Source organism: Campylobacter sp. JH32, from assembly GCF_017846535.1.
Classification (GTDB): Bacteria; Campylobacterota; Campylobacteria; order Campylobacterales; family Campylobacteraceae; genus Campylobacter_D; species Campylobacter_D coli.
Genome location: NZ_JAEQBS010000001.1, coordinates 115,343 through 173,013 on the forward strand (window position 1 = coordinate 115,343; position 57,671 = coordinate 173,013).

The 57,671-nt window shown below is 32.3% G+C and carries 55 protein-coding genes, 1 tRNA gene and 1 other RNA gene (2 of these 57 running past the window's edge); 14 read left to right on the forward strand and 43 right to left on the reverse strand.

What is annotated here, in order from left to right:
- Positions 1-648 carry the 3' portion of a group 3 major outer membrane porin protein PorA gene (gene porA / locus KAR67_RS00570; protein WP_170876419.1) on the forward strand. The gene continues 630 nt to the left of window position 1, outside the view, so only the last 648 of its 1,278 coding nucleotides appear in the window; the start codon falls outside the window, past its left edge; its stop codon occupies positions 646-648.
- A gap of 136 nt (positions 649-784) precedes the next feature.
- Here the strand turns inward: porA and dnaJ are convergent, their stop codons facing one another.
- Complete coding sequence (gene dnaJ, locus KAR67_RS00575) at positions 785-1,909, reverse strand: molecular chaperone DnaJ (protein WP_002798986.1); 1,125 nt, start codon at positions 1,907-1,909, stop codon at positions 785-787.
- Positions 1,910-2,055: 146 nt separating this feature from the next.
- On the opposite strand from dnaJ, the gene KAR67_RS00580 reads away from it, so the two are divergent.
- Genes KAR67_RS00580 through recR form a run of 3 tightly spaced genes read left to right on the forward strand, consistent with a single transcriptional unit; the run spans position 2,056 to position 4,539 of the window.
- Positions 2,056-2,727 carry a response regulator transcription factor gene (locus KAR67_RS00580; protein ID WP_002776259.1) on the forward strand — a complete coding sequence of 224 codons (672 nt, stop codon included), beginning with the start codon at positions 2,056-2,058 and terminating at the stop codon, positions 2,725-2,727.
- On the forward strand, positions 2,724-3,974 hold the full coding sequence (locus KAR67_RS00585) for an ArsS family sensor histidine kinase (RefSeq protein WP_052778670.1): 1,251 nt from the start codon (positions 2,724-2,726) through the stop codon (positions 3,972-3,974). The genes KAR67_RS00580 and KAR67_RS00585 overlap by 4 nt, the downstream gene beginning before the upstream one ends.
- Positions 3,964-4,539 carry a recombination mediator RecR gene (gene recR / locus KAR67_RS00590; RefSeq protein WP_162284553.1) on the forward strand — a complete coding sequence of 192 codons (576 nt, stop codon included), beginning with the start codon at positions 3,964-3,966 and terminating at the stop codon, positions 4,537-4,539. The genes KAR67_RS00585 and recR overlap by 11 nt, the downstream gene beginning before the upstream one ends.
- 1 nt (position 4,540) lies before the next feature.
- Here the strand turns inward: recR and KAR67_RS00595 are convergent, their stop codons facing one another.
- The 17 genes from KAR67_RS00595 to KAR67_RS00675 form a co-directional block, all read right to left on the reverse strand.
- Positions 4,541-5,074, reverse strand: coding sequence for a HyaD/HybD family hydrogenase maturation endopeptidase (locus KAR67_RS00595; RefSeq protein WP_002780939.1), 534 nt, complete (start codon positions 5,072-5,074; stop codon positions 4,541-4,543).
- Positions 5,071-5,763 (reverse strand): Ni/Fe-hydrogenase, b-type cytochrome subunit, encoded by a 693-nt coding sequence (gene cybH, locus KAR67_RS00600; protein WP_002790049.1) that lies wholly within the window; start codon positions 5,761-5,763, stop codon positions 5,071-5,073. The genes KAR67_RS00595 and cybH overlap by 4 nt, the downstream gene beginning before the upstream one ends.
- Positions 5,764-5,774: 11 nt before the next feature.
- Positions 5,775-7,490, reverse strand: coding sequence for a nickel-dependent hydrogenase large subunit (locus tag KAR67_RS00605; protein ID WP_002776252.1), 1,716 nt, complete (start codon positions 7,488-7,490; stop codon positions 5,775-5,777).
- Between the two features lie 5 nt (positions 7,491-7,495).
- Positions 7,496-8,635 carry a hydrogenase small subunit gene (locus KAR67_RS00610; protein WP_002776249.1) on the reverse strand — a complete coding sequence of 380 codons (1,140 nt, stop codon included), beginning with the start codon at positions 8,633-8,635 and terminating at the stop codon, positions 7,496-7,498.
- 132 nt (positions 8,636-8,767) lie between these two features.
- Positions 8,768-10,603, reverse strand: a complete 1,836-nt coding sequence (mnmC, locus tag KAR67_RS00615) for a bifunctional tRNA (5-methylaminomethyl-2-thiouridine)(34)-methyltransferase MnmD/FAD-dependent 5-carboxymethylaminomethyl-2-thiouridine(34) oxidoreductase MnmC (protein ID WP_162284554.1) — start codon at positions 10,601-10,603, stop codon at positions 8,768-8,770.
- Positions 10,600-12,549, reverse strand: coding sequence for an N-acetylmuramoyl-L-alanine amidase (locus tag KAR67_RS00620; RefSeq protein WP_004284956.1), 1,950 nt, complete (start codon positions 12,547-12,549; stop codon positions 10,600-10,602). Before KAR67_RS00620 ends, mnmC begins: the two co-directional genes overlap by 4 nt.
- Entirely contained in the window at positions 12,549-13,640 is a 1,092-nt protein-coding gene (locus KAR67_RS00625) for a nitronate monooxygenase family protein (protein WP_002776244.1), read from the reverse strand. Before KAR67_RS00625 ends, KAR67_RS00620 begins: the two co-directional genes overlap by 1 nt.
- Positions 13,637-14,842: a tyrosine--tRNA ligase gene (tyrS, locus tag KAR67_RS00630; protein WP_002786039.1), complete on the reverse strand. Its 1,206-nt coding sequence runs from the start codon at positions 14,840-14,842 to the stop codon at positions 13,637-13,639. The genes KAR67_RS00625 and tyrS overlap by 4 nt, the downstream gene beginning before the upstream one ends.
- A 15-nt stretch (positions 14,843-14,857) precedes the next feature.
- Positions 14,858-17,053: a bifunctional (p)ppGpp synthetase/guanosine-3',5'-bis(diphosphate) 3'-pyrophosphohydrolase gene (locus tag KAR67_RS00635; RefSeq protein WP_004284955.1), complete on the reverse strand. Its 2,196-nt coding sequence runs from the start codon at positions 17,051-17,053 to the stop codon at positions 14,858-14,860.
- A complete protein-coding gene (locus KAR67_RS00640; protein WP_002776235.1) occupies positions 17,037-17,261 on the reverse strand; it encodes a DNA-directed RNA polymerase subunit omega in 225 nt (74 codons plus the stop codon). The genes KAR67_RS00635 and KAR67_RS00640 overlap by 17 nt, the downstream gene beginning before the upstream one ends.
- Before the next feature lie 13 nt (positions 17,262-17,274).
- Complete coding sequence (pyrH, locus tag KAR67_RS00645) at positions 17,275-17,991, reverse strand: UMP kinase (protein WP_002776232.1); 717 nt, start codon at positions 17,989-17,991, stop codon at positions 17,275-17,277.
- A 51-nt stretch (positions 17,992-18,042) separates the two neighbouring features.
- The gene (locus tag KAR67_RS00650) at positions 18,043-19,245 is read right to left on the reverse strand and encodes a M23 family metallopeptidase (RefSeq protein ID WP_002786036.1); all 1,203 of its coding nucleotides are present in this window, start codon (positions 19,243-19,245) and stop codon (positions 18,043-18,045) included.
- The gene (locus tag KAR67_RS00655) at positions 19,242-20,048 is read right to left on the reverse strand and encodes an FtsX-like permease family protein (protein ID WP_002776224.1); all 807 of its coding nucleotides are present in this window, start codon (positions 20,046-20,048) and stop codon (positions 19,242-19,244) included. Before KAR67_RS00655 ends, KAR67_RS00650 begins: the two co-directional genes overlap by 4 nt.
- Complete coding sequence (locus KAR67_RS00660; RefSeq protein WP_002776215.1) at positions 20,035-20,700, reverse strand: ABC transporter ATP-binding protein; 666 nt, start codon at positions 20,698-20,700, stop codon at positions 20,035-20,037. The genes KAR67_RS00655 and KAR67_RS00660 overlap by 14 nt, the downstream gene beginning before the upstream one ends.
- 48 nt (positions 20,701-20,748) lie before the next feature.
- On the reverse strand, positions 20,749-21,945 hold the full coding sequence (gene trmB / locus KAR67_RS00665) for a tRNA (guanosine(46)-N7)-methyltransferase TrmB (protein ID WP_002791824.1): 1,197 nt from the start codon (positions 21,943-21,945) through the stop codon (positions 20,749-20,751).
- On the reverse strand, positions 21,945-23,177 hold the full coding sequence (locus tag KAR67_RS00670; RefSeq protein ID WP_002791825.1) for a fibronectin type III domain-containing protein: 1,233 nt from the start codon (positions 23,175-23,177) through the stop codon (positions 21,945-21,947). The genes trmB and KAR67_RS00670 overlap by 1 nt, the downstream gene beginning before the upstream one ends.
- Positions 23,125-24,090, reverse strand: coding sequence for an RluA family pseudouridine synthase (locus tag KAR67_RS00675; RefSeq protein WP_162284555.1), 966 nt, complete (start codon positions 24,088-24,090; stop codon positions 23,125-23,127). The genes KAR67_RS00670 and KAR67_RS00675 overlap by 53 nt, the downstream gene beginning before the upstream one ends.
- Positions 24,091-24,168: 78 nt before the next feature.
- On the opposite strand from KAR67_RS00675, the gene KAR67_RS00680 reads away from it, so the two are divergent.
- The 4 genes from KAR67_RS00680 to KAR67_RS00695 all read left to right on the forward strand — a co-directional run bounded on the left by KAR67_RS00680 (position 24,169) and on the right by KAR67_RS00695 (position 26,152).
- Complete coding sequence (locus KAR67_RS00680) at positions 24,169-25,269, forward strand: FtsW/RodA/SpoVE family cell cycle protein (protein ID WP_002780911.1); 1,101 nt, start codon at positions 24,169-24,171, stop codon at positions 25,267-25,269.
- A gap of 50 nt (positions 25,270-25,319) precedes the next feature.
- A tRNA-Ile gene (locus KAR67_RS00685) sits at positions 25,320-25,396 on the forward strand.
- Positions 25,397-25,730: 334 nt separating this feature from the next.
- On the forward strand, positions 25,731-25,877 hold the full coding sequence (locus KAR67_RS00690) for a hypothetical protein (protein WP_162284535.1): 147 nt from the start codon (positions 25,731-25,733) through the stop codon (positions 25,875-25,877).
- A 38-nt stretch (positions 25,878-25,915) separates the two neighbouring features.
- On the forward strand, positions 25,916-26,152 hold the full coding sequence (locus KAR67_RS00695; protein ID WP_002776203.1) for an EexN family lipoprotein: 237 nt from the start codon (positions 25,916-25,918) through the stop codon (positions 26,150-26,152).
- 236 nt (positions 26,153-26,388) lie between these two features.
- Here KAR67_RS00695 and KAR67_RS00700 read toward each other — a convergent pair whose 3' ends face one another.
- A complete protein-coding gene (locus KAR67_RS00700; protein ID WP_002780905.1) occupies positions 26,389-27,762 on the reverse strand; it encodes a replicative DNA helicase in 1,374 nt (457 codons plus the stop codon).
- A 140-nt stretch (positions 27,763-27,902) separates the two neighbouring features.
- Here KAR67_RS00700 and KAR67_RS00705 point away from each other — a divergent pair, with 140 nt between their 5' ends.
- Complete coding sequence (locus tag KAR67_RS00705) at positions 27,903-28,832, forward strand: DUF2860 family protein (protein ID WP_162284556.1); 930 nt, start codon at positions 27,903-27,905, stop codon at positions 28,830-28,832.
- Between the two features lie 22 nt (positions 28,833-28,854).
- On the opposite strand, the gene KAR67_RS00710 is transcribed toward KAR67_RS00705, so the two are convergent.
- On the reverse strand, positions 28,855-30,186 hold the full coding sequence (locus KAR67_RS00710; protein ID WP_002780904.1) for an MATE family efflux transporter: 1,332 nt from the start codon (positions 30,184-30,186) through the stop codon (positions 28,855-28,857).
- A 225-nt stretch (positions 30,187-30,411) separates the two neighbouring features.
- Positions 30,412-31,347 carry an NAD(P)-binding domain-containing protein gene (locus KAR67_RS00715; RefSeq protein ID WP_002776196.1) on the reverse strand — a complete coding sequence of 312 codons (936 nt, stop codon included), beginning with the start codon at positions 31,345-31,347 and terminating at the stop codon, positions 30,412-30,414.
- Positions 31,348-31,417: 70 nt separating this feature from the next.
- Between KAR67_RS00715 and KAR67_RS00720 the strand changes: the two genes are divergently transcribed.
- Both KAR67_RS00720 and KAR67_RS00725 read left to right on the forward strand, forming a co-directional pair.
- The gene (locus tag KAR67_RS00720) at positions 31,418-32,650 is read left to right on the forward strand and encodes a glutamate-5-semialdehyde dehydrogenase (RefSeq protein ID WP_002776194.1); all 1,233 of its coding nucleotides are present in this window, start codon (positions 31,418-31,420) and stop codon (positions 32,648-32,650) included.
- Positions 32,647-33,732, forward strand: coding sequence for an FUSC family protein (locus KAR67_RS00725; protein ID WP_002788234.1), 1,086 nt, complete (start codon positions 32,647-32,649; stop codon positions 33,730-33,732). The genes KAR67_RS00720 and KAR67_RS00725 overlap by 4 nt, the downstream gene beginning before the upstream one ends.
- A 161-nt stretch (positions 33,733-33,893) precedes the next feature.
- On the opposite strand, the gene efp is transcribed toward KAR67_RS00725, so the two are convergent.
- Positions 33,894-34,463, reverse strand: coding sequence for an elongation factor P (efp, locus tag KAR67_RS00730; protein ID WP_002776189.1), 570 nt, complete (start codon positions 34,461-34,463; stop codon positions 33,894-33,896).
- Positions 34,464-34,569: 106 nt separating this feature from the next.
- Between efp and rnpB the strand changes: the two genes are divergently transcribed.
- An RNA gene (gene rnpB, locus KAR67_RS00735) (RNase P RNA component class A) lies at positions 34,570-34,894 on the forward strand.
- Here the strand turns inward: rnpB and KAR67_RS00740 are convergent.
- The 21 genes from KAR67_RS00740 to KAR67_RS00840 form a co-directional block, all read right to left on the reverse strand.
- Positions 34,892-35,167 carry a hypothetical protein gene (locus KAR67_RS00740; protein ID WP_002791829.1) on the reverse strand — a complete coding sequence of 92 codons (276 nt, stop codon included), beginning with the start codon at positions 35,165-35,167 and terminating at the stop codon, positions 34,892-34,894. The two genes, rnpB and KAR67_RS00740, sit on opposite strands and share 3 nt — an antisense overlap.
- Complete coding sequence (gene fliS / locus KAR67_RS00745; protein WP_002776169.1) at positions 35,148-35,534, reverse strand: flagellar export chaperone FliS; 387 nt, start codon at positions 35,532-35,534, stop codon at positions 35,148-35,150. Before fliS ends, KAR67_RS00740 begins: the two co-directional genes overlap by 20 nt.
- An 11-nt stretch (positions 35,535-35,545) precedes the next feature.
- On the reverse strand, positions 35,546-37,459 hold the full coding sequence (gene fliD, locus KAR67_RS00750; RefSeq protein WP_002833936.1) for a flagellar filament capping protein FliD: 1,914 nt from the start codon (positions 37,457-37,459) through the stop codon (positions 35,546-35,548).
- 2 nt (positions 37,460-37,461) lie between these two features.
- Positions 37,462-37,827: a FlaG family protein gene (locus tag KAR67_RS00755; protein WP_002822714.1), complete on the reverse strand. Its 366-nt coding sequence runs from the start codon at positions 37,825-37,827 to the stop codon at positions 37,462-37,464.
- 156 nt (positions 37,828-37,983) lie between these two features.
- On the reverse strand, positions 37,984-39,786 hold the full coding sequence (locus KAR67_RS00760; RefSeq protein ID WP_052777110.1) for a menaquinone biosynthesis decarboxylase: 1,803 nt from the start codon (positions 39,784-39,786) through the stop codon (positions 37,984-37,986).
- Positions 39,783-40,709, reverse strand: a complete 927-nt coding sequence (gene hemC / locus KAR67_RS00765) for a hydroxymethylbilane synthase (protein WP_002831895.1) — start codon at positions 40,707-40,709, stop codon at positions 39,783-39,785. The genes KAR67_RS00760 and hemC overlap by 4 nt, the downstream gene beginning before the upstream one ends.
- A complete protein-coding gene (locus tag KAR67_RS00770) occupies positions 40,706-41,092 on the reverse strand; it encodes a hypothetical protein (protein ID WP_002782917.1) in 387 nt (128 codons plus the stop codon). The genes hemC and KAR67_RS00770 overlap by 4 nt, the downstream gene beginning before the upstream one ends.
- The gene (locus KAR67_RS00775; protein WP_072216263.1) at positions 41,089-42,798 is read right to left on the reverse strand and encodes a proline--tRNA ligase; all 1,710 of its coding nucleotides are present in this window, start codon (positions 42,796-42,798) and stop codon (positions 41,089-41,091) included. Before KAR67_RS00775 ends, KAR67_RS00770 begins: the two co-directional genes overlap by 4 nt.
- Positions 42,785-44,080, reverse strand: coding sequence for a glutamyl-tRNA reductase (gene hemA, locus KAR67_RS00780; protein ID WP_002776103.1), 1,296 nt, complete (start codon positions 44,078-44,080; stop codon positions 42,785-42,787). The genes KAR67_RS00775 and hemA overlap by 14 nt, the downstream gene beginning before the upstream one ends.
- The gene (locus KAR67_RS00785; protein ID WP_002780880.1) at positions 44,080-44,973 is read right to left on the reverse strand and encodes a polyprenyl synthetase family protein; all 894 of its coding nucleotides are present in this window, start codon (positions 44,971-44,973) and stop codon (positions 44,080-44,082) included. The genes hemA and KAR67_RS00785 overlap by 1 nt, the downstream gene beginning before the upstream one ends.
- A 16-nt stretch (positions 44,974-44,989) precedes the next feature.
- Positions 44,990-45,520 (reverse strand): hypothetical protein, encoded by a 531-nt coding sequence (locus tag KAR67_RS00790; protein ID WP_002780877.1) that lies wholly within the window; start codon positions 45,518-45,520, stop codon positions 44,990-44,992.
- The gene (locus KAR67_RS00795) at positions 45,520-45,783 is read right to left on the reverse strand and encodes a DUF2018 family protein (protein ID WP_002780876.1); all 264 of its coding nucleotides are present in this window, start codon (positions 45,781-45,783) and stop codon (positions 45,520-45,522) included. The genes KAR67_RS00790 and KAR67_RS00795 overlap by 1 nt, the downstream gene beginning before the upstream one ends.
- Before the next feature lie 128 nt (positions 45,784-45,911).
- On the reverse strand, positions 45,912-46,469 hold the full coding sequence (locus KAR67_RS00800) for a 2-oxoacid:acceptor oxidoreductase family protein (protein ID WP_002776094.1): 558 nt from the start codon (positions 46,467-46,469) through the stop codon (positions 45,912-45,914).
- Positions 46,466-47,311, reverse strand: coding sequence for a 2-oxoglutarate ferredoxin oxidoreductase subunit beta (locus KAR67_RS00805; RefSeq protein ID WP_002776093.1), 846 nt, complete (start codon positions 47,309-47,311; stop codon positions 46,466-46,468). Before KAR67_RS00805 ends, KAR67_RS00800 begins: the two co-directional genes overlap by 4 nt.
- 1 nt (position 47,312) lies before the next feature.
- Positions 47,313-48,437 (reverse strand): 2-oxoglutarate synthase subunit alpha, encoded by a 1,125-nt coding sequence (locus KAR67_RS00810; protein WP_002776092.1) that lies wholly within the window; start codon positions 48,435-48,437, stop codon positions 47,313-47,315.
- Between the two features lie 8 nt (positions 48,438-48,445).
- On the reverse strand, positions 48,446-48,757 hold the full coding sequence (locus tag KAR67_RS00815) for a 4Fe-4S binding protein (RefSeq protein WP_002776091.1): 312 nt from the start codon (positions 48,755-48,757) through the stop codon (positions 48,446-48,448).
- Positions 48,758-48,771: 14 nt separating this feature from the next.
- Positions 48,772-49,641 (reverse strand): succinate--CoA ligase subunit alpha, encoded by an 870-nt coding sequence (gene sucD, locus KAR67_RS00820; protein WP_002776090.1) that lies wholly within the window; start codon positions 49,639-49,641, stop codon positions 48,772-48,774.
- A gap of 9 nt (positions 49,642-49,650) precedes the next feature.
- Positions 49,651-50,814: an ADP-forming succinate--CoA ligase subunit beta gene (sucC, locus tag KAR67_RS00825; RefSeq protein WP_002776084.1), complete on the reverse strand. Its 1,164-nt coding sequence runs from the start codon at positions 50,812-50,814 to the stop codon at positions 49,651-49,653.
- Complete coding sequence (locus tag KAR67_RS00830; RefSeq protein WP_002786005.1) at positions 50,811-51,719, reverse strand: malate dehydrogenase; 909 nt, start codon at positions 51,717-51,719, stop codon at positions 50,811-50,813. Before KAR67_RS00830 ends, sucC begins: the two co-directional genes overlap by 4 nt.
- Complete coding sequence (locus KAR67_RS00835) at positions 51,716-53,920, reverse strand: NADP-dependent isocitrate dehydrogenase (protein WP_002786003.1); 2,205 nt, start codon at positions 53,918-53,920, stop codon at positions 51,716-51,718. The genes KAR67_RS00830 and KAR67_RS00835 overlap by 4 nt, the downstream gene beginning before the upstream one ends.
- A 116-nt stretch (positions 53,921-54,036) precedes the next feature.
- A complete protein-coding gene (locus KAR67_RS00840) occupies positions 54,037-56,607 on the reverse strand; it encodes an AsmA-like C-terminal domain-containing protein (RefSeq protein WP_131235546.1) in 2,571 nt (856 codons plus the stop codon).
- On the opposite strand from KAR67_RS00840, the gene mltG reads away from it, so the two are divergent.
- Together mltG and flgB are read left to right on the forward strand one after the other, a co-directional pair.
- Positions 56,522-57,523, forward strand: coding sequence for an endolytic transglycosylase MltG (gene mltG / locus KAR67_RS00845; RefSeq protein ID WP_002825081.1), 1,002 nt, complete (start codon positions 56,522-56,524; stop codon positions 57,521-57,523). The genes KAR67_RS00840 and mltG overlap by 86 nt on opposite strands.
- A gap of 75 nt (positions 57,524-57,598) precedes the next feature.
- On the forward strand, positions 57,599-57,671 hold the beginning of the coding sequence (gene flgB / locus KAR67_RS00850; RefSeq protein ID WP_002776076.1) for a flagellar basal body rod protein FlgB. Its footprint extends 359 nt past the window's final position; only the first 73 of its 432 coding nucleotides appear in the window; the start codon lies at positions 57,599-57,601; its stop codon lies beyond the right edge, outside the window.

Here is a 57,671-nt window from a genome sequence, read left to right on the forward strand (position 1 = left end):
GAAGTATTTAATGGTCAATTAAACCCACAATTATGGTTAGCTTATATGACTGACAATGCTTTCTTATATGCCTTAGATGTAGCTTATAACACCACTATTTTCGATGGAGTAAACTGGACTCTTGAAGGTGCTTATTTAGGAAACAGCCTTGATAACACACTTGATGATCACTATGCTGGTAATGCTGCAAATGGCAACTTCTTTGGTTTAAGAGGTAGTGTTGAAGTAAATGGTTGGGATGCAACTCTTGGTGGTTTATACTACGGTAAAAAAGATAAAGTTACTGTAACTGTATTAGAAGATCAAGGAAATATCGGCTCTTTACTTGCAGGTGAGGAAATTTTCTATACAAATGGTTCAAAACTAAATGGTGACACTGGTAGAAATATCTTCGGTTATGTTAAAGCAGGTTATACTTTCAACGAAACAGTTCGTGTAGGTGCTGACTTCGTATACGGTGGAACCAAAACAGAAAGCAATACTTATGTAGGTGGTGGAGATAAACTTGAAGCAGTTGCAAGAGTAAGCTATAAATACTCTCCAAAACTTAACTTCTCAGCATGGTATTCTTATGTAAATGTTGATAGTGACAATAATGGAGAAGGTGATCACAACGCTGTAAGACTTCAAGCTCTTTACAAATTCTAAGAAGCTCTAAAGTCTATCGAGGTGGAGTTTTACTCCACCTTTTTTTATGTCTTCTTTTTAAAACTTAAATTTATATAAAATATCTTTCTAGCTTAAGTTCAAAGAAATTTTCCCAAGCTAAAAAGCTTGAAGAAAATTAAGATTTAAACCAATGGGTTATTTTTTCAAACAATCCTTTTTGTTCATGATGCATACCATCTTTTATCCCAAAACTTTCGCTGAGTTTTTCTAAAAGTTCTTTTTGCTCATCATTGAGTGAATTTGGAAATTTGATAGCAATTTGTACGATTTGATTGCCTATGCGAGAGCTATGCACATCTTTTACACCCTCTCTTTCAAGCACAAATCTTTGTCCATCCTTTGCACCCTTTGGCAAATTTAAAGTCGCTTCCCCTCGTATAGTAGGCACCTTTATACTTTGTCCTAATATAGCTTGGGTAAAAAATACCGGAAATTCTATATAAATATCCTCATCATCTCTTATAAAAGTATCATCCTCTTCAACAATAACTTTAACATACAAATCCCCTCTATTGCCACTTTTGCTAAGATTGCCTTTAGCTGCAACTCTTAAATTCATCCCATTGTCTATACCTTCAGGGATGTTTACTTCTACACTATCCTTAAGCTCTTCATAACCCTTACCCTTACAATCTTTACATTTCTCACTTGCGCTTTCTCCGCTCCCCTTACAATCAGGACAAGTTTGCGCAAAAGTGATAAAACCTTGAGAAATTCCTACTTGTCCCCTGCCCTTACATTTTGGACAAGTTTGAAGTTTTCCATCCTTAGCTCCTGTTCCGCTACAAGTTTTACATGAAGATTTGTAAGTAAAATCTATATTTTTTTTACAGCCAAATACCGCTTCTTTAAAACTAAGTTTTAAATTTACTACAAGTTCAGCTTGAAATTTTTCATCACTTGATTTTTTGCGGCGTTGCGATGATCCACCAAAACCGCCACCAAAAAAACTAGAAAAAATATCACCCAAATCTTCAAAGCCACCAAAACCTGCTCCCCCTGATCCAAAGCCACCGCCTTTTAAAGCATCTTTGCCATATCTATCATAAATAGCGCGTTTTTCTTCATTGCTTAAAACTTCATAAGCTTCATTTACAAGCTTGAATTTATCTTCGGCTTCTTTATCTCCTTGATTTCTATCGGGGTGGTATTTTAAAGCCATTTTTCTATAAGCTTTTTTAATGGTATCTTTATCAGCACTCTGAGTAATTTCTAAAATTTCATAGTAGCTTAACTCCATATTTTTCCTTTAAATAATAAAATATTTATAAAATTTGTAAAAATAAAAAATATAATTTTAGCAAAAATAAACTCAATAATTTATCAAAATTTAAATAAAATTATGTAAATATATAAATCTTACCATAAATAATAAAGGATAACAAAATGATTAATGTGTTGATGATAGAAGATGATCCTGATTTTGCCCAATTATTGTCAGAATATTTAACTCAGTTTAATATCAAAATCACAAATTTTGAAAATCCTAAAGAAGCTTTAAATGTAGGTATACAAGGCTATGATTGTTTAATTTTAGATTTAACCTTACCTGGAATTGATGGCCTTGAAGTTTGTAGAGAAATCAGACAAAAATACAATATTCCTATCATCATTTCATCTGCTAGAGGAGATTTAAGCGATAAGGTTGTAGGGCTCCAAATTGGCGCGGATGATTATTTACCAAAACCTTACGATCCAAAAGAAATGCACGCAAGAATCATGAGTCTTATTCGTCGCACAAAAAGAGCTGAAAATACCAACAATGAAAATATCAATTCAGCTTTTAAAATCGATGAAAGAAAACACGAAATCACTTATCAAAACAAAGTCTTAACTCTAACCCCTGCGGAATATGAAATTTTAGAATATCTCATCCAGCAACACGGCTATAGTGTATCTAGAGAACAGCTTGTAAGTCGCTGTAAAAATCTTAAAGATAAAGATTCTAAAAGCCTTGATGTTATCATCGGTCGCTTAAGAACTAAGATAAATGATAGCTCTAAAGCTCCAAAACATATATTTTCAGTTAGAGGTATAGGATATAAACTTATAGGATGACTAGAAATTATTCTATTTATACCAAACTTGTTATTTTATTTGTTGTAACTTTCTTTTTGGTTTGCGTTTTATTTATCGTGCTTTTAAAAATAGAAAGCAATACCTACAGCGAAGAAGAAGGTTTTAAACAAGAAAGTTTTATAAAAAATATCATCAATTCTTATGACAATGCTTCTGGAGTGGATATAGGAGCTCATCTTAACAATAGCGGCTTTGTTGCTATACAAAATGACTATTTTGTAAAAATCGCAAGACTAGAAGGACAAAGCCTTTTTCGCGCAGGAAATGGAGAAAATGCCTGCACTCTCACCTCTTTAAAATATCAAAACAAACTCTATCTTGATGTCCAATGCAAAGACTTTAGCGCTTTATTTGAAGAAGATACTAACAATAGAGTTTATAATCTTTTGTTGATAGGCTTTTTCTTTTTTTCTTTTTTGGTTGTTTTTATGTATTTTTCAGTATTAAAATCCCTTGAACCACTTAAAAAATTAAGAAAACAGGTCGCAGAAGTGGCTAATGGCGGAAAAGCTGATTTTGAGAATTATCAAGAAGATGAAGTAGGTAAAATAGCCCTTGAATTTCAAAAAGCTTTTAAGAAAAATCAAGAACTCATACAATCAAGACAACTTTTTCTACGCACCATCATGCATGAGCTTAAAACGCCTATTGGAAAAGGTAGGATTATATCTGAAATGCTGCAAGAAGAAAAGCAGAAAGAAAGATTGATCGATATTTTTTTAAGAATGGATTCATTGATTAATGAATTTGCCAAAATTGAAAATCTTTTTTCAAAAAACTACAATCTTCAGTTTAAACCTGTGCATTTTAGCACCATACTCAATGAAGCTAAAGATTATTTGATGCGTGATGATTTTAATAGAGTCGTCAAGCTCAATTTAAAACACGATGCCTTGATTAATGTAGATATGGAAATTTTTCCTTTGATTTTAAAAAATCTCATTGATAATGCTTTAAAATATTCTAGCAATGGAACTTGTGAGCTTTATTGCTGTAAAGAATGTTTTGTGATAAAAAATCCTGGCAATCCATTAAGAGAACCTATAGAGCATTATTTTGAGGCTTTTACACGCGAACCATATCAGAAAGTCAAAGGTATGGGCTTAGGACTTTATATCGTTTTTGAAGTATGCAAACTACATAATTTTGATATTATTTATTTTTACGAAGAAGGTAAGCATTGTTTTAAAATTTTTTTCGGAGTAAAAACAAACAATGACGCATAAGGGTATAGAAAAATTTAACGAACTTGTAGAAAGTTTTGCAAAATTACCCACTATCGGTAAAAAAACTGCTATTCGCCTTGCTTATCATATTTGCACAGGAAATCAACTCGAAGGTATGAAGCTCGCACACAATATAGAAAATGCTATACGTTTTATAAAACCTTGTCAACAATGCGGGTCTTTAAGCGAAAACGAACTTTGTGAAATTTGCACCGATGATGAAAGGGATAAAAATTGCTTATGTATAGTGCAAAGCCCTAAAGATGTTTTGGTTATAGAAGAGAGTAAAAGTTATGGGGGCTTGTATTTTGTTTTAGATGAATTAAACGATGAAAAGCTTGCTCAATTAAGACAAATGATACTAAAATTACAAAGCAAAGAACTCATTTTTGCTTTCACTCATAATTTAAATTCCGATGCAATGATTTTTTATATAGAAGGTAGGCTTAAAGATTTAAATTTACAATTTAGCAAAATCGCACAAGGTATTCCAAGTGGAGTAAATTTAGAAAATGTTGACTTTATATCTCTAAACAAAGCCATCAATTTTCGCACCAAAGTTTAAATCAGTTTTTGTAAGAAATGTCAGCTAATTCCTGCAAAGAATGATTTGCTATTTTTTCATAACTAAAACCCTCTTTAGTTAAATACTCAAGCAAAGTTTTTTCCATAATTTCACCCGCGCTAACAATCTCTTGCGATAGAGTAAAACTCATAGGCTTGATACGCTTTGGAACACAAGCTAAAATTTGTGTATGAGGCAAATCTCCCATTAGCTCCATATATTGTAAGGTTTGAAGCATTTCTACTTCGTGCGCACTACCACTCCAATTGATCTTTTTAGGCATTGCATCATAAGGAAAGAAAAATACATCGCCGATTTTTGAATCATCTGCATCTATACAATCAAGCACTATCATCTTATCATACTCTGCGATAATATAGCTAAGTTGCAAGGCCAAGGTGCCTCCATCGACAAAATCTAAGCTGTGATTTGAATGAGTGAATTTATAATTTTTTTCTAAAAGTTTGCAAAGATGAACGCCTATGCCTTCATCTGCAAACATAATATTTCCTATACCAAGGACAAGAAATTTCAATTTTTCTCTTCTTTAACAAATTTATAACCGCTAACTATAGCATCAATCGCACCATCTTTACCTTTGATCGCATTGAAAAATGCCATGTAGATATGAACGGGTACGAAGATTAAAATAACCCACATTAAAATTCTATGATAAGTTCTAACATCAGCCAAGCCTCCAAGTGCGGCTTCTAAAGGTCTTAACACTTCATACAACAATCCTCCCAAACCCTCATGGTAAGTATGAGTATAAAGAATCAATCCTGTTAAAATAATCCCCACCATAACAATATAGAAAAATATATAGGTTACAAACTGCAAAGGATTATAAACACCTTTTAGATGTGGATGCTTACCTAAAAATAGATAAAATTTAATCTGCTCTATCCATAATTTTGGATTAAGTACATCTACTATGCTGATACGCTCCTTACGACTTATCCTATCAAAAAAGAAAAGATAAACTTTAAAAATCACACAAGCAATCAAAACAAAACCGACGGCTTGATGCACCATTCTGTATTTTGCTTGCATGAAATTAACTGGCTCACCATTACTTATAGGATTTTGAAAAACATAAGAAAGATAATATCCTGTTATAACCAAAACCACTATAGCAAAAGCTCTTACCCAATGTGTTAAACGCAAACCTATGCTAAATTCATATTCAGCCTTTCTTTGCAATTTTTCTTCTTTATTTTGCATAAAAGCCCCTTTTATAAACTCGCGTTTACTTTATATTCACTTAGATTATTTCCCTTAGTATCCATTACATGCACCGCACAAGCAATACAAGGATCATAAGAGTGAATTTTTCTAATGATTTCAAGTGGTTGTTTTACATCAGCGATTTTAAGTCCTATCAAACATTGCTCATAACTTCCACCTACGCCATTTGCGTCTTTTGGACTTGCATTCCAAGTAGAAGGAACAACTGCTTGCCAATTTTCTATCACTCCATTTTTAATCCTGCACCAATGACTTAGCGTTCCGCGTGGCACATGCCCCATATAGCGTCCTTTGTACTCTTTAGAATTATCGATCACATAAGGCGCACAAGTGCTCTCATCTACTTTTAAATTTTCTACTAAATTACGGAAGGCTTTTAAAGCATTATTAGCTACAATTTTTGCTTCCAAACAACGCGCAGCAGTTCTTCCAAGAGTGCTAAATACAGCATTTAAAGGAAGTCCTGTTTCTTTTAAAAACTCATCTACCACAGGAACAACATTTTGATTACCCTTAGCATAATTTACAACGATATTAGCCAAAGGTCCTACTTGCATAGGATTTCCTTCATAGCGTGGAGCCTTAATCCAGCTATATTTACCCTTAGTATCAAATACCTTAGAATGCACTGTATTTCCATGATGATCTACACTTTCACCCTCTACAAGCCCTGTATAATTTGGATTTGTTTTACCCTCATAAGGATGCAAAGGCTCATTATCTGCATACCAAGAATGGGTCGCTTCTTCAGTGATCTTATCTTCTTCTACTTCATATACCTTGCTTAAATCGCCATTTTTGATGATTCCGCTTTCAAATAGCCACTCATCTCTACCAAGCTGGAATTCTTGGAAAGTGTAAAGATTGTTTACCCCAATATCATTTAGCACACTAGGTTCATCTGCATAAGCTTTTCCCGCCATAACAAGATCAGGATAATACGCACGATTAACAAAGTCTTGCACTTCTTTGAATTTTTCCATATATTCACCCATTCTAGCAGGGCTTAGCAAATCCATAACGCAAGTTACACCACCAACGGTTAAGCTTTGTGGATGTGGATTTTTAGCACCAAAAATAGCCATACATTGAGCTATGATTCTTTGAATTCTTAAACACTCTAAATAATGCGATAAAACGATCAAATTTTGCTCTGGAGTTAAGCGATAAGTAGGATGACCATAATAAGCATTTGCAAAAGGTCCTAAATTTCCTTTATCTACAAAAGTTTTAAGTCTTTGTTGCACTTCAAGAAGTTTATCTGCACCTGTTGCATAAGGATTTGAAGTGTATTTAAAAGCCTCATCACTTGCTTTTTTAACATCAGCACTTAAAGCACTTACAACATCTGCCCAATCAAGCCCATGGAGTTGATAAAAATGTACGATATGATCGTGTAAGAAAAGCGCTGCATTCATTAAAGTTCTTGTTAAAAGCGCATTTAAAGGCGGAGTAATACCTAAAGCATTTTCAACAGCAACTATACCTGCTTTATAATGTGAAAAAGTACAAACTCCGCAAATTCTTTGCGTCATAAAACCCGCATCTCTTGGGTCACGCCCTTTAACAATGGTTTCAATACCACGCCACAAAGTAGAGCCCGCATAAGCTTCTTTTACCACATTGTTATCATCAACAACAACTTCAACCCTTAAGTGTCCTTCTATTCTTGTAATTGGATCTACTATTATCTTTTGACTCATGTATTTTATTCCTCATTCTTTTTCATGGATGCGATCACCGCATGCGCTGCGATAGCAACGCCTGTAAGCGTTAGAACACCTATGCCTATTTTATCTGATACATTATCAGCTCCTAATCCAAAAACAGTATCAAATTTACGACTTGCCATAGGCTCTTCAAAAGGTCCCATAGTATCCCAAAAATTTGGCTCAGAACAACCTATACAGCCATGTCCTGCTTGGATAGGCCAAGAAGTGTGTTGGTTAAATCTTTCTCTAGAGCAGTTATTAAAAGTATAAGGACCTTTACAACCTACTTTATAAAGACAATAACCATTTTTTGCACCCTCATCGCCAAAGTTTTGTACAAATTCACCCGCATCAAAATGTCCGCGTCTTTCACAAAGATCATGAATTCTTAAACCATAAGCCCATTTTGGTCTATTATAAACATCAAGCGCAGGTAACTCACCAAAAAGAAGATAATGTAAAACATTTCCTACTATGTTTTTTTCACTTGGCGGACAACCTGGCACGTTGATAACGGTTTTGCTTGTTACCTTGCTTAGAGGTTGAGCATTGCTTGGATTTGGTCTTGCAGCTTGAATTCCGCCAAAGCTCGAACAGGTTCCTATCGCAAAAATCGCCAAAGCATTTTCACTCGCTACTTTAGAAAGCTCATATCCACTCTTTCCATGTGGCCCTATGGTTAAAAAATTCTCTGTATCTCCCATAGGGATACCACCTTCAACCATTAAAATATACTTGTTTTTATATTTTTCAATGGCACTTTCTAAATTTTCTTCAGCCTGCCAACCCGCTGCAGCCATAACGGTTTCATGGTATTCTAAAGAAATATAATCAAATATTAAGCTATCAATAGTTGGAGTATCACTTCTTAATAAACTCTCGCTACAGCCCGTACATTCAGCCATATGAAGCCAAATCACAGGAAGTCTATCTGCAAGTTCTGCAGCTTTTGCCACCATAGGGGTAAAACTCGCTGGCAATGCTAAAAATGCTGTCATCGCCCCTGCCCATTTCATAAAATCTCTTCTAGTAAAGCCAGATCTTTCCAAAGCTTTTGGTATAGAATTTTCAGGATTTAAAGAAGGAAGTTTCTCAAGTGCGCTTAAACGGGACTCTATTTGATTATAATCAATCATTGAAATTCCTTAATTAATGTAATTTATTCCACTTAATAATAAAACAAAGCAAATTAAAAATGTATTAAAATTTAAATTTCAATAGAAAAATATAAACAAAACTTAAAGATATATTAATAAAAGCTAAAAAATTTATATCCCTTTCTTTAGCTTGCGGATCAAAAATCTTGCAGGATGTATACAAGGAATAAAATTTTTAAACACCCCCAAAGGCTCCTCGTTAATCAAAGCACAAAGATATCTTGCAGCCAAAACAGAAGTGCTAAAAGCTCTTGAGCCATGAGCAAGATTAAGATATAAATTAGGGATATTTTGAGGCAGAACTTGCGCCTTGTTTTTTGTCCATAATAAAGCTTTATATTCTTGCTTATAAAAAGCTTCATCATAAGCTGCTCCCACAATAGCAAACCTATCGCTAGAATAAGATCTAAAACCTACTCTAGAGCCTTTGATGATGATTTCCTCATCGCCTTTTAAAAACTCTTGTATGTTTTGCAAATTTTCTTCATCATCGGCTTTTTGTGGATTTGGATTTGAATTCAGCCTATTATAACTTGCGCCAATAACTTGCAAATCCCCATCACTAGGACAAATATAAGCTTTTGAAGAAAGGGCAAATGCATTATCCAAAAAAGGTTTTAGATGAGTAACCTGTCCTCTAACCTTACTTAAAAGCATTCCATCATAAACTAAAAAATCCTTAGTATCAGCACCCATAGCATAGATTAAAATATCAAAATCTTGCATTGCTTTTTGGTTTTTAAAATGCAAAATAAATTTGTCTTCTTGGTATTGAAAAAAATCATATTCGTGATTAAAATACATTTTTGCTTGACTTTTTTCAAAAAGAGATTTTAAAATTTCTTTAGGCTTGATGTGTCCGCCATCTTCTAAAAAAGCTTCATTCTTATCAATCTTAAATAAAATATTATCTTTTTGGCTTATAAAACGCTCTTGCATCAAAGGAGTATGAGCAAATTCTATCACTCCTTTTAGATTTAAATCTAAAATTTGCTTATAAAAACGACTCGCCTCGATAAAAGCAAGTTGAGAAAATTCACCCAAAGCAACATCAGGCTTTAAAATCAAAGAGCTTAAAATTCCACTTTCATTGCCACTTGCGCCACATCCTAAACTATCGTTTTTTTCAAAAACACTGACTTCAAAATCACGCAAAGAAAGCTCATAAGCTAAAGTTGCACCACATATGCCCGAACCTATGATGGCTACTTTTTTATTTTTATATAAACTTGGAATTCTTTGAAAATAAGCTTCTTTATCTAGGGTTGGATATTCTTTGCGTAAAAAAGCTTTGATCATCTCTCGCTTTCTAAAACCTTTGGTTTTTTGGATTTCAAAGCCATATTTTATAAGATTTTTTTGCAAAGCACTCGAAGCAGAAAAGGTGCAAATTTGGGTATTAGTCTTTGAAAGTCGAGCAACTTGAGCTATGAAATTTTCATCAAACATGGCTGAATTTTTACTCGGAGAAAAACCATCTAAAAACCAAACATCAGCATTAAAATCAAGCTCTCTAAGAATAGCAATATCATCAAAGATTAAATCCAAAAAACAATCTTTAAAATAAAAACGATAATACCCTTTTTTAGCCTTAGGATAAAACTTTAAAAAAGCTTCTAAAATTTCTTTAAATTCTTCATAAAATCCAAGCTTTTGATAAATTTCTCTAAGCTTGTCTTTTTCAATATAAAAACCCTCAATGCTGGTGTAAAATAATTTTTTAGGACGCTTCTTTGCTTGAAGAAATCTTTTAAGGGTTAAAAAGAAATTAAGCCCTATACCAAAGCCACTTTCAGCAATGATAAATGTATCATTTTCTTCAAATTCAAAAGCCTCACTATAAACAAATTTGCTCTCATTTAAACCATCTTTTGAGTTAAAATAAAAATCATCAAAATCCAAAGAAAATGGGGTATTGTCTTTAAAGATTAAATTAGCTTTTTTCATCTATTGTTATAAAAATAATTCTCCACACCATCAGCTATACCCTTAACCAAAGTGTCTTGAAAACTTTTATTTGCGATTCTTTTTCCCTCACTTGGATGAGTGATATATCCAATTTCTATCAAAATAGCAGGCATTTGAGCTCCAACAAGAACCCAAAAAGGAGCTTCTCTTACTCCACCATCGACAATTTTATACTTCTTACGAGTTTGGGTTAAGATATTTTTTTGCACATCTATAGCAAGTTTGTTTGAAGCCACGATCTTTTCTCTGTTTAAAAAATTCAAAATACTTTGCTTTGAAAAATAATTAATCTCTTCAAAATCACCCTGATTTTCTTTTTCAGCAGCTTTTTTACTTCTTTCACTTCTAGCAGGACTTAAGAAAAAAGTCTCCACACCCTCACTGCTTTTTGCTTTTGATGCATTAGGCGCTGCATTTGCATGGATAGATAAAAACAAATCCGCTCTTTTATCATTGGCATATTTTGTTCTATCTCTAAGATTGATAAATTTATCTGAACTTCTTGTATAAAGTACTTTATAACCGCGTTTTTTAAGCTCATTTCCAAGCTTTAAGGTCGTGCTTAAAACTATATCTTTTTCTTTTAAACTCCCTTTTTTATCGCTTAAAGCACCGCTATCCTTACCCCCATGTCCTGCATCTAAGACTATGAGTTTATCGGATTTGAAATTAGAATTTAAAACATTTTTACTAGCAGTTTTTGAAGTGCTTTTGCTTGTACTGCCACTAAAACCTAAAGTCAAACTTTTATCATCTAAATCTTTAAAAAGCTTAAATTCTTTAGTTGAGCTGAGTACAATACGAACTGTTTTTGGATTATACTGAGTAACTGTAACAGCATTTTGCCCAAAAGTAAAATTCTTGCGACTACCTTCTAAAATTCCTTGAAAGCTCACTACTTGTCTAAAGAATTTTTGATCTTTTGTGCTAAAACTTGTAATATCTTTTTCATCAAGCTCATCGCTTAAATTTAAAACAACAGAATTAGAACTTTTATCTACATCTAAAACATATAAAGGTTCATCATTTTCTTGTTCTTTTTTGGTATTTGTTTTAGCTTCTTGAGTTTTAACTGGTTTGGACTCTTGTTTTGCGACTACTTTTTCACTTTCTTGTTTTGCTGCTGTTTTTGACTCTTGCTTACTCGGAGTACTTTTTTGTATAGCTTGTGATTTTTTAGAAATACTTATTTTTTCATCTTCAAAATCAAAGTTTAGAGGAATTTTTTCCTTAGCATAAGCAACGATACGAATCATCTTAGGATTGTATTGTGAAATTACTATGCGATAATCATCAAATTTATATTCTTTTCTTCCGCCTTCTAAAATACCCTCAAAATCACTGATATAACGATAATTTCCTTTTTCATCCAAGGCAAAACTTTTTATATCTTTTTGCTCTAAATTGGTATTTAAATCAAGTACCACTCCTTGACTTGTCTTACTTGATTTTAAAACATAAACCTTATCTACTTTTTTTGTCTGTTGGGGTTTATTGTTTTGTGTTTTTGTGCTTTCTTGTTTGGTTTGTGGGGGTTTTGAAGTACTTTTAGGAGGTTCAAAGCTTGAAACCTCGACATTTTTAGAATCAGGCTGAACTTTTTGCTTATCCTTAATCACAGCTTTTCTTAAAGCATTGATGCTAGCCTTACTCACTCCGCTTTCTTCTAATTCGTTCGCATAAGATTTATCATCCAAATTTAAAGCATTAGAACTTATAATCAATCTTTTTAAAATTTCAATTTTAGTTTTTTCATCTTCATTGATCACACTTTGTATATAAAGACTTTTTAGCTGATGATGGAACTTAACTTGAGCATCATTTTTTGACGCGATAAAATTCTTATCAAAATTAGCAAGCTCATTTTCATATGCCCCAAAACAAATACTAAAAAGTGCGATACAAAAAACTAAAATTCTAAACATTATTCACCATTGACGAGTTTATCCATAAGCTCTTTAACACTGATTAATTTTTCTAAACGATAGCCATTGGCTCCTGTAAAGAATAATCCTGTTTCTTTTTTTCCCGACCATGCATCAAAAAGCCTATCTGCTATACAATAACCCACCTTTGTCGCCTCTTTGCCTCGGCCACATGGCGCTACACAATTGCTGATACAATTGATCTTTGGTCCCATTCTTTTATCGACTAAATCAAGTAAATTAGTCCTTACTCCCCTTGCAGGATATCCCACTGGAGATTTGATAAGTTCTATATCTTCTTTTTTACATGCAAGCAATACATTTTTAAACTCATCACTTGCATCGCATTCAAAAGTACCTATAAAACGAGTTCCCATTTGAACCCCGCTAGCACCTAAAGAAATGGCATTTTCTATATCTTTTTTATCCCAAATTCCACCCGCTGCAATCACTGGAAAAGAACCCCAATTTTTAGCCTCTTCAACCACAGGTGCGATTAAATTCTCAAGTTGATAATTAGGATCTAAACATTGCTCATAGGTAAAACCTTGATGTCCGCCGCTCTTAGGTCCTTCAAGCACAACAGCATCAGGCAGACGGTTGTATCTACTTTGCCATCTTTTACAGATGATTTTTAAAGCCTTAGGTGAAGAGATTATAGGAACTAAAGCAACATCAGGAAAATCTGCTGTAAATTCAGGTAAATTGGTAGGAAGTCCAGCACCTGAAACTATAATATTAAAACCCACTTCACAAGCATCACGAGCAATTCTTGCATAATCATTACTTGCGCATAAAATATTACAACCCAAAGGCGCATCACCGCAAACTTTTCTTGCATTATTTATCAAAGTTTGCAAGCCTTCTCGTGAATAAAAATTTTCACTACCATAAGGCTTAGCATTCAATTCTTTGCTAATATGGGTGCGATTTTCATAATATCCTGTTCCAACAGATGAGATGATACCAAGACCGCCATTTAATGACACTGCTGAAGCCAATTTATCCCAGCTTATACCAAGCCCCATTCCACCTTGAAAAATGGGATATTTTATAGTGTGTTTTCCTATTTGAAGGGATTTTAAACTCATATATTCACCTTTAATTTTGCAAATTTTCTCTTACCTACTTGTAAAATATACTCCCCTGTGCCAAGTTGCATTTGCTCATCGCTTACTTTTTGTGAATTTACACTCACCGCATTTGCATTAATGCTTCTTCTTGCTGCAGAGGTAGAATTTTCCAAACCGCATTCTACTAAAGCTTTAGCAAGCCAAATTTCACCCTCTATCTCAAATTCTTTTATATCGCTTGGCAAAGCATTTCCGCTATGTACGCTGTCAAATTCGGCTTTTGCAGCCTTAGCGCTTTCTTCATTGTGAAAACGCGTAGTAATCTCTAGCGCCAAATTTTCCTTAGCAAGCTTAGGATGTAAATTGCCACTAGAAATTTCTTTTTTCATATTTTCAATTTCTTCTAAACTTTTAGTACTTAAAAGCTCATAATAACGCCACATTAACTCATCACTAATACTTAGAATTTTAGCATACATATCATTAGCTTTTTCTGTAACGCCGATATAATTCCCTAAGCTTTTACTCATTTTATTTACACCATCTAAGCCTTCTAAAAGAGGCATCATCATCACAGCTTGTTCTTTTCCGATATTGTAAATTCTTTGCAGGGTTCTTCCCATTAAGAGATTGAATTTTTGATCTGTTCCGCCCATTTCTATATCGCATTTTAAAGCAACACTATCATATCCTTGAAGTAAAGGATATAAAAACTCACATATAGAAATAGGGCTTTGCTCTTTAAAACGCTTCGTAAAATCATCACGCTCTAGCATTCTTGCTACACTAAAGGTCGAAGTAAGCTCTACTATCCCAGTAGCTCCTAGTTCGTTAAGCCATTGAGAATTGAATTTTAATTGTGTCTTTTGCGGATCTAAAATCTTAAATACCTGCTCCTCATAAGTCTTAGCATTTTGTAATACTTGTTCCTTATCAAGTTTTTTACGCGTAACGCTTTTTCCACTAGGATCGCCAATTTGTCCTGTAAAATCACCGATTAAAAATTGAACTATAGCTCCGTGTTTTTGCAAATATGCCATTTTGGTTAAAACCACACTATGACCTAAATGCAAATCAGGTGCTGTAGGATCAAATCCTGCTTTTACGAAAAAATTTTCTCCCTTTTCGTAATAATTTTTAATCAAATTTTCAATTCTTTCCTCATCGATGATTTCTGCGCACCCTCGTTTGATTTCTGCAAGTATATTTTTTATATCCATTTTCTACCTTTTAGTTTAAGCTTCTTTATAAGCGTCATTTAATGAAGTAAAATCTAAAATTTTACAATAAGATTTTAACCTGTCTCGGACATTATCAGGATTTATATTGTCAGGAATTTCTATCGTGATCTCAAAATAATCCACCACTGTATTAATATCACTTGACAAACTAATCGTTAATAAATTAATCTGCATTTTAGCCAAAACTGCCAAAAACTCTGCTAAAATTCCTTTTTTATTTTCTAAAGAAAAGATTAATTTGTATGATTTAGGGATATTAGAATCCCATTTAATCAAAACCATGTCTTTATTATTGTCTATCATCTTATCTGCCCTATCGCAGAGTTTATGATGAACTATAGCATTTCCATTTTCAATAAATGCAAGTACAGCATCGCCTCTTTTTGGATGACAGCAGTAATCAAAATCCACATTAGCAATTTTATGATTAGAATACAATAAAAAATTCCCAATCTTTTGTTCTTTGATTTCGTATTTGTCAAACCAATAAGATTTTTTAGCGTATTTTTTAAGCCCATTGACTATATCTTTCAAATAAGCACTATCACTGGCTACTTGTCGTATGCGTCTGCCTAAATTCTCTCTTTCAATCCAATTTTCTATCTTGTTTTTATCTACACTAAAAATAAAACTTAACATATTAATCGCGCTTAAAAGATTGATTTCTCTCATTTTTTGCTTACAAAATTCTCTTATGCTCGCTTTTGCTTTTCCTGTTTTTACACTATCAACCCAAGAACAACGATAAAACCTATCATTGGAAGTTACAACCCTTACTATATCTCCATTTTTAAGCTCGGTTAAAAGAGGGACTTTTACACGGTTAACATAAGCACTTTTTGCATGAAGTCCTACTTTAGTATGCACCTCATAAGCAAAATCAAGCACAGTAGCTCCTCTTGGCAAAGTAAAAATTTCACCCTTTGGAGAATAAACAGCCACATCTTCTACATAAAGACTATCTTTTGCATACTCATAAAGCTCGATAGCATTATAATCTTCTGCGTTTTCAAGATTGTTCGTACTTTGCATCGAAATATCAGTAAGCCAATCAAGTCGCGGGGCTACAACACTCCCATCTTCTTTGTATTTCCAATGTGCAGCTATACCAAATTCAGCGATTTTATGCATATCAAAAGTACGAATTTGTGCTTCGATAATATTTTTTGTATCAAAAAGAGTGGTATGTATAGTTTGATAGCCATTTTGTTTTGGTAAAGCTATGTAATCTTTAAAACGCGAAACCAAGGGATTAAAATTTGTATGCAAAACCCCTAAAGCCAAATAACAATCGCTCACATTTTCAACCAAAATTCGTACACCAAGCAAATCAAGTACCTCTTCTATACCCACACCTTTTCTTTGCATTTTAAGATAGATAGAATAACTGTGTTTGATGCGTTTTTGAATTTGAAAACTTCCTTGCCTAAAGCCATTGCTAAGAAATAAAAGCTCGATTTTAGAAATAAATTCATTAAGTCCTAGTTGCATTTGCTGGTCGTTTGAATTAATATAATTATCGATAAGCTTATACTCATCAGGCATCAAATACTTAAAGCTTAAATCTTCTAAATAATTCTTAATACTAGAAATTCCAAGTCTATGTGCTATGGGTGCATAAACGACCAAAGTTTCTTCGCTAATACGCTTTTGCTTATCTTCTCTTAAAGCATCTAAGGTTAGCATATTGTGAAGTCTATCGCAAAGTTTTACCACCAAAACCCCGACATCTTCAATACTTGCTAAAAGCATATTTCTAAATGTAAGAGCGGATTTGGTTAAACTTTTTTTTGATTTTGAAGGAATGAGATTATCTTCTCTGATTTCTACAATCTTTGTAAGACCTAAAACAAGCTTTAAAACTTCGGATCCAAACTGATCCCTAAGTTCTTCTTCGGTACATTGCGTATCTTCGATCACATCATGTAAAAGCGCAGCCAAAATTGTGGCTTTGTTTTCACTTAAAAAAGCAACCAAGCTTGCAACCAAGATGGGATGAACTGCATAAGGTTCTCCGCTTTTTCTAACCTGACCTTCGTGGGACTTTATGCAATAATCCACAGCTTTTTCTACAATAGCATCCTCTTGACAAATGCTAAAAAGAAGTTCTTTTGCTCTTGTTAAATCTCTACAATTTTTAATATCTTCAATGAGTTTTTCGAGCAATAATTCCTCATCGACTGGTTTCAACTAGACCCTCTAAAGTGATTTTATTTTCTGCTATCTCATATAAAGCAATATCTGCAAATTTTAATTTACTTTTATCAATATCCACTAAAGGTGCTGCACCATCGGCTAATTGTTCTGCTCTTTTTGCAACAACCAAAGAAAGACGGTAGCGATCATCTCCCATTCTTTCTAGAGCTTTAGCTGCTATTTCTTCGATTCTGTTTTCCATTAGTTCTCCTTGATTAATTTTTAACTATAGAACAAAGACTGTTATCGCCTTGTATAATTTTAAGCAAATTTCCTTCTTCAAACATATTACATACAACTATAGGCAAAGAATTATCCTTAGCTAGAGCGATTGCAGTATCATCCATAACTTTAATATTATCTTGCATTGCCTCATCATAGCTTAGGGTTTGTAAAAATACTGCATCATCGAATTTATTAGGATCTTTATCATAAACTCCGTTTACTTTTGTTGCTTTAATAACCATTTGTGCATCAATCTCAACCGCTCTTAAGATAGCTGTTGTATCGGTTGTAAAATAAGGATTTCCCGTTCCTGCGGCAAAGATTACAACCCTACCTTTTTCTAAATGTCTTTGAGCTCTTCTCATAATATAAGTTTCACAAAAAGCTTCCATTTGAATCGCACTTTGTACTCTCACATCAAGTCCGCAACTTTCTAAAGCCTCTTGAATAGCAATAGCATTAATAACAGTCGCAAGCATTCCCATGTGATCGCCGCTTGTGCGTTTGATAAGACCGCCTTTGGCTGCTGAAACACCGCGAATGATATTTCCACCCCCTATCACTATGCCTACTTCTATATTGTTTTTAACCAGTTCTTTAATCTCATTTGCTATGAATTTTAAAATAGAATTTTCAATACCAAAACCATTTTCTCCGGCTAAAGCTTCTCCTGAAAATTTTACTAAAACTCTTTTTCTCTCTTGCATTTTTTCTCCTTAATCAACTTGAAATTATATTGAAAATTGCATTAAAATTAGCTAATTTAAACTAATAAGTTCTAAAGGATTGATATGAAAATTCTTTTGTGTTACTTCAAAAGTTAAATCATTTTTTATCCTACCCACTACCGCACCTTTTTTTACATTTTTACCGACTTTGATATTAGGTGCTATCTTATCTAAGTGTGCATAAATAGTATGAATTCCATTATCATGTTCGACTATCACAACTCTTGCTAGCATACTTGTATCTTTGGCAAAAACTATCTTTCCATCTAAAACACTTTTCACTACAGCATCGGCTTTATTGCTTCTTAAAACAACATTTTCATTGAAAATTTTAATATTATAAACAGGATCGATATAATTTCCAAATTTTTGTTTTACGGTAAACGATTCTAAAGGGGCTATAGTTTTTTTACCTGTATAACGCTTAGTAGAGCTTCCTTGGTAGCTAGATCCAATTTGGCGAATTTTTTGAGTATTATTGACAATTTTGCTATCGCTGGCAGTTTTTTGACTTTGTTTTTTATCCTCTTGCTTGCTTTCTATAATTTTTAATTGATTTAAGGTTTTTCTTAATTCATCTTGCTGATCTTGCAAATTCTCAAGTTTTTTAGCATAAATTGCCCGATCGGTTTTTTGTTTTTTAATCTCACTGACTTGCTTTTGTCTTAAATTTTGAAGTTTTGCTAATTGGGTATTGTAATCTTTTAAATCTTCATTAATTTTTTTAATTTGTTCTTGCTTATCATCGATTAATTTACTTATATCTTCATAATCCTTAGAAAGTTTAAAAATTTCATCTTGCAAAATTTTATCCAAGCCACCCAAAACCTCAAAAGCCATAAAACTTTCCTTGCTTTCAACATAACCTTGCGGTATAGGCAAATCATAGGCAAAATCCTTAGCCATCAAGGCTATAAGTTTGCCTTCCATATTGGCTTTATTTTTCAAAAGATCTGTGTTTTGACTTGTGAGTAAATTTAAGTCTTTATTTTGTGCCTTGGCTCGAGCTTCAAGCTTGAGAGTTTGAGAATTAAGAGTTTCAATTTGAGCACTTAACTCTTTCAAGCTCTTTTCTCCACTTAATATATCATTGGCTAAATCTTCAAGCTTTTTATTTACCTGCTCTTGAATGCGTTTATTTTCTTCTAAATTCTTAGTTTTTTCACTAATGGCATTAGCATGCATTTCATTGGACAATAAAAAAAAACAAAGAAAAATTAGAATTTTTCTCATTTTTTCACCCTAAACATCACCGAATTTACACAGAATAAACATATAAACAAAGTCACTAAAAAAATCACGCCCAAATGCACGATAAAATTAATAGGAGGCAAGATAATATCAACCGCTTTTAGGCTATCTTGGACTATAGAAAGATTATAAATTTGTGTAAAAAATACAAATAAAATAATAAAAGCAATAAAACAATCCAAAACCACAATCTTATATAGCATAAAAGATCTAAACCAAAAAGGCGCACCAAACAAACACATAATCTCTACGCGTTCAGTGTGTTCAAAAAGCCAAATTCTCATTTGTTTTAAAAACAAAACAAAAGAAAGCAAGATAATGATAAATAAAAACAACCAAAATACAAATTTCATCAAAACAAGCAAAGAATAAACCTTATCATGCGTTTTAGCAAAAGTCTCGACCTTACTAATACTTGGTATGCTTAAAAGCTGGTTTTTAATGGTATTAAGCTCATTTTGTGTAGGCAAATAATCAAGCTTGATGCTATAAAATTTAGGTAAAGAATCTCGTAAAACTTTTAAATTTTTATCAGAAATATCGTTTTTTAAACGATCTATCAAATCTTTAGGATCTAATGGCTCCAAACTAGAAAAGGAAGAAAGTTTGGTTTTGATAACATTCTTATCAAGCTCAGCAGAGCTTGCAACGATGATATTATAGTCCTTATTGACAAGCTCTTCATAATGTCTTAAAGTAGCATTTGTAAGTAAAATAAACTCAAAAGCAAACATCATAAAAAGCAAAGGCAAAATCAAAGATAAGTGGGTTTTAAAAAATTTCATTCATATTTCCATTTTCTATATTAAAACGACGATAATTCAGTCTTAAATTGCTCGGAATTCTATGCGTAACCACTACAACACAAGTACCTAAAAGCTCTCTAGCTGATTTTAAAAGTGTCCAAATGATATCTGAAGAATACTCATCTAAATTTCCTGTAGGCTCATCGCAAAGCAAAAGCTTAGGATTGTGTGCTAAAGCTCTAGCCATAGCTACTCTTTGTTGCTCTCCTCCGCTTAGTTGATTGGGCAATTTATCCGCTTTAAATGTCAAATTTACATGCTTTAAAAGCTTACTTGCTTGATCATGACAAACTTTTTTACTATAACCTTTAATCATAAGAGGAAGCATCACATTTTTTTCTACGCTGTATTCTTGTATAAGTCTATAATCTTGAAAAATAATACCAATTTGCTGACGCAATTTTAAAAGCTCTGAATTTCCAATCTTTCGCATGAAAGATCCACATACTTCAAGCTGCCCTGAAAGGAGTTCTAAGTCCCCGTAAAAAGATTTTAAAAGAGTGCTTTTTCCACTTCCACTTTTACCTGTAATAAAAACAAAATCATCATCTTTAAAAGTGAAACTGGCTTCTTTAATAACCAATTCATCATAACCTAAAGAAAGTTTATGCGCTTGAATTAAATTTGACATCCCATCCTCTTTGAATTTCAAAATTCGTAAATTATGCTTTATTTTTGCTTAATTTTCAAGAAAATGTTTCATATTAAAGTGAAATTTAACACTTTTCTTAAGCTCTTTTATAGCTTTTAAATTTTCTTGTATCTTAAAAGGCTCTTTAAAAACAAAACTAATCGCCTCTCCTATATGTAAATAACAATGCTCAGGCTTATTAAAAGCACCAAAAGCTATTTTTAATAATAAACTTTCCCCTTGCTTATAAATATTTTCAAAATGCAAAAAGAAATCCTCTTTTTTTAAAGTAAAATTTTCAAAATTTTTCTCTAAAAGCATCAGATCATTTTTACTTAAATGTATATCTGAAAAATCAAATTCTTCTGATAAAACATTCTTTTCTTCTTTATCTAAATTCCACACCCAAAGATCATAAATATCTTTTTCTTGTCTTTTCCATCTATCTTCGTATTTGCTAGAAATTTCTAAATTTTCATTTTTTCTAATGCTAAATTGCGGTGATGAGAATTCTAAAAATTCCTTAAAAGTAAAGTCAAAATACTCATAACTATCCGTTCTAAGCTCAAAAACCCCTTGGGTTGTAAGCACTCTTGCACATTCTTTGCAAAATGCTTTAGAAACAACACGGCGATGAGGCTTTTTATCCCAAGGAACTGGGAAATGTAGGAAAATTTTTTCTATAGAATCAGACCGAAGAACACTCAACAAAAGTCTAGCATCACTTTGAACTAATAAGATATTATCAATACCTTGAGCGCGTGCAAGCTTGGCTACCTGCGTGATGGCTGGATTATAAATTTCTATCCCAAGGATTAAAATTTGAGGGTTGTTTTTAGCTTGGTAAAGCAAATGTCTTCCTGAACCAAAACCAATTTCGATGTAAATTTTTCCCTCAAGTCTTTCTAAAACTTCTTCAAAATCATTAGCAATCAAAGGAGTTTTTTCGGCTAAAGCATTATTTTTTATACCAAAAGCCTCGCTGATAACATCCTCGCAAAAATATTGCTTAAAAATATATAAAGCCTTATGTAAATAGGCTATTTTAGAAGGTTTGGTATGCTTATCTACCTTAACTACAAATTCATTTTCTCCTTTTTTAATCTGTAGAAAAAAACTTTCTTCCTCGACCCTTGTGTAGATTAAATTCACATTATTATTATGTGCCATCCACACAAATTCTACCCCATCTTTTTCAAAGGGTAGAATGATTTCTTTAAGTTTTCTAGTTTTAAAATTTGGCACTATTGCTTCGCCTTAACTTTCTTTGAAGGCTCTGAACGAAGACCAACAGAATCAATCGCTATCACTTCATAGCTATATTCTACACCCGGTAAAGCTTTAATATCTTTTAATCTTTTTTCTTTTACACCCTTAAAAATAGCATTTTGATCACCGCCATAGCGTCTAACTTCGTATTCAACCGCTCTTGAGTCATTATCCACCCATTCTAAATCAATACCATCACTCGTACTTTGAGCCAGAATAATACTAGGAGAAGATGGAATTCCTAAAGTTTTACCCTCTACCCCATCTTTAGGCATAGGACTTTCAAGCTCGTCTATATCTACCATGGTTACTTTATAGTATTTACTCTTTGCAGCACCTTCAACTATATCTTCATAAGAATTTTGCTCGGTTTTAGCCAAAAGAGTGTAAGGAAGAAAACTTGAACTTGTAGAATAAACTTTATAATACGAAAAATCTTTGTATTTAGGAGCGTCCCATGTCAAAACTACTTTATTGGCTCCATCTAAGCTCGCATTTAAATGCTCAACTTGAGGAGGTAAGGCCTTGCTTGTAGAATTTAAAATAGAACTTGGCTGGCTTTGCACCCCATCAAATCCAACAGCAATAATTCTATAATTAAAACTCTCCTCCGGTTTTAAATCCTCATCTATAAATTCAGCATTCAAGCGATTTTTCACCTCGGCAATTTTTTTAAATTCTTGTCCATCTGCCTTAGCTCTTTCTATGATATAAGAAGCAACTCTTGGATCTGGATGTGGACGCCAAATCAATTTAATTCGGCTTGGTAGATTGGTGATAGCTTGTGCAAAAGGAATAGCCTCTAATCTTGGCATAGTTTTTACTTCAATCACCTTTCCATCTTCTGAAATATGACCTTGATCATTAAAACTTCTCATCATATAGTAATATTTTGTATTTGGCTCAAGCTTAGCATCTACATAATGGGTTTGAAATTTATTTTTAATCGTTCCTACAAGTTTAAATTCAGGATTTGCATCATTTGAGCGATATAAATAAAATCCTTTGATATTATCATCATATAAAGGATCCCATTCAAACGCTATATTGCTAATATCACTAAGACTTTTAAGATTGTTAATCTTTGGCAAGCTTTCATTGACTAAAAGTTCTTTATTTGAACTTATATTAGAAAGTTGCGAAACACTGCAAGCACTAAATAAAAGAGTCAAAGCACCCAAGCAAAGACTCAAGTGAAATTTTTTCATTAAGCTCTCCTAAAATAAATTTTTTTTCTAAAATTTGTTTAAAATCGTCCATTAATGGAGCTTGGATAAATATTTTTTCTCCATTTCTAGGATGAATGAAATACAAAAAATACGCATGCAGCATAATCCTACACTCGTATTTCCCCCTATAGCCATATAATTCATCTCCTAAAATATGACGATTTATGCTAGCTAAATGTGCTCTAATTTGATGCGTTCTACCCGTAAAAAGCTTAGCCCCAATAAGACTCACTTCCTCGCTTTTTGCCAAGTTAACAAAAGCACTTTTAGCCTCCTTAGAACCCTTAACAAAGCTATTTTTAACTATTTTTTTAATAGCATTAGCACTGGATCGAATCAAAGCTTTATCTATGATAATTTTATCCTCTTTTAGTGGCAAATCAATTAACGCAAGATAAATTCTTCCCATAGTTTTATCACTAAGCTGCTCACTAAGCTTTTGATGAGTAAAATTATTTTTTGCTATCAATATAGCTCCGCTTGTTTCCTTATCAAGCCTATGAACAAGCCCTGCGCGCACTTCTCCGCCTAAGGTAGAAAGGGTGTATTGTTTTTCTATAAGCCAATCCACCAAAGTCGCACTCTTAACACTTTTTGCTCCATGAACAACCAAATTTGAAGGTTTATTTAAAACCAACAAATCCTCATCTTCGTATAAAATTTCTATATCAAAATCTATATCAAATTTAGGCTTAGCTTCCTCTACAAGTGGCAAATTTAAAACAAGTTTATCTCCGACTTTTAACTTGAATGAATTTTTATTTTGAATTTTATCATTAACCCAAACGCAGTTTTTTTCTATCATCGAGGCTATTTGATTGCGACTTTGCTGAAGATTTTTAGCTAAAAAAATATCGAGCCTTGAAGGTTCATCAACCAAAAAAGTTTGCATTTTTTCCTTATAAAATTTTATATAATTTAGAGTTTTATTTTATAATTATATTTTAATACTACAAATTGAAGGCAAATTTTGTTTATACCTGATAGAAGAATTTTAACACATTTTGATTATATGCAACCTATTTTGTTTGTACCTATTATTTTAATTTCGTTTTTTTTAATCTTTGAAGCCAATGCTTTTTTAGCCGAAAAACAATTTGTCTATGCCTGTGTAGGAATTGCCGCATTTAGCGTATTCTTTTTATTGCCTATTCGCAAACTGATGTGGCTTATACCCATAGCTTATTGGGTCAATATCTTTTTGCTTTTAAGTACAGATATTTTTGGTGTTGAAAAGTTGGGTGCTAAAAGATGGCTTGAAATTCCTTTTACTCATTTTACCATCCAGCCCTCTGAAATTTTTAAACCTAGCTTTATTTTAATGCTTGCTTATCTCATCTATCAAGATCCACCGCCTAAAAATGGCTATAAACTAAAACAATTTCTAAAGCTTAGTTTTTTTATCATTTTGCCTTTTTTATTGATCGCTCAAGAGCCTGATTTAGGAAGTGCTATGGTGCTTTTAATCGTAGGTTTTGGCGTGCTTTTTATCATGGGTGTGCATTATAAAATTTGGCTTAGTATCATCATCGCCATCGGTATAAGCTCTCCCATCATTTATACGCATTTGTTAAAGCCCTACCAAAAACAAAGAATTCATGATTTTATCTCCGAAAAACCAAGCTATCAAGTCGCACAATCCATGATAGCCATAGGCAATGGCGGCCTTATAGGAAAATCTCAAGATGAAGCTACACAAACGCATTTTAACTTTTTGCCTATCTCTACAAGTGATTTTATCTTTGCATATCTTATAGAAAGATTTGGCTTTTTGGGGGGATTTGTATTGATTTTACTTTATACTCTACTCATCTTTCATTTACTAAGCTTAAATCAAAAGCTTAAGGATGATTATTTTGCTAGAGTTGCTATAAACTGCGTAGCATTGTTTATTTTTATTTATGCTGCGGTAAATATTTCGATGACTATAGGGTTTGCGCCTGTTGTTGGTATCCCTTTGCCTTTTTTTAGCTATGGTGGAAGTTCTTTTACGATTTTTATGATTTTCTTTGGAATTTTACAGCATTTGATTACCTTTAGATACTTTTGGGTAGACAATAAAAATAAATAAAATAATTTTAAGCAAAAATAAGATATAATTTTATCTTTAAAAATTAAGGCGGATTTATAGCTCAGTTGGTTAGAGCAACCGGCTCATAACCGGTTGGCCGCAGGTTCGAGTCCTGCTAAATCCACCATTACTTTAATTATTTCATATATAATCCAAAAACAAATCAAACTTATTCAATTAACAAATAATATTTTAAACAAATACTTTACTTATTTAACACTCCAAATCTAAAGTAGAATTTAATCTCTTTTTTTAAAAATTCTTTATGATAAAAATTTAATGATACATAACAACAATTAAAACTTCAATATAAAGTTTTCTAAAACAAAGCCACACTCATTGCAAAACTTAAACAAAACCCTGATGAAAAATTGCAGACTGTAAAAACCACTCAAAAAATCAAAATCACTTATTATAGATTAAAATAACATATCTACTCATTACTTAGCAATCAAAGAATAATGCAACAGGTAAAAATGGATAAATTTATAAAAGATGCAGGTTGTATTAAAAAACTTGAAGTAAATCAAACTCAGACGCTCTTAAATAGAAATAAAATAATGCTAAAATATTTTGTTTCTATATCAAATCAAGGAGAAGAACAATGAAACATTTTATTTTTAGTGGGTTAATTGGTTGAGGCGCTTTGGCTTTTTTAGCAGGTTGTGGAGATGAAGCAAAAACAAGCGATTATTATAAAGCACACTTAGATGAGGCTAAAGCTAGAGTTGCAGAATGTAAAAAAATGGAGAAAATGAATGAAACTCAACAAAGGGATTGTTCTAATGCAAAATGGGCAGTTGAAATGCAAACCGACAATCGTGTTCCTTACGGAATTGGAAAAAATGAAAATTACAACAAAGACGCTCTTAAATGGAAATAAACTAGCGATTATTTTTTTAATTTTTCTTGCTCCAAATTTAGCTTTTGGGGTTGAAAGTGCAGAAGGCGTTTTAAGCATAATACACAATGGGCTTTTATCTTGAATGCCTCTTATTAAAACCGCTTGTTTATGGGTATTTTGGACTTTAGTTATTATTGATTTAGTTTAGACTTTTGACTTTGTTCTCTTTCTAAATTTCTTTATGGCAAATTAAGCTCGACCTATAGAGTTAATCCCTACTCCTGAAATTCAACACTCTCAAATCGTGGCTTATCCACAAAACAAGATTTTTCTTTTAAAAATAAAACCTCGACAACCCCTACAGGACCATTTCTATTTTTGCCGACTAAAATTTCAGCATTTTCTTGCATAGGATTAGGAATGAAATTTCTTTGATAAGGCTTGCCTTCGGCTTTCGCTTTATTTTCACGCTCTTTTTCATCTTGTTCCCTATAAACCTCATCACGATATACAAACAAAATCGTATCCGCATCCTGCTCTATAGCCCCACTTTCACGTAAATCACTCATCATAGGACGCTTGTTTGCACGCTGTTCTAAAGAACGATTGAGCTGTGAAAGCGCGATGATAGGCATATCAAGCTCCCTTGCTAAAAGCTTAAGCCCTCTTGAAATTTCGCTGACTTGCAAATGTCTATCATTAAAATTAGAATTACTCATCATAAGCCCTATATAGTCGATCACGCAAAGCCCTATACTTTCTTCTTGAGCCTTTAAGCGCCTTAAAATCGCTCTTACATCTGTAATAGTCGCATAACCACTATCATAGATAAATAATTTCTTTTTAGAATAATAATTGCAAGCATCGCCAATGCGTTCCCATTCGTTATCATTTAAATCCGCAGTCAAGATTTTTTGCAAAGGAATGGAAGTTTTTGCCGAAAGCATTCTTTGCATGATTTGAGCAGCAGGCATTTCAAGCGAAAACATCACCACTCCTTTATCCTGTCTTAAAACCTTTTCTATAAAATTTAAGCACAAAGTTGTTTTTCCCATACCTGGGCGCGCTGCGATGATGATAAGCTCCCCACCTTTAAAACCCTTAGTCATAGTATTTAGATCTTCAAATCCTGTATCAAGTCCTATCACGGATTTGTTTTCAAGGCTTTTTTGTTTTTTAAATTCTTCCAAAAGCTCGCTTAAGACTATTTCTATATCTTTGATATCGTTGGTGTTTACACGATTGGTGATGTTAAAAATTTCCTTGCCGATTTCATCAGAAATTTCACTGACTGCGCGATTATCATTGATCCTTGTTGGCAAAAGATGGGCAAAGCTTAAAAGCTGTCTTTTAATCGACTTTTCGCGAAGTTCATTGACATAAGCGGGAAGATCTATTATCGAAGGAGTTGCGATAATCTCGGTTAAAATTTGCTCGTCTATTTTTTTATGCTTTTTTAAAAAGCTAATCGATATAGGCTCTCCAGCATTCACGCAAGCAATAATAGCTTTAAAAACATCCTGATGAGCTTTAAGACTAAAATCCTTAGGTTCTATATCTCCTGCTATACTAGAATAAGCATCCTCACTCATAATACAACTACTTAAGATTGCACGTTCTAAATCCAAATCAAAATGCTCTTGCTGCACCTATTTTCCTTTTTTGAGTAAAATTTATTGAAAGATTTTATCTAAAAGAATCTAAAAATTCACATAAGCTTTTTATAAAAATTAAAGTAATATTAGTTACAATAAAATTTCTAATTATAAAAACTATCAAGGAGTTTATCTTGAAAAAAACCTTATTTTCTTTTGCTTTGGCCTCTTTATTTGTAAGTCAAGCTTCATCCATAGAATTTCAAAGTGGTCTTAGCGGAAATTTAAGCCTAGGAGTAGGTGTAAGAGATGTTAAGAGCAATATCTCACCTCTAGCAAATAGTGACTATATAAGCGGATACAATGCCGATAATTCTGATACAGCTGCTATCCCTTTTATAGGTCTTGAGCTTTATTATGGCAATTTAATCGATAATGATAGAGTATTTCTTAAAAACTACAACGGAAGGGATTTAAGCGGTATTGCTTTGGGTTATGAAAGAGCTTATTTAGAACGCTTTAGCACTTCTTTTTCTTTCATTTCATCTTTAAGAGAAAAAGCTTATGCTAATCCTTATTTTATAGGCAATCGTGAAGAAACCGATGTAAGTAAATACGGCTTTAGAATTTCACAACTTTATGAAAGTGATTTTGGAAAATTCAACGCTTCTTATGTTTTTGCAAAAAATAAATTAGATAAAGAAAGTATAGAATTTGCTTCTCTTAAACGAGAGGGAAATTATCATGAGTTAGAATTAAGCTATAATTATTCTTTATTAAATTTAGGCTTAAACTATGATTATAATGATGCCGATGGAAAGGTTCAAAGCTACTCAAGATATGGCTTTAAAATAGGAACACATCTGGTTTTTGCAAGAAATTATATCCTAACTCCAAGCCTAAGCTTAAATCAATACAAAGCAGATGGCACCGATCCTATTTTTAACCAAAAACAAGATGGTAGCATTACAAAATTCAATCTCAAGCTCGTAAAAAATCAATTCTTAGGCTATAACTCACTTTATGGTTTTACAAATTATGGCTTAGAAAAAAGAAATAGCGATATAGATTTTTACGATGAAACATATCACATCTTACTTACAGGTGTAGGATATAAATTCTAAAATCAATCCAAAGAAACTATCCTTATAAAAACGATAGTTTCTTAAAGACTTTTCTAACAAAAATACAAGCTAAAACCAAAACACAAAATTCAGCAAAAAATGGACTAAGCCACACTCCTTTTAAGCCCATGATAGAAGATAAAATCAAAAGAAAACATAAAGGAATAAAAAGATTTTGACTCAAGCTTAAAATCAAAGAAAAACTCGCTTTATTGCTCGCTGTTAAAAAAGAACCACTTAAAACATTAAACCACGCAAAAAGATAATTAAAAGAAAACAACATCAAAGCCATATAAGCAAAAATGATAAATTCTTGATCATTTTCTTGAGTAAATAATCCTACTAAATCCTTACCCAAAACAAATATCATTGCAACAGACAATAAAGATAAAATCGCACCTGCAAAAAACATTACCTTTAAAATATCTTTAATCCTTGAAAAATCTTTTTTAGCATAATTATAACTTAATGCAGGTTGCATCGCATCACCCATAGCGATAATAAGCATAATGATAAAATTATCAATATACGAAACGATAGAAAAAGCGGCAACTGCTTGAGTGCCTGAAATTTTTAACAAAACTAAATTAGCAAATATACCATATAAAGAACCCGAGATATTGCCAAAAAATTCACTGCTTCCATTATAAACTATGTTTTTAAAAATCTTCATATTCATATACAAACTTGAAAATTTAAGCTCTAAATTCTGAAATAAAAAAGGAAAAATTCCAAAAATACCGCCTAGCATAAGCCCCAAGCAAGTCGCAAGAGCTGCTGAAAACAAGCCCCAACCCAACACAACGATGAAAATATAATCAAGCACTATATTACTCAATGCTATAATCACATTCATTGTCATACTATAAGTTGTTTTTCCGCAAATTCTAAGATAATTATCCAAAGCAAAAGAACACATAGTAAAGGGGGCGAACAAAGCAAATACAAGCATACACTCTTTTGCCATTGATTTGATATCTTCATTTACATCTAAAAAATCGATCAAAACAGGACTTAAAAGATATTCTAAAATACCTACCAAGCATGAAATAAGGAAGATAATTAACATACTAGAACTAAAGATTTTTCTAGCTAAATGTTTCTTCCCAAGTCCTAAATGCATAGAAATTTGCACAGCTGAACCAATGGCTATCATATCAGCCAAAGCAAAAGATATCATAATAAAAGGAATAATCAAGGCCAAAGCTGCTAAAGCGTCATTTCCTAGATATTTTCCAACAAAAATTCCATCAACAATATAATAAAAAGAAATAAATGCCATGCTTATTACATTAGGCACAGCACATTTAACAAAAAGCCTAAAAGGGCTTAAGGTGCTAAAAATATTTGACATAAAAAATCCTTTAAAATATTTAACAATACAAATATCTTAAAAGGAGCTAATAGAGTGTTTGAAGTCCTAGTATGTAGAAAGCTAAGCGATAGGTTTCTATCGGTATGATTTTTTTATTGTTTTTATCTTGTGTTTGCATGATAATATTTAAAAATTAAAATATAATAAAGAAATTATAATATTGAAAGTTTAATAAGTCAAATTCAGCCCAAGGGCCAAATTTGATTAAATTACGGCAAGTATCTTTACAGCGTCATTTAAGCCTGTTACTATGCTTGCGCCATTTTTAGTTGCGATATCCCCTGCTACGAAAATACCTTTTACATTGCTTTGTTTATTTTCATCCATTAAAGGAACTCCTTTATCATCGACATTGATTCCGCATTTTTGTAAAAAATCAAGAGGAGTAGAACCACCGATAGCATAAATGATTCTATCATAAGTCTCGTTGCTGCCATCGTTAAATTTCACCTTAGCTTTACCATTATCATCCTCAAGTTCTTCTATATCTATACCGAGTTTTAATTCTACTTTGCCTGAATTTCCAGCTTCGTGAATATCTTTAAGATTGATATCGTTTAATCTTGTAAATTCTTTCTTGCGATAACAAAGGCTTACTTTATTAGAATTAGCTAAATCTACTGCGTACTCTGCAGCTGAATTTCCGCCTCCTACAACAAGGATTTTTTCATCACCTAAAACAGAATTAGCATTGAAATTAATAATCTTTGTTAAAGTTATAGGAAGTTTATAATCAGGCTTATTAGGCTTACCCATTCTACCTATAGCTACGATGATATTTTTACACTCATAAACACCCTTGCCTGTACTTACTAAAAATACTCCATTTTCATTTTTCACACTCTCTACCTCAGAGCCAAACTCAACTTCTATTTTATGCTCATTTAAAGCATTTTGAAAAGTCTCTATAGTGCTTTCTTTGGTTCCATCTTGAAAAGGAACATGTCCGTGATTTGTGCCTTCACAACCCTTATAAGCCATATCAACCCTTTTGCCATCTTTATAAAACTGCATCAAAGTTTGACAAATATTGTTTGATTTTTCTAATACCAAAACTTCTTTATTTTTAAGCTTAGCTTCAACCGCACAACCAATTCCTGTCGGCCCTGCACCTACTACAATTAAATCTACTTTTTTCATTCAAATTTACCTTTCAATTCTAAATTTTTTTGTATAATTTATCAAGTTTTTTGTAAATAAAGGATTAAAAATGCGAAATTTACTTGAAAATATTAAGAAAAATTCTCAAAAACTGCTCAATTTAACTCCCAAGGATAAAGAAAATATTATATTGAAATTAGCTTGTGCTTTAAGAGAGAATTTTAAAATCATATTAGAAGCCAATGAAAAAGACATGACAAATTTTACCAAAAGCGGAGCAATGCGAGATAGACTTTTACTAGATAAAAAACGCATTTTTTCTCTTTGTGATGCTTTGGAAAAGATTGCTTATTTAGAAGATCCTATAGGTAAAATTTCTAAAGGCTGGGTTAATTATGCGGGCTTAAAGATAGAAAAAATCAGCATTCCTATAGGATTAATCAGTGTGATTTATGAAGCAAGACCAAGCCTAAGTGCTGAAATCATCGCTTTAATGATAAAAAGCTCCAATGCTTGCGTACTTAAAGGAGGCAGTGAGGCAAAATTTACAAATTCGGCCATATTTGATCTTGTTTATAAAGTGTTAGAAAAGTTTAATTTGCAAGATTGTTTTGCTATGTTTTATGAAAGAAATGAAATCATGCAAATTTTAGCTTTTGATGATTTGGTTGATGTGATCATCCCTCGTGGAAGTTCAAACATGATACAAGAAATTGCTAGTCATACAAAAATTCCACTCATTAAACAAGATAAAGGCTTATGTCATGCTTTTGTGGATGAGAGTGCAAATTTAAATATGGCTTTAGAAATCATCCTTAATGCAAAATGCCAAAGAGTAAGCGTTTGTAATGCTCTAGAAACCCTTTTAATCCATGAAAAAATTGCTAAAGATTTTATAAAGCTTTTAATCCCTGAATTTGAAAAATTTAAGGTAAAAATTCACGCACATGAAAATATCTTAGAACATTTTAAAAACTCAAAATTAGAAATTTCAAAGGCTGATGAAAGCACTTTTGATACAGAATGGCTTGATTATGCTATCAGTATAAAATCGGTAAAAGATTGTGATGAGGCTATAGAGCATATCAACCAACACAGCTCTTTACACTCTGAAACCATAATCTCAAACAATGCTTTAAACATAGGCAAATTTCAACGCCTTCTACGCTCATCTTGTATTTATGTCAATGCCTCGACTCGTTTTAGTGATGGGGGTGAATTTGGCTTTGGTGGAGAGGTAGGAATTTCCACAAGTAAACTTCATGCAAGAGGTCCTATGGGAGTTGAAGATATTTGCACCTATAAATACTTAATCAGTGGAGAAGGACAGATAAGAAAATGAGTAAAAGAAAAATTTTAAAACAACAATGTAAAGAAATCATACAACTTAATCCAACCGAAAGAGTTTGGCAAATGCCTTTTTTCTTTGCCTTAGCAGTTGGATTTGCGCTTAGTATTGCTGCATATTATGATCGTATGGACTTAGGATTAATTGCTATAATAGGAATCATGGCTTTTGTTTATACAACCAATACACCTATGTATCATAGAATGGCTGTTACAATGTGCTGCTCTTTTGGTTTGTGTTTGTCTTTTTTAATAGGACTTTGCACGCATTTTTTTCCTGCATTCTCTCCGCTTGTAGTTGGCTTAGTAGCTATGGCTAGCTCTATTTTGATACGCTATTATAATATAGGCGCGCCAGGATATTTTTTCTTCGTTTTTTCCTGTTTACTAGCTTCATTTTTTCCTTTTCCGCCAAAAGATTATATTTTTCTAGTGGGACTAATCTGTATAGGCGGTATCATTGCTAATATAACTGCTTTTTTATACTCTGTATCTGTCATTTATATTTTTAAAAATTCTCCACCCAAACCCGTTTTAAAAAATGGAAATTTAGGTTTTGATGTTATCTTTGTGGATTCTATAATTATTGCTTTTTTTGTTGGCTTTGCTGTGTTTTTAGGAACATTTTTAGAACTTGATCGAAGTTATTGGGTTGCAGTTAGCACAACGGTTATCTTACAAGGGACTAATTTAAATTCAGTTTGGATAAAACAACTTCAACGCATTCTTGGAACAACAGTTGGAATTTTATTTGCATGGTGGCTTTTAAGAATTAAATTCACTCCTTTAGAATTTATCTTTTTAATGATGTTTTTAGCCTTTATAATTGAATTTTTAGTAGTTAGAAACTATGCCTTAGCTGTCATTTTTCTTACACCTTATGTGACCTATTTGGCCGAGGCGGCTTCTTTTGGAAACTTAAGTGTTGATATGTTAATACACGCTCGCTTACAAGATATTATCATAGGCAGTCTTTTAGGACTTTTAGGAGGTTTTGTTATTCATAGGGCTTATTTAAGAAAATATTTTAAATACATTGCAAAATACATTTTTAGAGTAAAATTGACAAGTAAATAATTCTTTAAATTCAGCTTTTAAGCTTGCATGCATTAAAAGCTGAAATAATATATTTTAAAATCTTACATAAATATCTTAATTTATACAAACTTGCTGAATTTGATATTTATTTTTTGCGATAAAATCAAACGCGCTTAAAAAAATCTGTACGCGTAAAAATTTTATTTATTAGCTCTTTCGATATATTCTCCGCGCACTGTATCAACGCGTATAACTTCACCCTCTAAAACATGGAAAGGAATTTGCACAACTGCACCTGTTTCAAGTGTAGCAGGTTTTTTGTTTGAACCTTGAGTATCGCCTTTAAAATTTGGAGCTGTTTCTACAATCTTAAGTTCTACAACTTGCGGAACTTCCACGCCAATAGCCTTGCCGTTGTGAAAAAGTACATCCACCATCATACCATCAAGCATCCATTTTTTTGCTTCGCCTACATCTTCATCACTGATTGCAACTTGCTCATAAGATTCTGTATCCATAAATTGACAATTTTCTCCATCATCATAAAGATACTGCATAGTTTTTTCTTCCAAATTTGGAGCTTCGCATTTATCTCCTGCGTGAAAAGTTTTTTCTAAAACCTTACCATCAATAAAAGATTTGATTTTTATACGCACAAAAGCAGGACCTTTTCCTGGTTTTACATGTTGATATTCAACTATTTTAAAAGGAATTCCATCGATTTCGATTTTAAGCCCTTTTTTTAAATCACCCATTGAATAAGATGCCATAATTTTCCTTTTATATTAAAAATAAATTATAATTCTAACAAAAATTATTTGATATCACAATATAATTGATAATAAAATAAGCATTTTTTTGTTAGAATTTAGCTTTAAAGCATAGTAAATGCTCGCTTCTTTAAAAAAAGAAGAGGAAAGTCCGAGCTGCAAAAGACAAACATTCCATCTAACAGATGGCTAGGGCGACCTAAGGGACAGTGCAACAGAAAGAAAACTACCACAAAAGTGGAAAAGGTGAAACGGTGAGGTAAAAGCTTACCAGCGATTTTGGCAACAATTTCGGCTATGTAAACCCAATGTGCAGCAAGAAGGGATGGTTAAGGTCTTTGTTTTAACCCTTCGCTTGATTTTGTTTGCGAAAACAAAACTAGATAAATGAGCATTCTAGACAGAACTCGGCTTATCGCTATGCTTTTTTAAGATTTAAAATATGTCAACGCTTTTTGAAATTTTTGAATTTCAACAGCTTTTGTTTTTTTCTTTTGTTCAATCAGTATAACAGCTTCTTGCAAAAGAGCTTGAACTTGATAAAATACATCATTTGCATTTTCTTTTAAAAAATCTTCTGAAGGCGATTCTTTGGCTAAATTTTTAATAAAAGCTTTCATATCAAGTTCATCAAGTAAATTTTCAAGTTTATTGATATCTTCTTGGATTAATGCAAGTTTAAAATCACTGAGCCACTGTTTCATTGTTATGCACTTCTCTCCAAGCTTCTAGTAAACCTTTGGTTACATTTATAACTTCATTGATTCTATCTTCGTTATTTTCTAAATTTGCCAAAGATAAAAGTTGAATTTCTCTTGTATAAAGCCCGCTTAAATAATGTGCCACTTCTCCGCCTTTTTCATAGTTTAAAGTATTAATAAGCTCTATAAAAATAGCCGTGGTTCTTTTTACAAAATACACTCTTTGTTCTATATCTTCATTTCTTATGGCTACTTTAGCTCTTGCACAAAAACGCAAAATTCCCTCATAAAGCATTTCAATAAGTTTTTGCGGAGACTCTATCCCCACTTGATTTTGAGAATAAGCATTATAGGCTAAATTATTTTGCATCTTTTTTATCCTTAATTATTAGAATTGTTTGCCGCATTAATCATATTAGTCACAGTATTTAGCTGTTGATTGAGTTTATTTAAAATACTCTCATATTGCAACCATTGATTCGCCATTGTATCGTATCTTGTATCAATCATAGCCTGAGTTGAGTCTTTAGAGGTATTTAATGATTTAATATCATTTGTCAAACTCTCATCATATTTTGTAATTGAACCATCTTTTCCAGTCATCTCTTGCAACGTGGCTTTTAATTTTGAAAAAATACCTTTACCTTCTATAGGCTTAGAGGTTATATTTACATCAGACAAACCTAATTCCTTGAGAATGCTAGCATTTCCTTTGATTGAAAAATCCGAACTACCATCTCCACTAAAATTCAACCTAAACCCTGTAACATTGTTTTGATTATAGGATTCAACCTTAACTTTTAAGCCTTCAATACCTTTACTGTTTATATGATTAGCTAAATTTTGAAGCAATTCTTCCTCTGTTTTCCCTGTTAATTTAAAATTAGTACCATCAGAATTTTTAGATAAATCATATGTTTGATTATTAAAAACTATAGTAAAATCTCCTGGTTTAAATTCTAAACCATTGGAATTAAGATATTTACTTAAACTTCCTGTCTTAATTACCTCTCCTGTGTGATTAATGTCTTCGTATTTAGTAATATTTGAAAAAAAACTTTCAGTAGAGTCTGGATCTTCTTTAACTTTTTGTTCAAATTTAGAAGAATTAAAACTCAAAGTGCCTGCATCATTTAAACTTAAGCCAAAATCCTGCATAGAAAGCATAACCTTAGTGTTCACTTTATTACCATTTGCATCTTCAGTAGTTCCATCAACAACTTGAGAATCAAACAAATCAGCAAGAATGCTTGAGCGTATTGAATTTACTTCACTGATGCCTTGTAAAGTTCCTTTTGTTCCAGTTTCACTATTATAGTCAGTTGCAGCATTAAGATTGGTTACTAAATCATTATAAGCATCCACCAAATCTTGCATGGCTTTTGTCACACCTTCAAAATCTTGCTGTACATCAAAATTAATTTCACCTGTTTTATTTAAAGTTAAAGTCATTCCTACACCAAGATCGGTAACAGTGTTACTTGATCTAAACATCTTAATACCATCAAGTGTAAATTCTGCATTTTGCGCAGTTTGGATATGCAAAGAAGCATCCTTGATGCCATAACCTTTTTTATCCTTAGCTGGATCAATAGAACTCGTTTTATCTAATTCCCATCCAAGATTTGAAAATATGTTTTCTGCCTCTGAATCACTTTGATACTGACCATTCGAATCTTTTTTTCCAGCATAGAAACTTATCGCACTGTCTTCGCCTGTTTCTTTACTGGTTAAAGTTAAGCGGTAAGGAGTACCTTTCTCTCCTGTGTTTACAATCTTAGCAACAATCTCTCCTCCACTAGCTTCATTAATTTTATCAGCTAAATCTCTATAGGTTGTGTTTTTATCTACTGTAACAGTATATTCTTTGCCATTTGAAAAAAAAGTAAGATCGGCAGTTCCATTTAATTGTGCATTAACAAAACCACCGTCATTTGCTAATCCTTTGCTTTGATACACATCTTTTTGTGCAAGTTGAGTAACATTGATATTCATGCTTTGTAAAGCAACACCCGAATTAACTGTAAGACTTGCTGGAGGATTATCACTAATACTTCCTACAACTTTTCTTTTCGCAAAAACCGTAGCATCGGCCAATGATGAAACAGCCGTCTGAAAACTTAGTAATTTAGTTTTGATTTCTGTTAAATCTTTTTGTTTGGTTGTATTTTCTTCAATTTTTTTAGTATAAGGATCAATGCGAGCTTTTTGCTCTGCTTCTTTTAATTTATCTATAGTATCTTGAGTTAAAACCCCAGAACCAAATCCTAAACTAGATAGACTACCAAATGCCATTTTTAACTCTCCTTATCAAATATCATTCCTATCACATCCCTAAAATACTCAGCTAATCTCATAGCTTCTTCGCTAGGAATTTGACGAATTTCCCTTCCAGTACTTTTTTCAGTCACGCTAATATACATAGAACCGATTTTATCGCTATAACCGAAACGAACATTGGTATCTAGAGAATCCATTTGCTCATTTAACTTTTTTGTAATATCAGCTAACTTTTCACTCACACCTTGTTGTTGTCCATCATCGCCTCCTTGACTTTGACTTCTATCGGTTTGAATGTTTGAACTAGCCTGCGTCTCACTTGTTCTTTGGCTAATGTTTGCCAAAGCTGTATCCATTTGCCCATTTGCCTTCGATATTTCCATTTTAAAATCCTTTTTAAAATTTCCTATTGCTAGTTAAAAGCTTATATCGACAAATTTATAAATTTATGAACACCTATAAAGAAAATTTTATTTTTCAATAATAAAAAAATAATAAGCAAAAACTGTGCCAAAATTTTAAAATAAATCTCAATTATCTTAAAAAATTTCAAATTTATTAAAAAGATCTGGATTATTTTCTAAAATATTACGCAAGATCAAATCTTCTATCACGCTTTTAGTGCAATCTGTTTGCTTAGGCCAAGCTCTTAAATAACCCTCAGCTTCACCTTTAGCACTTGCATCTACTCCAAGTCTTTCTTCTTTGATAAAAATATCTCTTTTAGCATCTATATTATTTACCACACGCCAAACAAGCATATAAGAATTTTCAAGCTTATTTTCAGCATCTAAAAACACTAAAATCCTAAAATGTTTTTTAAATTCTAAAAGTTTGTCAAAACTTTGTTTGATTTTTTCTTTTTTATCAAGCAAAATACAAACTATAGGACTTTTACTTTCTTTATAAAATTGCTTTAAATTTAAAAGTTCTACCTTAGTTTTAAAAAGTTCTAGTAATTTTTCATCTTCTAAAATTTCAAGCTCTTCAACTTGTATTTCTTCGCAAGCATCAAGTCCTGCTTTACCCCCAAAACAAGAATTAGGTGAAGCATGATCTAATTGATCACAAATTCCTTCTGAAATTAAAATTTTCTTTGTATTAAAACGATCTAACATATAAGGAATTAAAGCATCATAATCTTTCAAAGAAGGTGCATTTTTATCCACAAAAATTGCATGCTTAACAAAACTCATTTGCCCTACTCCCCAAAATGCATGCATAATTTGTTGCGCATGAGCGGGATATTTTGCATCGATTTTTGCTAAGATAAGATTATGAAAGACCCCATTTTCAGGCATATTATAATCAATTAAATCAGGTACTGAAGTTTGAAGCAAGGGTAAAAAAATTCTTTCGGTACCAAGCCCCATGATCTTATCTTCTAAAGGAGGCTTTCCTACAACCGTTGCTTGATAGATCGCATCTTTTTTAGCATAAATTTTTTCTACTTTCATCACAGGAAAAAGTTCAGCAGGAGTATAAAAACCCGTATGATCGCCAAAAGGTCCTTCGACTTTAAACTCTTCTAAATCCACGTAGCCTTCGATCACTATATCGCTATCATAAGGCACGAAAATACCATTTTCACAAGGTGTCAGCTTAGCTGGAGTTTTTTTAATAAAACCATAAAGCAAAAGTTCAAAAATTCCCTTAGGTAAAGGTGCTTGAGAGCACCAAATATAAAGAGGATCTCCACCTATGGCTATACTTACAGGCATTTTTTTAAAGCCAGCATTTTTATACTCATGATAAAAATTTGCCCCATCTTTATGAATTTGCCAATGCATTAAAAGCTCATTTTTATCGCTAACTTGTAAACGATACATGCCAAGATTATTTTGAGTTTTATCCAAATTTTGTGTATAAACTTGCCCCATAGTAATAAATCTACCCGCATCTTCTTCCCAAGTCTTAAGTATAGGAAGTTCTTCAAGAGAATTTAAAAGCTCATAATCATACAAAGCTTTATCTGCTTTTAATCTTTTAGGTGGAACATTTTTAAGACTTAATAAATTCATAAAAAAATCTATTTTTGCTTTAAAACTAGTAGGAATATGAAGTTTGGTTAGCTTTGAAATTTCATCAGCTACCTCTTTATAATCTCGTCCAAAAGCTAAATTTAAAGCCTTTTCATTGCAAAAAGTATTCATCAAAACAGGAAATTTATATTGTTTATTTAATTTTTTATCTATAGGATTTTTAAATAATAAAGCCTTCCCTTTTTCTCCTTTTTTAGCTTCTATATAGGCTAAATGAGCGATTTCAAGATCTACATCTATAGGTTCTTCATACACTTTTAGCAAATCATTATTTTTTAGAATTTTAATAAAATCTTTCATATCATACTTTCAGCTTTTTTCAAAATTTCTTTAGCCCCCTTGGCGATAAATTCTTTCGCTAAACTTTCGCCAAAGCCTTTAAAATCACTTTTTTTGATCATTCTTTTTTCTTTTAAAATTTCACTACCATCAGGCAATCCAAGTATAGCACGCACACAAATTTCATCTCCTAAGAGTTCTGCGTTAATACCTATAGGCACTTGACATCCTCCTTCTAAAGTAGAGATAAATTCTCTTTCTATGGTAGTTTCTATCAAAGCATTGTCATCATTTAAACATTTGAAAAATTTTAAAATTTTTTCATCATCTATACTTTCTATGCCTAAAGCTCCTTGGGATGCCGCTGGGATTAGCTCATCTTTGCTAAATGTATAAACAAAATTTACTTGTTTATCTAAATCCAAACGCTTAATACCTGCAATAGCTAAGATAATCGCATCAAAATCCCCATTTTTTAATTTTTCTATACGAGAATTTACATTGCCACGCAAAGAAATGATTTCCAAATCAGGTCTTAATAATAAAAGTTGCATTTTGCGTCTAAGGCTTGTAGTGCCTATCTTTGCGCCTTTTGGCAAAGAAAGAAAATCTTTATAATTTTGACTCAACATCGCATCATTACTTTGTTCTCTTTTGCTAACTGCAGCCAAAACCAAGCCTTGCGGAAAGAAACTTGGCACATCTTTTAAACTATGCACAGCTAAATGCGCTTCATTTCTTAGCATACTTTCTTCTAGTTCTTTAGTAAAAAGTCCTTTACCACCTATTTTTGCTAGTGGGCTATCTAACAAAACATCTCCTTTGGTTTTAAAGCCTTCTAAGCGAACTGCTATGCCATGAGTTTTATTTAAAAAATCTGCTATAAATTCGCTTTGCCAAAGAGCTAATTGACTCTTTCTTGTAGCTATAACAAGCTCTTTCATTTTCTCTCCTCTATAATTTCAACATCGATAATTTCTTCATCAGAAGTGTTATTTTGTCTGTAGTTTCTTTTATATCTAGGCTTAGCAAAATTAAAAATCAAACCAAAACACAAAACAAAAAATCCAAAAATACTCGTTACTATTCCTGGAAAGATAAACAAAAAAGCCGCCATTACAAAAGCAAATTGAGTCAACATATCTTTAAAACCGCTTATACGAAATTCAAGCATATTTTTCCAAAAAATTCCGAGCAAAATTACTCCAAAAATCATACTAGCTAAAATAAAAATTAAAAAATTTCCCAAACCAAAAAATACGATAAATAAAATACTTGCAACAAGTTCTAGTAAAAAAAGCGGACTAAGGCTTAGCTTGTAATTCATTCTACACTCTTTTTAATAAAATCAAATACTTCTTTACTTGATATGATTTTTTTCTCTAGTGTTTTTCTATCTATAAATTCTAACTCATCTTTTTCTAAGCCCTTGCCTACAACTAAAGCATAAGGAAAGCCCATAAGCTCAAAATCATTCATCTTAACACCAAAACGCTCATTTCTATCATCAAGTAAAACTTCAATACCTGCATTGCTTAAATCCTCATAAAGCTTGGTAGCAAATTCCAAAGACTTCTCATCTTTGATATTTGAAATTATAATTTCAAGCGTAAAAGGAGCTAAGGTTTTATTCCAAATACAACCCTTTTCATCATGATTTGCCTCAATTGCTACTGCAAGTAAACGCGAAACCCCTATACCATAACATCCCATGTAAAAAGGCTTGCTTTTGCCATTTTCATCTAAGAAATTTGCATTCATAGCCTTAGAATATTTTTGCCCTAATTTAAAAATATGTCCTACTTCTATACCCTTGCTTAATTTTAATTTTCCACCACATTTAGCACAGCAATCATTTTCTTTAACCTCTGCTAAATCCTTAAAGCGATCTTTGTTTAAATTAACTACATCAATGCCTATTAAATGATAATCTTTTTCATTTGCTCCCATTATCATTTGTTTTTCGCCTTCAAGCTCTTTATCCAAATAAAAATCAACATTTTTCAAACCCACAAAGCCTATAAAACCTGCAACCAATCCCGCTTTTTCTAATTCTTCTTCGCTCGCATCCACAAGCTCAAGAGCATTGCAAGCGTTTTGAGCCTTAACCTCTTGCAAATCATCACTTCCTCTTATAAAAAACACAACTAATTTACTTTCATTTTCATAAATAGCTTTTTTTACCACTGCTTTAATCGTATAAAAAGCATTAATTTTAAAAAATTGTGCTAAAGAATCTATAGTTTTAATATTTGGAGTGTGAAATTTACTTGCATAATTTGCTTCAGGACGCTCATCTTGACAAGTTTTTTTAGCTCTTTTTGCAGCTTCAACATTAGCCGCATAATCACAATTTTCACAAATTAAAATATCATCTTCCCCATTTTTTGCCAAAACCATAAATTCCTTAGAACCACTTCCACCAATAGCCCCACTATCAGCTTCAACTGCTCTAAAATCAAGCCCCATTCTTTGTAAAATTTGAGAATAAGTTTTATACATAAGCTCAAACTCACGCCCTAAATCTTCTTCATTAGCATGAAAACTATATCCATCTTTCATTAGAAATTCACGACATCTTAAAAGCCCAAATCTAGGCCTTGCTTCATCACGAAATTTAAGTCCAATTTGATATAAATGCAAAGGAAGTTGTTTATAGCTTGTGATTTTGTTTTTTACCAAAGAAAGCATAGCTTCTTCATGTGTTGGACCTAAAACAAATTCATTTTCTTTTCTGTCTTTAAAACGCAAAAGTTCTTTTCCAAAAACATTATAACGCCCACTTTCTTGCCACAAACTTGCAGGAGTGATAAAACTAAGATTTACTTCTTGTGCTCCTGCTTTATCCATTTCTTCCTTAACAATAGTGCGAATTTTATCCAATACTCTTTTTCCCAAAGGTAAAAAATTATAAAGCCCACTACCAATTTGCTCAACAAAGCCAGCGCGTGTTAAAAAAATATGGCTCGGTAAAGTCGCATCTTTTGGAGCCTCTTTAAGACTTGGTGCATATAATTTACTAAATTTCATCATTATTCTCCATATTAAATTCGCATGTGTATTGATTTAAACCTTCAAGATTATTTTCCAAATCAAAAATATAACGCATAGCATTAATCACTGTATCACTTTGCATTTTACCTTGCAAATGTTTCAAATTCATAGTTGGAGTATGCAAGAAAGCTTTAAAAACTTGATGGATTAATTTTCTTGCCTCTTCTTCATCAGAATGTTTTAAATATCCTTTATCTAAAGCGATTTGAAGCTGTTTGTTGGCACATTCTTTTGCTTGCAAGCGAATCGCTTTTATAATAGGAGTTAAAGCTAAATCATTTAAATATCTAAAAAATTCTGCTGTCTCACGCCCGATGATACCATACGCCATACGCGCTTCTTGTTCTCTTAAGGCTAAATTTTTTCGCACAACAACTTCAAGATCATCGACCGCAAAAACTGATATTTTTTCATTTTCACTAATATCAATATCTCGTGGCACAGCAATATCAAAAAAATATCTCTTATGAGAGACCTCATCGATTAAAGAATTTGTAATAATAGCATTTGGGGCATTGGTAGCTGAGAAAAAAAGTTCATACTCATCAAGATATTTTTTTAAATTATTTAAGCTATCGCACTCGCTTAAAACACCCAATCTCTCACAAAGGATACGAGCCTTTTCCATATCCCTGTTTAACACTATAACTCTAGCTCCAGCAGTGATTAAATACTTGGCTGCAAGCTCTCCCATCTCACCCGCACCTATAACTATAGCACTTTTTCCATCTAAAGGCAAAAGTTCTTTAGCCTTAGCTACTGCTACACTAGCGACTGAAATAGGATTTTTTGAAATTTGGGTTTCATTACGAACCTTAGCTGCGCATTTAAATGCACTGTGAATTGCCCTTGAAAGATGTACCGCGCAAAAATTATTTTTTAAAGCAAAAGCAAAAGCATCTTTTAATTGCCCTACGATTTGTGTTTCTCCAACAACCAAACTATCAAGTGAGCTTGCAACCGAAAAAAGATGATGAATAGCTCCGCTATCTTCAAAAATATCAGCTTTTTGAACTAAGCTTTCTTTATCTACATTGCATAATAAAGCTAAGGATTTAATAATATATTCTGCACAAGCTTCTTTTACATAAGCTACTATTTCTACACGATTACAAGTGCTTATAACCAAACATTCTTCAATATTTTCATGAATGCTTAGCAATCTCAAAAACTCGTTTTTTTTTGCTTCATCTGAAAAACTCAATCTCTCCCTTAAAGAAAGATCTGTATTTTTATGAGTAAAAGATATGCAATAATACATTAAAAATCCCTATCTATCATAGCTTGAATTATATCTTGAAGTTTTTCATTGGAAAAATCTTTTATAGCTAGTGCTGCTTGGTGGGCATATTCTTTAGCCTCCAATATAGCTTTATTTAAAGCTTTTGTTTCTTCAAATTTGGTTTGTATCCAAATTTTTTCATCATTGTTTAAATCTTTTTGAAATAAATTCTTTAATTGAGCCCTATCCTCATTATTTAAATTTTCATAAAGATAAATATAAGGCAAAGTGGTTTTACCCTCTTTAAAATCATTCATAGCAGGTTTTCCAAGGGTTTTTTCATCGCCCTTAATGTCTAAAATATCATCAATCATTTGAAATGCAAGACCTAAATTTTTGCCATATTCTCCAAAAGCTTTTTCATCTAAATTTGCCAAAATAGCCCCACACCTTGCACTTGCTTCGATTAAAACTGCGGTTTTATTATAAATCATCTTTAGATATTTATCTTTATCCGCATTAAAACTTTTGCTAAGCTCAACATCCATAAGCTCGCCTACAGCAAGCTTAACAACCGCATCTGAAATAATACTTGCAAAACAAGCATCTAGTTGGCTCAATTCATAAAAAGCTTTTGAATATAAAATATCTCCAAGCATAAGGGCGTTTTTTGTACCAAATTCGGCATTAACAGACTTTGCACCACGTCTTAATTTGCTTTCATCTATGATATCATCATGCAACAAACTTGCTAAATGTATAAGTTCTATTGCGGCACAAATTTTATAAGAATTTGCATTTTCTCCTGCGATTGCTAAAAGTAGCTTTGAACGCAATTTTTTGCCTGATTTGGTATTAGCAAGCATAGTTAAAATAGGTTCATAATCAAGCTCTTGCAAATATTGTTTTATCAAATCATCTATTGGCTGCACCCTATATCCTTCAAATTTAGTTTGTGGTATTTTCTCGTTGTATCAATGGTTCTACTTGAGGCTCATTAAAATCTATCATAGGCACTACTTGATTATTTTGAGGTGGATTTGTTAATTGCATTTTTCTTGGATCAAGAAATTTCACTTCAAGTCTAGAATCCTTATCTTCTATATACACAGTAAAAATTGCCTCACCTTTTTTGTATTCGCTAAATTCTAAAATAAGCCTTGCTCTATCAATATGTGGATTTTTATAATCAGGAATTAAAGTTTGGGTTACCCAGTCCAAATTTCTTCTTAAACTCATCACAAATTGACGCGGATATTTACGAAATTTAGAATGAACGACTATATTGGTATTATCAAACAAAGTCCAATAAAAATCAAAATTTTGAACCCCATTATCATAACCAAGCTCTTTAATCTCCACGCTAGCTCTCTCGTCTTTTTTAAGTGTAAATTTATATGTATAATCAAAAACAGGAGCAGCATTTAAAACAATGCAATTTGCCATCAAAGTAAAAAAAACCAAAAGCCTAATGCTCATTAGCCCTCATGTCCTAAAATTTTAGCACCTAATTCTATAAAAAGATCGTTTTGCCTTTCTTGAATAAAATCTCCATTTTCAAGTATAAAGCTTTTCATATCCATTTCATTAAAACCTTGTTTTTCTAAAAGCTCGATCATAGCAATATGATCAGCAAAAAAGTTTTCAAATACTTTTTCTAAAGCTCCTAAATTTCCATTTTGTATAATTTCTATAAATTTTTCCTTAGGAGTTTTATTAAACATTTCGTCAAAAATATCCATTGAATTTCCTTAATAAATATGTTTTTGATTATAAAATTTTAATCGTTAAAAGTAGCTAAATTAAAAAATGAAAAAGTTTAAAAATTTATTTCAAGAAGCAATAAATTTGGGAATAAACCCAAATTTATTTAAGAATGAGCTTTGGTTTCTTGTGCATATTTAACACCCAAATCAAAAGCTTTAGAATTTGCATCTCTTGTTTTAGCTGGAACCATATGAAGCATCGTTTCTTTAAGAATATCCAAATCAATACATTTACTCATATAAGCAGCTATGGCTAGTGCAACAACTGATTGAGTAGCTACATTACCTACCTCATCTTTAGCTATAGTAATGATAGGAATTTCAAAAATTTGCCATTTTTTATAATCTTCGCTTTCAGGATGAACCAAATTTGGTTCTACAACTATGATGCCACCCTCTTTTACTCCGCCACGAAAACCTTTATAACCCTTATCTGCAGTTGAAAGCATAAAGTCTACTTCGCCCTCTACCGCATAAGGAAAAAGAATTTCTTTATCATCGATGATAATATCAACCTTAGTCGGACCTCCACGCACTTGGGAAGTATAAGTTGAAGCTTTAAAGGCTTGACGACCTTCTTTAATCGCTGCTTCAGCTAAAATTTCTCCTGCGGTGATAACACCTTGACCACCCTCACCACCAAATCTTAATTGATATTTCATTTTAAGGCTCCTAAATCAACCATTCTTTTTTCTTTGGCTGCACGACGCACTTCTTCATAAGCATGACAATATTCTGGCTGCGTGCTATCTTCATATAAAACACCTGTTGGGAATTTATCTTTTCTTTCTTCAAAATCCATACTTTCAAATTTAGACTTATCCACAACACGATTTTTAATCCAATCAAGCATAGCCACTGCTTCACCCATTTTATTTTTTCTACCTAGGTTAATATGACAATTTGAGAAAACATCAACAAAGCTATAACCTTTGTGTGCTAAAGCTTTATAAATTAAATTTTCTAATTTATTTGCCTCAATAACATTTCCTCTTGCCACAAAAGAAGCTCCAGCAGCTTTAGTTAATTCGCAAGCATCAAAATTTGGATCGATATTTCCAAATTGTGCAGTTACTGTATAAAAACCTTTTGGAGTAGTTGGAGAAGTTTGAGAATTAGTAAGCCCATAAATAAAATTGTTGATTACAATATGAGTTAAATCTATATTTCTACGACATCCATGTATAGTATGATTTCCACCAATTGCTAAAGTATCACCATCGCCACTTACTACAATAACATGTTTGCTAGGATTGGCTAGTTTTATGCCTGTTGCATAAGCAATAGCTCTACCATGAGTAGTGTGCACGGTATTGCAATTTACATAAGAGCTCATTCTACCGCTACATCCTATACCTGAAACAAGACAAACATCATCCATATTCCAACCCAGCTTTTCTATCGCGCGGATAATACATTTTAAAACTACACCATCGCCACAACCCCAACACCATTGAGTAGGAAGTTTATCAGTTCTTAAATATTCATCATAATTAAACGCCATTTTATATATTCTCCTTTACTTTAGCAATGATTTCGCTAGGTGTTATAGGACGACCATTTGCACGATGTAAGCTAATAAAATCACGACGAGAACTTACTCTTTCAATCTCCTCAAGATACTGTCCCATATTTAATTCGCTTACCATTACCTTTTTAAATTTGCTTGCCACTTCAGCAATTTTCTTTTCAGCTACAGGATAAAGTGTGATAGGGCGGAAAAGTCCTACCTTAATACCCTCTTCTCTGAGCCTATTGATAGCTTCTTTAGCAGAACGACTTACGCTTCCGTAAGCTATGATTAAAAATTCAGCATCATCAAGCATATATTCTTCATAAGTACAAATATCATCTTGGTTGTTTTTAATTTTACCTATAAGTCTTTCCATGTTTTTCTTAACTATAGCGCCATCTTCTGTTGGAAAACCTATATCTCCATGATGAAGTCCGGTTACATGATAGCGATAGCCAGTAAAAAATGGATTGAGTGTTGCAGGTTCATTTTCGCCCGCTGCATAAGGTTTATAATCTTTTTTATCGCCTGTGAATTTTTTACGATTAATAATTTCTATATCTTTTAAATCAGGCAATACCGCTTTACCATTCATATGCCCTACAGTTTCATCCATAAGTAAAAATACAGGAGTCATATACTTTTCAGCCAAATTAAACGCTCTTATGGTTTCTGTATAAGCTTCTTCTAAACTCGCTGGTGCGATAGCCACACTAGCAAAATCCCCATGAGTAGGTGCTTTTGCTTGAAATAAATCCCCTTGAGCCACCCTTGTTGGAAGACCTGTTGAAGGACCACCACGCATAACATTTACAATAACAAGTGGAATTTCAGCGATAAAAGCAAGACCGATTTGCTCTGCTTTAAGCGAAATTCCAGGACCACTACTTGCGGTCATTGATTTTACGCCACTCATAGCAGCACCAATAGTCACACTTACACCCGAAATTTCATCTTCCATTTGTATAAAAGTTCCATCATTTGCAGGAAGCATATGGCTTAATTCATGTGCAATTTCAGAACTTGGTGTAATAGGATAACCTCCAAAAAATTTACATCCACAATCAATTGCTGCTTTTGCAATCAAAACATTACCTGTTGCTATAACTTCTCTCATTGTCTTTCCTATGCTAATTTTTTATATTTATTATTTTTTACTGCTACGGCTCTGTCTTTAGCTTCCGGAGTCAGTTTGGCAAATTTAAATTCATCTCTTTTTGCCACCATAATAGCAAAATCTGGACAATGTGTTTCACACTCAGTACAACCTATACAGGACTCAGGATGTACAACCTCTATCATTTGTCCCAAAACCGCATGAACATCATCGCGCATAGCTAAAACCCCTGCAGGGCAATAGCTAACGCAGATATTGCAAGCTTTACATCTATGCTCATCTACCCAAACAGGGGTATCTTTTGGAGCTGCTATACTCATATCTTTTTCCTTTTTTAGCCTAATATTTTTTGTATTTCTTCACCGATTAAAGCTGGAGAATCCACTACATGAATTCCATAAGACTTTAATGCTTCTTTTTTAGCTGCAGCACTTTCATCAGCACTACCTACTATAGCTCCTGCATGTCCCATTCTTTTACCTTTTGGCGCAGTCGCTCCCGCAATGAATGCTACCACAGGTTTGCTAATATTTTCTTTAATAAATTTTGCTGCTTCTACTTCTAAGCTACCGCCGATTTCCCCTATCATAACAATAGCTTTTGTTTCGTTATCTTTTTCAAATTCACTTAAAAGTTCTTTATAAGCAAGTCCTATGATAGGATCTCCACCAATGCCTACTGCTGTTGAAATTCCATACCCACCTTGAACTACTTGATTAGCTGCTTCATAAGTTAAAGTTCCACTTTTTGAAATAAGCCCTACGCAACCCTTTTTAAAGATAAAGCCTGGCATAATGCCTAATTTGCATTCTTCAGAAGTAATGATTCCTGGACAATTTGGTCCTATAATTTTCATGCCTTTTTTATTTGCATACTGCTTGGCAAACATCATATCTTTAACCGGAGTATGTTCTGTAATTACAACAGCAAGCTTAATGCCTGCATCCGCTGCTTCAATCACACTATCACCTACTGCAAAAGCAGGAACAAAAATCAAACTTACATCAGCTCCTGTGGCTTTAACTGCATCTGCAACTGTATCAAAAACAGGCTTGCCAAGATGAGTTTGACCACCTTTATGAGGAGTTACACCTCCGACTATATTTGTACCATAAGCCATACACTGCTCTGCATGAAAAGTTGCTTCTTTACCTGTAAAACCTTGAACTATTACTTTTGTATTTTTATTAACCAATATACTCATTTTTTATCCTTATCCTACTAAACTTTTTACTAATTCTGCACCATTTTTAAGATTGGTTGCTGCTTTGATATTTTTAAGATTTGAACTATCTAAGATCGCTTTTGCTTCAGCTGCATTTGTACCATCAAGACGCACTACGATAGGAATGTTCACCTCAACATTTTTAGTTGCCTCCAAAATACCATTTGCGATTCTATCACAACGAACAATACCACCAAAAATATTGATAAATATTACTTTAACATTTTTATCTCTTAAAATGATTTCAAAAGCTTTTGCAACTGTTTCAGCAGATGCGCCACCGCCCACATCTAAGAAGTTTGCAGGTTTTGCACCACTATAATTGATAATATCCATTGTTGCCATAGCAAGTCCTGCACCATTTACCATACAAGCAACATCACCGTCTAATTTTACATAACTTAAACCAAATTCAGCTGCTTCTCTTTCAGCAGGATTTTCTTCTGTGATATCTCTAAGTTCGGCAATCTCTGGATGGCGATAAAGCGCACTGTCATCAAAACTACATTTTGCATCAAGAGCGTAAAAATCTCCTTCTGCAGTTTTAATTAAAGGATTGATTTCAAGCATATTCATATCTTTATCCATATAAAGCTTATAAAGTTTTGCTATCATAGAAATAAGTTTTTTGCTTTCATCTTTATCTAATCCTAAAACCTTTGCCACTTCAAGACCATGAAACATTTTAAAGCCAATTTGTGGATCAATGCCTACTTTTGCGATTTTTTCAGGGCTTTCTTTAGCCACTTTTTCTATATCCATCCCCCCTTCGCTTGAAGCAATGATTGTAATTTGTTCTGCCATTCTGTTAAATAAAATAGCCAAATAATATTCTTTTACTATATTTGCACCACTTTCTATATAAAGTTTTTGCACGAGCTTACCTTCAGGTCCTGTTTGATGAGTAACCAAATTCATTCCTAAAATTTTACTTGCATAATCTTTTACCTCATCTAAATTTTTAGCGATTTTAACACCACCGCCAAGACCACGACCACCTGCATGGATTTGAGCTTTCACAGCCCAAACGCTACCGCCTAATTCTTTAGCATTTTCTACAGCTTCTTCTACGCTAAATGCAACCTTTCCCTTTAAAGTAGGGATACCATTGTCTGCAAAAATCGCTTTTGCTTGATATTCATGTATATTCATTTATCTTCCTTTATATATTGATATTTTATTAATGATTTTTTTACCTTGTCTTTTTCTTCGTCGCTAAGTTCAAGCTTCATAATCTCAACAACGCCCTCTAAACCCAATCTTGCCATAGTACCTAAAGCTTTATTTTGCACTCCAAATTCTCCATGCAAAATCACACTCATAGGTAAAAATTCTCCACTTCTTATAGATTCGAGCATTCTTACACAAGCGCTTGCAGGTGCCAAATATGCTGAAGTTTTAAGATGTTTAATCACCTTTGCTCCACCGGTTTTAACTTCATTTTCCAAATCCTCAAATTCTTCTTCACTTAAAAGTTCTCCGAGTTTTTGATTTTTAACACTTGCATAAGATTTTACTAAAACCATATCATCATTATGAAAACCAATTAATCTTGTATCCACACTTGAAATTCTAGCTTTTAACTTTTTAGCTACTTCATACTTAAATCTTGCATTGTCTAAAACCCCTGCCATAGCAACAATTTTTTTAGAAGAAAAAATTCCACTCTCATAAAGAGTATTGAGCAAAAAATCCACCGGATTTGTTAAAATGATAAAAAGTGGATCAGGATTAAATTCTTTAATTTTTTTAGCACAATCAAGCATAATGTTTGTATTTAGCTGCAAAAGCTCTTCTCTACTTTGGCCATCTTTTCTTGCAAATCCTGCGCTAAAAAGCACAATATCAGAATTTTTTGTATAAGTATAATCCTTAGTACAAGTTAATTCTATGTCTAAATTTAAAGCAGCTATGCTTTGGGATAATTCTAATTCCCTTGCAATCAATAAATCTTCATTGATATCAACTAAAACAATCTCATTTGCCAATTCACGCAAAATTAAAGCATAGGCTACGCTTGAGCCTACATTCCCTGCACCGATGATTGTGATTTTCATCTTTGTCCTATTTTTTCTATGATAGCATTAAAAGTTGCACTTGGGCGCATAATTTTATTTGCTTTCTCATCATCAAATTTATAATATCCACCCAAATCGACTTTCACACCTTGTGCATCATTAAATTCGGCTCTAATTTTTTCTTCATTAGAGGAAAGCTCTAAGGCAATATCTTTAAAAAAGCTTTGAAGCTCCATATCATTTGCTTGTCTTGCCAAATGATTTGCAAAATACATTGCTAAATAAAAATGGCTTGTACGATTATCATCTTCTTTTACTTTTCTTGATGGAGCTTTATTGTTTTCAAGCCATTCACCTATAGCCTCATCAAGACATTCTGCTAAGACTTTAGCTTTATGATTATTGCATTTATTAGCATAAAATTCTAAGCTTGCTTGTAGGGCTAAAAATTCACCCAAGCTATCCCAACGCAAATGATTTTCTTCGACTAATTGTTCTACTTGCTTTGGTGCTGAACCTCCTGCTCCGGTTTCAAACATAGCTCCACCCTTTAACATAGGCACAACAGAAAGCATTTTAGCACTTGTTCCAAGCTCTAGAATAGGAAAAAGATCGGTTAAATAATCTCTTAAGACATTTCCTGTAATAGAAATAGCATCTTTTCCAGCACGAATCAATTCTAAGCTTTTTAAGCAAGCTTCATAAGGAGCAAGGATAGCTATATTTTTATTTTTTTCCTTAAGACGGTTTTGAACTAAATCTATCATAATTTTATTGCTAGCTCTTTTACTGTCTAGCCAAAAAATCGCTTCAGCTCCTGTCAAATCAGCTCTTTCTATACCCAAATCGATCCAATTTAAAACAGCGTCAAATTTAGCTTGATTGGCTCTATAAATATCACCTTTTCTAACTTTATGCTCTAATAAAACCTTACCTTTGGCAATGATTTTAAACACTCCATCTTCTTTAGCAACAAATGTTTTATCATGTGAGCCGTATTCTTGAGCTTTTTTAGCCATCAAACCTACATTAGATACACTGCCTAATTTCGCAGGATTTAAAGTGCCATTCTTATGCAAATCTTCGATAACCGCTTCATAAATAGTTGCGTAAGTTTGATCAGGGATAACTGCATTTGTGTCTTTTTCTTTGCCTTCTTTATCCCATAATCTTGCACCATTTTTAAGCATAGCAGGCATAGAAGCATCAACAATAACATCGCTTGGAACATGTAAATTGGTGATACCCTTATCTGAATTTACCATAGAAATATCAGCACGACTGTTTAAAATTTCGTTGTATCTTCTTAAAATTTCGTCTTTCTTGCTTGAAGTTTGCACCTTGCTTAAAAGTTCGCTCAATCCATTGTTTGGATTGATTCCAAGTGTTTCAAATTCATCTTTAAATTCATCAAATAATTCTTTAAAAAAGATTTTTACCGCATAACCAAAAAGTATAGGATCGCTTACTTTCATCATCGTAGCTTTTAAATGAAGAGAGAAAAGTAAATCATTATCTTTGCTTGCTTTGATTTCTTTAGCATAAAAATCTTGCAATTTTTCTACATCCATAAAGGTTGCATCTAAAATTTCATTTTTTTCAAGCTTTAAGCCTTCTTTTAAAATTTCACTTTTGCCACTATCTGCAACAAATTCAATACTTGCTACACAATCCTCATCGATTAAAACCGCTTTTTCATTAGAAAAGAAATCACCTTCTTTCATATAAGATACACGAGTTTTAGAATTAGGATTAAACTCAACCACACGATAAGGATTATTCTTTGCATAATCTTTTACCGCTTTAGTAGAACGGCGATCTGAATTGCCTTGTCTAAGCACAGGATTAACCGCTGAACCTAAAACTTTTTGATATTTTGCTTTTATTTGAAATTCTTCATCGTTTTTTGGTTCGTCTGGGTAGTTTGGTAACATATAACCCTTTTCCTGCAATTCTTTAATAGCAGCTTTCAGCTGTGGAATAGAAGCTGAAATATTTGGAGTTTTGATTAAATTTGCATCTGATTTTTTTACGAGCTCACCCAAAAGCTCCAAAGCATCTTCGCATCTTTGATCTTCTTTTAGATACTCACTAAAAGTAGCTAAAATTCTTCCAGATAGCGAAATATCAGAAGTTTTTACTCCTATATGCGCCTTGCTTAAAAAAGCTTTTACTATAGGTAAAAACGAATAGGTCGCAAGTGCTGGAGACTCATCTGTCAAAGTGTAAGTAACTTGCATTTTCTGTCCTTTTAAACACTAATTTTATTTTTCAATCTAAAGTATATTACAATTAAAAAAAAATGCAAGAGTAAATTTAAAGTTTGTTTTAGTTTTAAAACAAACTTTAAACACTTTTAATTAAACAAATTAGAAGGAAGTTGTATGATATTTTTAATCAAATTAAAAGGGGTTTTTAAAGTATCGCTTAAAATTTGAGTGTGAAATTTTGGATCATCTAAAGCGCCATCGACTTTTATATTGGCGCTTATCTCTTGATTTTTCCCCAAAATAACATAATTTAAAATCGGAACCTTTGAAATAGTTTCAGAAGCTGATTTTAAAGTTTTTAATTCTAAATCTATATCTATGGTATTTAATCTTAAATTTGCACTGCCTAAACCATACAAATCCATACTGTTGCCATTTAAATTAATCGCTTCAAAACTTAACAAATCCTTTTTACGATTAAAAACAACTCTTCCATCATGCAAACTTAAACCTTTTTCATTAAAAGTAGGAGTTTTAAACATCAAAAGACTTGGAACCGTATCGATAAAAGATATAAGCTGATTAACCCCTTTAAGATCCCTTATAAAGGTATCTTTAAAATTAAATTCCCCCTCAAAATAATCTAGGCCACTACCTATCACGCTAAAATTAAAGACACCCTCTTGCACAGCCCGTTTTTGCAAAAATTCATTCAGATATTCATCGTTTATATTTTTAATAAATAATTTCAAATCATTAGGACTATAATGAAGATCAAAATTTGCATTCTTGCGAGTAGCCCTAGCATCTAAGATATCACTTTTTAAATTTGCCTCCATTTTATCGAAATTTAGAGTTTTGTTAAAATCTGCTAAAATCAAAGTGAGATTTTCTCCATTAAGTATAATATTTTGAGTATTTTTTGCTATATCAAATGAAGAAGTAGAAGCATTTTCATCTTTTTGGTAAATATAAGTTAAATTTTTAAGATGTATGGTTTTATTATTATCAATAACCTTAACATTAGCTAAACCACTTTGTGTATTTATGTTTAAAACACCACTTTTACGAACAATACCAAAGCTATCATTTTCGTAAGGCTTGTTATTAACCAATAAGTTATTTTTAAAATGAGCATCCTGTATTTGCGCATTAAAATCATTAAAGTCTACACTTTTATAATAAATACTTTTTGCACCCATAAAACCGAATTTTTTTAATAAAGGCGAATGAGGGATTAAAATATTAGGATTGTTTGCATATATCTCAAGTCCTTCTTTAAAATTTAAAGTCAAATCCCATTCTGGCACACTAAGCTGTAAATCATCTGTATAGTCTAAATTTATCTTTGTTTTTTGATTTCTCATATCAAAAAGCTCGCCATTGTCAAAATATAATCTTGAAATTTGAGTATCAAAAATACCCTTATGGGTAGCTAGATCGATTTTAGCATTAAAATCTGCTTCCAAAAACTCATTTTTTACGCTTGCATTTTCTATACTCAAATCATTTTGATTTAATTTAACAAAAGCTCTAGCCACGCTAAAATTTGCTAATGAAAGCTCCGCATTTTCTAAAGACAAAGTGCCATTATATTTTACATCACCCTTTTCGTTAAAATCGATTATAAGCTCTAAATCACTTCCAAGTTTTCCACTTTTTTGGTAAAAAGGTAAATTTAAATCATAATTTTTTAATGCCTTAGCAAGTTTTTCATCAAATTTTAAATTTTTAGATTTGATGCGCAAGTAAATTCCATGCTTTTTATTATCAAATAAATCATATAAAAACACCTTGCTTTCACTTAAATCTGATTCATTATAACTTGCCTTATTGAAGGTAAAATTTAATTTTTGATTGCTTAAATTTAAATCAAGTTTTGGAAAATTAATAGCATTCATTTGATTATCCAAACGAACTTTTACATTATTTGCATAACCCCAAGCACTGATATCATCAAAATAATAATTATTTTTAGAAAAATCAATAAAACCTTGAATAAAATCAAAATGATAAAAATCTCCTTTAGCCCTATGCACAACCCAAAGAACTAAAGGTTCGGGCAATGCTATTCTTTTTTTTGCTTGATTGAAAATAGTGGCAATATCTCTAATATTGATATCTTCAAATTTATAGGCTAGGTTTTGATTTTTGTAAGAAATATTTATCTTAAAATCAGCCAAATCACTATTTGCTTGGCCTTTAAAATTATAAAATTCACTTTTTGCATTAATACTTAAATTTCCATCTATGCTTAAATTATAATCTTTAAGCAAAAGATTTTTAATATCAGCATTAATTTCCTTTCCTTCTCTGTGTAGCGCAAGTTTTAAAAACAATAAATCATTATCTACAAAAAATTCATCATTTTTAAACAATATACGCATATGATTATCTTTGATATTGAAATTTTGTATGTCTATTTCCTCAACAAAAGTATAAAGATATTTTAAATTCTTAGTAATATTTAACAATTCCTTAGAAGCAAAGTCAGAATTTACATTCTTATCATCCTGAATACTTGCATTGTTATCTTCATTAAATGTGATATTTTTTGCTCGCACAATGAGTTTTTTATCTAATTTAATATATAATTGCTCCAAATTTAAAAAACTAAATTGGATATGAGATATGAGAATACCATTCTTAAGAACTAAAAATACAACTGAGATAAATACAATTAAAATAAGTAATGCATATACAATTTTCTTTTTCATTAGAAACTTCTTTTTGATATTTATTTTAGGAATTTTTTATTATTTAACGCAACCTTTAAAAAGCAATTCTGTTGTTTTTTTGCCTCAAGGTTCCATTGCTCAAATTATAACACATCTAAAACAAAATAAATATGAAATGAGCACGATTGATAAATATATCTTATTTTTCTTGGGTCACCCTCAATCAGGCTGGATAAATATAGGCACAAAAGAACTCAATAGAATAGAATTTTTACACAAACTCACCATAGCTAAAGCAGCATTAGAAACCCTTACTCTCATCCCTGGAGAAACCAGTGTGATTTTTTTAGAGCAAGCTGCAAAACAATTAGAACTTGATAAAAACACGCTTTTAGCCGAATTTGAAAAACAAGCTACATATAAAGAAGGGGTTTTTCTTCCTGAAACTTACAAAATTCCAAAAGGAATCACAGAAGCACTTTTGGTTCAAGTTTTGCTCAAACATGCAGAAAATTCAAATAGAAAAACTTCGGAGAAAATTTTTGGCGAATACAATGCCAAAAAATGGCACCAATACATCATAACAGCATCAGTCATTCAAAAAGAAGCGGCTAATGAAAGCGAAATGCCTATAGTTGCAAGCGTTATTTATAACCGTATAAAAAAAGGTATGAAGCTCCAAATGGATGGAACTTTAAACTATGGATTTTATTCTCATACAAAAATCACTCCTCAAAGAATAAGAGAAGATAATAGCTCTTATAATACTTATAAATTTGAAGGTTTGCCTAAAGAGGCAGTTTGTAATGTCTCTTTATCTGCAATTCGCGCTGCTATCTTTCCTGCAAAAACTGATTATTTATATTTTGTAAGAGATAAAACCACAGGGGCGCATATTTTTAGCACCAATCTCAATGATCATAATAAAGCCATTCAATCACAAAAAAACAAATAACTAAAATTGCAAAAATTTATGCAAGTTGGAACAGTATTTGCTTGTTAATTTTTGAAATTATAAAAAGGATAAAAAATGATTAACCCATTCAAATCAAAAGAACTTATCACAAGTGCTTTAGCGGGTAGAAATTTAAGAAATCAACTCA

Bases quoted from the DNA above. Each gene is read 5' to 3' on its own strand.
- KAR67_RS00660 (WP_002776215.1), bottom strand. From the start codon at position 20,700: ATGTCAAATTTAATTCAAGCGCATAAACTTTCTTTAGGTTATGATGAA.
- KAR67_RS00715 (WP_002776196.1), bottom strand. From the start codon at position 31,347: ATGAAAAAAGTAGATTTAATTGTAGTAGGTGCAGGGCCGACAGGAATT.
- fliD (WP_002833936.1), bottom strand. From the start codon at position 37,459: ATGGCATTTGGTAGTCTATCTAGTTTAGGATTTGGTTCTGGGGTTTTA.
- KAR67_RS00620 (WP_004284956.1), bottom strand. From the start codon at position 12,549: ATGTTTAGAATTTTAGTTTTTTGTATCGCACTTTTTAGTATTTGTTTT.
- KAR67_RS00740 (WP_002791829.1), bottom strand. From the start codon at position 35,167: ATGAAACAGTGGCTCAGTGATTTTAAACTTGCATTAATCCAAGAAGAT.
- KAR67_RS00760 (WP_052777110.1), bottom strand. From the start codon at position 39,786: ATGAAAGATTTTATTAAAATTCTAAAAAATAATGATTTGCTAAAAGTG.
- tyrS (WP_002786039.1), bottom strand. From the start codon at position 14,842: ATGGATATAAAAAATATACTTGCAGAAATCAAACGAGGGTGCGCAGAA.
- KAR67_RS00835 (WP_002786003.1), bottom strand. From the start codon at position 53,920: ATGCAAGTTACTTACACTTTGACAGATGAGTCTCCAGCACTTGCGACC.
- KAR67_RS00755 (WP_002822714.1), bottom strand. From the start codon at position 37,827: ATGGAAATATCGAAGGCAAATGGGCAAATGGATACAGCTTTGGCAAAC.
- KAR67_RS00840 (WP_131235546.1), bottom strand. From the start codon at position 56,607: ATGAAAAAGAAAATTGTATATGCATTACTTATTTTAATTGTATTTATC.
- KAR67_RS00770 (WP_002782917.1), bottom strand. From the start codon at position 41,092: ATGAATTACAAGCTAAGCCTTAGTCCGCTTTTTTTACTAGAACTTGTT.
- KAR67_RS00580 (WP_002776259.1), top strand. From the start codon at position 2,056: ATGATTAATGTGTTGATGATAGAAGATGATCCTGATTTTGCCCAATTA.
- KAR67_RS00815 (WP_002776091.1), bottom strand. From the start codon at position 48,757: ATGAGTATAGCAGCTCCAAAAGATACCCCTGTTTGGGTAGATGAGCAT.
- KAR67_RS00720 (WP_002776194.1), top strand. From the start codon at position 31,418: ATGCGAAATTTACTTGAAAATATTAAGAAAAATTCTCAAAAACTGCTC.
- hemA (WP_002776103.1), bottom strand. From the start codon at position 44,080: ATGTATTATTGCATATCTTTTACTCATAAAAATACAGATCTTTCTTTA.
- KAR67_RS00795 (WP_002780876.1), bottom strand. From the start codon at position 45,783: ATGGATATTTTTGACGAAATGTTTAATAAAACTCCTAAGGAAAAATTT.
- KAR67_RS00725 (WP_002788234.1), top strand. From the start codon at position 32,647: ATGAGTAAAAGAAAAATTTTAAAACAACAATGTAAAGAAATCATACAA.
- efp (WP_002776189.1), bottom strand. From the start codon at position 34,463: ATGGCATCTTATTCAATGGGTGATTTAAAAAAAGGGCTTAAAATCGAA.
- KAR67_RS00810 (WP_002776092.1), bottom strand. From the start codon at position 48,437: ATGAGAGAAGTTATAGCAACAGGTAATGTTTTGATTGCAAAAGCAGCA.
- KAR67_RS00655 (WP_002776224.1), bottom strand. From the start codon at position 20,048: ATGAAATTTTTTAAAACCCACTTATCTTTGATTTTGCCTTTGCTTTTT.
- KAR67_RS00675 (WP_162284555.1), bottom strand. From the start codon at position 24,090: ATGCAAACTTTTTTGGTTGATGAACCTTCAAGGCTCGATATTTTTTTA.
- cybH (WP_002790049.1), bottom strand. From the start codon at position 5,763: ATGCAAAATAAAGAAGAAAAATTGCAAAGAAAGGCTGAATATGAATTT.
- KAR67_RS00800 (WP_002776094.1), bottom strand. From the start codon at position 46,469: ATGAAATATCAATTAAGATTTGGTGGTGAGGGTGGTCAAGGTGTTATC.
- KAR67_RS00830 (WP_002786005.1), bottom strand. From the start codon at position 51,719: ATGAAAATCACAATCATCGGTGCAGGGAATGTAGGCTCAAGCGTAGCC.
- mltG (WP_002825081.1), top strand. From the start codon at position 56,522: ATGAGAATACCATTCTTAAGAACTAAAAATACAACTGAGATAAATACA.
- KAR67_RS00650 (WP_002786036.1), bottom strand. From the start codon at position 19,245: ATGAGAAAAATTCTAATTTTTCTTTGTTTTTTTTTATTGTCCAATGAA.
- hemC (WP_002831895.1), bottom strand. From the start codon at position 40,709: ATGAAAGAGCTTGTTATAGCTACAAGAAAGAGTCAATTAGCTCTTTGG.
- sucD (WP_002776090.1), bottom strand. From the start codon at position 49,641: ATGAGTATATTGGTTAATAAAAATACAAAAGTAATAGTTCAAGGTTTT.
- recR (WP_162284553.1), top strand. From the start codon at position 3,964: ATGACGCATAAGGGTATAGAAAAATTTAACGAACTTGTAGAAAGTTTT.
- mnmC (WP_162284554.1), bottom strand. From the start codon at position 10,603: ATGAAAAAAGCTAATTTAATCTTTAAAGACAATACCCCATTTTCTTTG.
- pyrH (WP_002776232.1), bottom strand. From the start codon at position 17,991: ATGCAAGAGAGAAAAAGAGTTTTAGTAAAATTTTCAGGAGAAGCTTTA.
- fliS (WP_002776169.1), bottom strand. From the start codon at position 35,534: ATGCAAAATAATTTAGCCTATAATGCTTATTCTCAAAATCAAGTGGGG.
- sucC (WP_002776084.1), bottom strand. From the start codon at position 50,814: ATGAATATACATGAATATCAAGCAAAAGCGATTTTTGCAGACAATGGT.
- KAR67_RS00605 (WP_002776252.1), bottom strand. From the start codon at position 7,490: ATGAGTCAAAAGATAATAGTAGATCCAATTACAAGAATAGAAGGACAC.
- KAR67_RS00625 (WP_002776244.1), bottom strand. From the start codon at position 13,640: ATGAGTTTAAAATCCCTTCAAATAGGAAAACACACTATAAAATATCCC.
- dnaJ (WP_002798986.1), bottom strand. From the start codon at position 1,909: ATGGAGTTAAGCTACTATGAAATTTTAGAAATTACTCAGAGTGCTGAT.
- KAR67_RS00690 (WP_162284535.1), top strand. From the start codon at position 25,731: ATGCAACAGGTAAAAATGGATAAATTTATAAAAGATGCAGGTTGTATT.
- KAR67_RS00805 (WP_002776093.1), bottom strand. From the start codon at position 47,311: ATGGCGTTTAATTATGATGAATATTTAAGAACTGATAAACTTCCTACT.
- KAR67_RS00585 (WP_052778670.1), top strand. From the start codon at position 2,724: ATGACTAGAAATTATTCTATTTATACCAAACTTGTTATTTTATTTGTT.
- KAR67_RS00790 (WP_002780877.1), bottom strand. From the start codon at position 45,520: ATGAGCATTAGGCTTTTGGTTTTTTTTACTTTGATGGCAAATTGCATT.
- KAR67_RS00710 (WP_002780904.1), bottom strand. From the start codon at position 30,186: ATGTCAAATATTTTTAGCACCTTAAGCCCTTTTAGGCTTTTTGTTAAA.
- KAR67_RS00610 (WP_002776249.1), bottom strand. From the start codon at position 8,635: ATGATTGATTATAATCAAATAGAGTCCCGTTTAAGCGCACTTGAGAAA.
- KAR67_RS00640 (WP_002776235.1), bottom strand. From the start codon at position 17,261: ATGGAAAACAGAATCGAAGAAATAGCAGCTAAAGCTCTAGAAAGAATG.
- KAR67_RS00670 (WP_002791825.1), bottom strand. From the start codon at position 23,177: ATGAAAAAATTTCACTTGAGTCTTTGCTTGGGTGCTTTGACTCTTTTA.
- KAR67_RS00775 (WP_072216263.1), bottom strand. From the start codon at position 42,798: ATGATGAAATTTAGTAAATTATATGCACCAAGTCTTAAAGAGGCTCCA.